We start from the raw sequence: 57,460 nt of genomic DNA, 5'->3' as shown, positions 1-57,460 counted from the left end.
CGCGGCCGAGGTAGAGGCCTCGCTCCGCGCGGGCAAATCCGGCATCGTCTTCGCCCCCGAATATGCCGAGCGTGGCTTCCGCTCACAGGTCCACGGCCAGCCCAATATCGTGCTGGAAGACCATATCGACAAACGCGACCTGCGCTTCATGGGCGATGGCGCGGCCTATAACTTCATCGCCATGGATCAGGCGATCAAGGACTCGGGGCTGGAAGAAAAAGACATCTCCAACGACCGCACTGGCATCATCGTGGGGTCCGGTGGCCCCTCGACAAAATCCTTCTTCAAGGCCCATAACGTGGTGCGCGAAACCGGCAGCCCCAAAAGGATCGGCCCTTTCGGCGTCACCAAGGGCATGTCCTCGACCACCTCCGCCTGCCTTGCGACCCCGTTCAAGATCAAGGGCGTCAACTACTCCATCACGTCCGCCTGTTCCACCTCGGCCCATTGCATCGGCAATGGCGCGGAACTCATCCAATTCGGCAAGCAGGACATCGTCTTCGCCGGCGGCGGTGAGGAACTGGATTGGACGCTCTCCTGCCTCTTCGACGCCATGGGGGCCATGTCCTCGAAATACAACGACGCCCCCGCAACCGCCTCGCGCACCTATGACGCCACGCGCGACGGTTTCGTGATCGCGGGCGGCGGCGGCGTGGTCGTCCTCGAAGAACTGAACCACGCCCTTGCCCGTGGCGCCAAGATCTATGCCGAAGTCACCGGCTACGGCGCCACCTCCGATGGCTATGACATGGTCGCCCCCTCCGGTGAGGGCGGCGAACGCTCCATGCGCCTTGCCCTCTCCACCCTGCCGCAGGGCCGCAAGATCGACTATATCAACTCCCACGGCACCAGCACCCCGGTCGGCGACGTGACCGAGATGGAGGCGATCCGCCGCGTCTTTGGCAAGGGCTCCACGCCCCCCGTCGCCTCGACCAAATCCCTCACCGGCCACTCCCTCGGCGCAACGGGCGTGCATGAGGCGATCTATTCCCTCCTCATGATGAACGGCAATTTCATCGCGGCCTCGGCCAATGTCACCACCCTCGACCCCGCGCTCGATCCGTCGGAAATCGTGACCACCATGCGCGATGGCGTGAATATCGACGGGGTCCTGTCTAACAGCTTCGGCTTCGGCGGCACCAACGCCACCTTGGTGATGAGCAAGTATCTCGGCTGACACTTCGGCCCGCGTGCAAAGGGGACAGGGACATGGCTGATCTGATGAAGGGCAAGCGCGGCCTCATCATGGGCGTGGCAAACGAACGCTCCATCGCCTGGGGCATTGCCGCCGCCATGGCCCGCGAAGGCGCAGAACTCGCGTTTTCCTATCAGGGAGAGGCCTTTGGAAAACGCGTCGCCCCCCTCGCGGCCTCCGTCGGCTCCGACTTTCTCGTCGATGTGGATGTGACCAATGACGAAAGCCTCGACGCCTGCTTCGCCGCGCTGAAAGATCGCTGGGGACGGATGGATTTCCTCGTCCACGCCATCGCCTATTCCGACAAGAATGAGTTGACGGGACGCTTCATCAACACGACACGCGGCAATTTCACCAATTCGTTGGCCATTTCCTGCTTCAGCTTCATCGACGTGTCGCGCCGCGCGGCGGAACTGATGCCCGAAGGTGGCACGCTGATCACCCTCACCTATGGCGGCTCAAACCGCGTGACGCCCAATTACAACGTCATGGGCGTGGCCAAGGCGGCGTTGGAAAGCTCTGTCCGCTATCTCGCCAATGACCTCGGCCCACAGAAGATCCGCGTCAATGCCGTCTCTCCGGGTCCGATGAAGACGCTGGCAGGTGCGGCCATCGGCGGCGCCCGCGCCACCTACCGCCATACCGAGGCGAACGCCCCCCTCCGCTCCAACGCCACGCTGGAAGCCGTGGGCGGCACCGCCGTCTGGCTCGCCTCCGATTACGGCTGCTTCACCACGGGCGAAGTGGTGCATGTCGATGGCGGCTATCATGTGCTGGGGATGCCGCAGCAGGACAATCTCGGCGGCCCGGCCGACAAGGGCTGACCGGGGACGATGGGGTAGAACCCCACGCTACATCCCCAAAGGTCCGACAGTTCAAGAGATCCAGCCCTAAACGGGCCTAGCGTCCCGCATCCGAAGCAGGGCCATTTCCGTTTTCATTGCTCTCGCCTCCCCCCCCTCACACCACCAAACCAACCTCGCCCACCGCGACAAGGCCCCCCGTATTGCCCGTCACCCGCAACATCTGCGCCGCGCGTTCCGCCACTGTGCCGTTCCTGAATATCCCGTCTCGGTCAAACCGCACCCCATCCAATGCCACGCGGCTTGCCGCATAGGCCGCATCGGCGGCATAGGCCGCCCGACAGGCCTCTTCCGGCAAGGCGAATTGCCCGGTCAACAGCGCCGCCCCTCCGTCCACCGCCGCCCCCGCATCGGCAAAGACCTCAAAATGCAGATGCGGCCAGCGCCCCGGATAGGTCCCCGGCACCACCGTCACCATCCGCACCCGCCCCTCGGCATCGCTGATGGCCACCCCGCGCAGATAATTCCGGTCCGGCGCGCCATAGATGGAATAGACCCCCGCCGCGTCGCATTGCCAGACATAGACCGCCCGCCCCGCCAGCGGCGCGCAAGCCCGCCGCACATCCACCAACCGCAGGTCCAGCCGCAGGGGCACCCCCGCCGCCACGGGCCGCAACCCGCCGATCGACTCACGGATATCCTCGCGGATCACCCCTGCCTCGGTCAGGATATTCACCACCTGCCCCGCGCGCACATTCGTGCCATCCGCCGGAAAGGGCCCCGCCATTTCCGCAGGCATCCCCACGCATTGCGCCCCATCCGGCCCGATCCCCGTCACCTCGGCCCCGCCACGCCCCGCCCCAAAGGCCAGCGCAGCGCCACCCCCCACCAACCCGGCAAGGATCGGCCGCCGCCCGATCAGCCCCGGCAAATCCGCCCGCAGCCCTTCAGCACGACGCTCTTCCCGCTCGCCACGTTCACGCCGCATCCCGCCCTCCGCCGCTGTTCCGACGATATACGCAGCAGCCACGGTCTTCCGACGCCCGATCACGCGATCGTGCCCAAGGCTCAATATCCAAAACTGTGGGAAAGCTTTCTGGAGCGGGCGGCGGGAATCGAACCCGCGTCTCCTGCTTGGAAGGCAGGGGTCTTACCATTACACAACGCCCGCGTTGCAGGCCTCTTCTACCCATCCCGCCCGACCGATGCAACCCGTGTCCGCCCCCCGGAACAAGCATACCGCAGCACCCGGCCAAGCCCCTTGGCCACACCCTCACCGCCCCAAGGACAAGTTCGCCCCAAGGCCCAACCCTCCCCCCTTCATCTTGGCAAAAATACTCAAATGCCCGGCCTCCCCCCATGCGACGCTGGCAAATCCGCAAGACCCGAACCCATCCCCCCGATGCAAGGCCTGGACCCCTCCCCCCTCTGGTGGTCCCCGCCCCCCACCGCACCAGCCCGCAGAACGCCACCAGCGCCCCTGTGATAGCTGTCCCCAGCGGCCGCCCACCCCAATGGGCCAAGTCCCCCCGCAGCGCGGGATTAACCCCGCCCCCGAGTCGCGTTAACCTTAACGTCCGGCAAAGCCACCGCGCGTGGCCACAGAATGCTGCACAAAACCCGGCACAAAACAGGGCACAACCGATGCAGCCCGATCTTCCCGGTAAATACAGCGTTCTCAGACAGTTACAGGCTCGATCAACTCCGGCCCCTCGGCCCGGTTGGAATTCACCCGCGCATCCACCCGATGGCAGGTCAACACCCCCTCGGCCGAGGCCTTCATCAGGACCGCCGCCCCATGCCCCGCCTCACCCAGCCACAGGGGCCAATCCCCCCGCTCCAGAACCACCGCCTCGCGGTGATGCAGTCCCGCCATCCCCGGCCCAGCCTCGGTCGAGACGATGGCGACGGTGTCAATCTCCCCCCACCTCTGCCAAATTCCGGCAAAGGCCATGGGGTTCCCATCCATCCGCTTGAAATACCAAGGCAATTTCCGCCCCTCCACCGCCTGCCATTCGTAAAAGCCAGAGGCCGGAACGATGCAGCGCCGCGCCCTGACGGCCTCGCGGAAGGCAGGCTTGGTGGCGATTGTGTCGGACCGCGCATTGATGATCAGCGGCCCGTCATTCGGGGCCTTGTACCAGGCCGGGATGAACCCCCACCGCATCGCCCGCAACCGCCGCGCGCCGCCCTCAGATGTCACCACCGCCACTTGCGTCGTGGGGCAGATATTGAACCGTGGCACAGGCGGCAGATCATTCCCGATCACGGCATCAAACAGCCGCGCAATCGCCTCGTCTGGATGGGTGATGGTAAAGCGCCCGCACATGCCGCCATCCTAGTCAAAGCCCCCCGAAAGAAAAGACCGCCCCCTTGGGGGGGCGGTCAGAAAGCCGTCCACAAACCCTCACTTACGGGTGATGCGCCCATCCGTAAAGGGTTGATAGGGAAGGTTTTTCGCCAGATATTCGGCCGCCACATCGGCCAGATCAGGGCCGAAATCATAGGCATTGGCCGCCGACCTGAACATCGCATAACCATCCCCGCCACCACGGACATAGTTGTTCGACACCACCTTATAGGTCGCCGCCGGATCGATCGGCGCCCAATCCGCCCCGGCCTTCACCATCACCTCGGACACCCGCGCCCCCGGTGCTGCCGCCGGATCGAAGGCGTATTTCAGCCCCGCCACCTGCGGAAAACGTCCGGCCCCGTCCTCGATCTGGCTCACCCCGTTTTCCAAGGCTGCCACGATCGCCTCACCCGTCACCTCAAAGGTCGACAAGGTGTTCTGGAAAGGCAGCACCGTCAGCACCTCGCCCATCGTCACAGGGCCCGCATCGATGCTGGCGCGCAAGCCGCCGCCATTGGTGATGGCAATGGTAACCCCTTGATCTGCCACGCGATCCAGCATCGCCTCGGCCACAAGGTTGCCCATCTCGCATTCGCCCGCGCGGCAGGTCTCCCGCGCCCCGTCGATCGGGGCCGCCGTCTCGGCCACAACCCGGTTCTTCAATTCCTCGATCGGCCCGGCCAGTTCCGCCACCCGCGCCACAATCGCCGGATCGGGCGTAACCGAGGCATCCAGAAGGATCGTATCCCCCCCGGCATGAACCAACCGCCCCGCATCATCAAAGGTCAGCTCCAGATGGCCCACATATTTGCCATAGGCATAGGCCTGCACCACGGGGACAAGATCGCTCTCCCCCCGCGTCACCCAAGTGGGATAGGGGCCATGACGCGCCGGATCGCGGGCTGACAGGTAGGTATGCGAATGCCCGCCCACCACCGCATCAATCCCCGGCACCGCCGCCGCAATCTCCTGATCCCGCGGCAGGCCGACATGGGTCAGCGCGATGATCTTCGTCACCCCTTCCGCCTCAAGCGCCGCGACATCCGCCGTCAAGCTTGCGATATCATCCTGAAAAACAACGCTTTCTCCGGGGCTTGATGTTTCGGGCGTATCCGTGGCGAGGGCCGAGACGATGCCAATCCGCTCGCCCCCCACCTCAAGCACCAAATGATCCTGCACCCGCCCGGCCAGAACCGCCGACCCGCTCACATCAAGGTTGCCCGAAGTGACGGGGAAGGTCACCTTGTCCAGAAACCCGCCAAGCCCGTCTGGCCCATCATCAAATTCATGATTGCCCACCGCCATCGCGTCAAATCCGATGGCCTGCATCATCTCGGCTTCCACGGACCCCTTATAGGTCGTGTACATCAGACTGCCCTGAAACTGATCACCTGCATCCAGAACGATCACATTCTCGCCCGCCGCCGTCAGGGCGTCCCGCAACTCGCGAATCTTTGTGGCCACCCGCGCCGCACCGCCAAAGCATTCTCCAGCCGCTTCCGCCTCTGCCCCGCAGGTGGAATCGGATTTGCTGATCGGCTCCACACGGCTGTGAAAATCGTTGATATGCAGCACATGCAGCCGATATTCCGCCGCCGCCTGCCCGGCAGAAAGCGCGACAACCGCCGCACCGGAAAGGAAAATCCTCCTCATCGAAATCCACTCCTTCTGTTGCTTGAAGGGTCAGCCTGCCGCCCACATCCCCCCCTGTCAAACCCGACGTCGCGAAAAGCCGCGCCCCCGGACCATCCCAGAACCGCCGCGCACCATTGACCCGCCTGCCCGCCCGGTGCATGAACCGCCCATGCTGATCTACAAGATCTTCCGCCGCCCCGAATGGGATGCCTTCCGCGCCGCCGGTGAAACCGACGGTGCCCCCATCGACGTGACCGACGGCTTCATCCACTTCTCCACCGCCGCGCAGGTGGCGGAAACGGCAGCCAAGCATTTCGCCACGGAAAGCGACCTCGTCCTCGTCGCCCTGAACGCCGATACGCTTGGCCCCGCTCTGAAATGGGAACCCTCACGCGGTGGCGCGCTCTTTCCGCATCTCTACCGCCGCCTGACTCTGGCCGATGTCATCTGGGACAAGTCCCTCCCCCTTGGCGCGACCGGGCATATCTTCCCCGAAGGCCTGTGGTGACCCTTCTCGAACGCGCTGCCCTCTCCCTCCTGCACCGCCTCGACCCCGAGGTGGCGCATGGCCTCTCCATCAAGGCGCTGCAATCGGGCCTCGCCCCCGGCCCCGGCCCCGTAACCTCGCCCGGCCTTGCCACAACGATGGCAGGCCTTTCCCTGCCCAATCCGGTGGGCCTCGCCGCCGGCTATGACAAGAACGCCACAGCCCTCGCCCCCCTGTCGCGCGCGGGCTTCGGCTTTGTCGAGGTGGGGGCTGCCACCCCTCGCCCACAACCGGGCAACCCGAAACCGCGCCTCTTCCGCCTGACGGAAGACCGCGCCGCCATCAATCGCTTCGGTTTCAACAATGACGGGATGGAGGCCATCGCCACCCGCCTCGCGGCCCGAACCCTCGGCCCGGTTCCCGTCGGCCTCAACCTCGGCGCCAACAAAGACAGCGCCGACCGCGCCGCCGATTTCGCCACCGTCCTTGCCCGCTGCGGCCCGCATGTCGATTTCGCCACCGTCAACGTCTCTTCCCCCAACACCGAAAAGCTGCGCGATCTGCAAGGCCGCGCCGCCCTCGCCGCCCTTCTTGGGGGCGTGATGGAAACCCGCGCGCGCCTCGCCCGCCCGATCCCCGTCTTTCTGAAGATCGCGCCCGACCTCACCGAAGCGGATCTGGCCGAAATCGCGGAAGTGGCCCTCGCCTCCGGCATCGCGGGCATCATCGCCACCAACACCACCCTCTCCCGCGACGGCCTGCAAAGCCCGCATCGTGGCGAAACCGGCGGCCTCTCCGGTGCGCCGCTGTTTGAAAAATCAACCCGCACCCTCGCGCGCCTGTCGCAGCTGACCGATGGCAAACTCCCCCTCATCGGCGTGGGCGGCATCTCCACCCCCGAACAGGCTTGGGAAAAAATCCGCGCCGGGGCCAGCGCCGTGCAACTGTACACCGCCATGGTCTATGAGGGCCTCTCCCTCATCCCCCGCATCGCCCAAGGCCTTGACACGCTCGCCAAAAAACACGGCTTTGCCCGTGTCACCGATGCCACCGGCACGGGCCGCGACCGCTGGCTCTGACCCGCCCCTTCATCTTGGCGACAAATACTCTGCGGGGGTGAGCCGCCAAAGGCGGCGAGGGGGAGCAAAGCCCCCTGCAACGCCTGCCAAGGGCGCGACGCAGCCAAGAACGAATGTCAGACCGCCCCGCTCAGAACGCCTTGAAGGTCATCGTCGTCAGCGTTCGCACGATCCCCGGAATATCGAACAACCGGGACGACAGGTAATGCCCCACATCCTCGTCATCGGGGATATAGACCTTCGCGATCAGGTCATATTCCCCGCTGGTGGAATAAAGCTCGCTCACCACCTCGCGGTTATAGATGGCATCGGCCACTTCATAGGTCTTGCCGGGGGTGCAACGGAACTGGACGAAAACGCAGCGCATCTTGTGCCTCCTGATCTTGGGCAAAGCCTATCCAACCCGCCGGCCTGATACAATTTTCTTCGAAGAAAATAGCGAAATCTTCCAAGGAATTTCGCTACTCCGCCTCAAGCGCCAGCGCGGCGGGCCCCTTGCGCAGATCGGCCACCGAAAGCGGCCCCTGTGGCCGTGCCAGACGGTAGCGGGTCACCCAGAACAGCCGCTTTTCCGCCCGCGTGATCGCCACATAGGCCAGCCGCTTCCACAAGGGCACCCCCGCCTCGCTCCGCCCCGCTTGTGCGGCGGCCCAGATATCGGGGGCAAAGACCTGCACATCCTCCCACTGGCTGCCTTGCGCCTTGTGGATCGTCACCGCCGCGCCATGCAGAAAGGCCGCCCCCATCGTCGCCGCCGATGGGATGAAGGGCTCCTCCTCCTCGGGCTTTTCGATCTTGATGATTGAGGCGGCTGATACCTGCGGCTCCTCTGCCCCCACCACATGCAGCTTGGCGAAACCGGGTTTCGATCCGGGGCCCAGATAGATCACCTGCGCCCCCTTGATCAGACCCCGCGCCTCCAGATCGATCCGCTTCTTGCGATGCTTCAGCGGCAATTCGATCCCGTCACAGATCAGCGGCTCCCCCGGCAGCAGTTCATCCTCCGGCGCACCAAAGGCCCCGCGGAAGGCATGGATCAACCGGATGCGCGTCGCATTCCGCCAGACCAGAACAGGCGACCGCGCCATCATATCGGCATCCACCCGCTCGGCCATCACCACCCGGTCATCGGACCGTGCCGCATCCTCCACCATCCGCTCAAAGGCCTCAAAACGAAGCCCCTCATCCCCCAGCGCATGGGCCAGATCAAGGATCGGGTTATCCTCGGCCTGCCGATGGATTCGGTTCAGCACCAACCGCCGCGTCGCGGGCAGGCGGTCAAAAACCATCTCGCCCGACAGCCCCACCGGGGCCAACTGCGCCGGATCGCCGAACAGAACCAGCGTCGGAAAGATCTCCCGCAAATCCTCCAACTGCCGCTCATCCAGCATCGAGGATTCGTCGATGAACCCCACATCCAGCGGCTCCTCTCGCCGCTTCCAACCCTTGATGAAGTCCGAACCTTTCAATCCCGCAGCCGCCAAGGCCCCCGGAACCGAGGCAACTTGTTGATAAAAGGCAAAGGCCCGATCCAATGCCAGATCGGTCAACCCCTCGACCACGGGCCTTTCGCCCTGCCCCGTCAGCCATTCTGCGATGCGCTCATATTCCGGGTCGTAGACTGGCGTATAAAGGATGCGGTGGATCGTCGTCGCCGGCACCCCCCGCAGACGCAGCACGCTTGCCGCCTTGTTGGTGGGCGCCAGAATGGCCAGCGTGCGGCGATCCTTCCGCCGCCGCCCTTCGTAATCGCCGGAAATCACCTCTACCCCGGCCGAGATCAGCGCCTTCGTCAACCCCGCCAGCAGCATCGTCTTGCCCGATCCGGCCTTGCCCACCACGGCCAAAACCGAAGGCTTGCCTTCTGCGCGCGGCGTCAACTCACCTGCCGTCAGGTCGATGCCATTGGCAAAAAGCTCTGCCGCCACGCGGTCAAAGGCTTCGGCCTGATCGTCGGAAAGGGTCACCGGAACCGTCATGCGCGCGACCATAAAGCCACCGCCGCGAAGATGCGAGGGGCCATGACTTCCCCCCGCCCAAAGGAAAAGGCGCGCCGGGGAATTCCCCGGCGCGCCCCCTATCCGATGCGTCGGCCCTTACAGACCGCGCGACGCCTCCAGCGTATCCTCAAAGGTGCGCAGACCCGCGCGCGGCGCCTGCACCAAAACCGCCATATTCCCCGGCTTGTGCTGATTTTTCAGCATCTTCACATGCGCCTGCGGAATCTCGGCCCAAGGAAAGACCTCGGACATGCAGGGATCCAACCGCCGCTCAATCATCAGTTTGTTGGCAGCACTCGCCTGTTTCAGATGGGCGAAATGGCTGCCCTGCAGGCGCTTCTGGTGCATCCACATGTAGCGGACATCGAAGGTGCAGTTGAACCCGGTGGTACCCGCGCAGATCACCACCATGCCGCCCTTCTTGCAGACCAGCGACGACACCGGGAAGGTCGCCTCGCCGGGATGTTCGAACACCATGTCGACATTCACACCCTTGCCCGTGATATCCCAGATCGCCTTGCCAAAGCGCCGCGCTTCCTTAAGCCATTCGGCATATTCCGGGCTGTTCACCTTGGGCAATTGGCCCCAGCATTTGAACTCATTCCGGTTGATGACGCCCTTCGCGCCAAGACCCATCACGAAATCACGCTTGCTTTCGTCGGAAATCACCCCGATCGCATTCGCGCCCGCGGTATTGATCAGCTGGATCGCATAGACGCCAAGGCCGCCCGACGCGCCCCAAACCAGCACGTTCTGACCGGGCTTCAGGTCATGGGGTTCATGGCCAAACAGCATCCGATAGGCCGTAGCCAGTGTCAGCGTATAGCAGGCGCTTTCTTCCCAGCTCAGATGCTTGGGCCGCGGCATCAATTGCTGCGCCTGCACCCGCGTGAATTGCGCGAAAGACCCATCCGGCGTCTCATAGCCCCAGATGCGCTGCGTGGGCGAAAACATCGGATCGCCGCCGTTGCATTCCTCGTCGTCGCCATCGTCTTGGTTGCAGTGGATCACGACCTCGTCGCCCACCTTCCAACGCTTCACCTTGTCGCCCACCGCCCAGACGATGCCCGCCGCATCGGAACCCGCGATGTGATAGGGCATCTTGTGGCCATCAAAGGGGCTGATTGGCTGGCCCAGCGCCGCCCAGACGCCGTTGTAATTCACCCCCGCCGCCATCACGAGGACAAGCACCTCATGGCTGTCGATCTTCCAGGTGTCCACCACTTCCACCTGAAATGCCTCATCCGGCTGGCCATGGCGTTCACGCCGGATGGCCCAGGAATACATCTTCGCCGGAACATGGCCCAGCGGGGGCATCTCGCCCAATTCATAGAGGTCCTTTTTCGGTGCGTCATAGGCGACGATCTGCTGCTGGTTATCCAAAGCCATCCTCCGGCCTCCCTCTGAACCCAATGCCGCGCCGCAGAATCGGCGCCCTTGGCGAAGGAATAGAGGATGCACGCGCAACATTGCAATAGAGAAGACGGAAATTTTGTAATTTTATGTCCGCCGCGTCGCAGCGTCGCAGTTCGGCACAGCCTAACCCCTCACATCTCCAGCCGCTGCCGCACCGATGCCGCGTAAAAGGCCACCACCGCCCGCTTCTCATCCCTGATCGCCAAATCCGGCCCGACCAGCCCGCGCCGCTGCAAATGCAAAAGCGCCTCGTCCACCGTGGGCTCCACCCCCTGTGGATGCAGTCGCAGCACCGCATCCTTCGCAGCCAACACCCCCACCAGCCGCGTCACTTCGGCGACCAGCGCCGCGCGATCCTGAACCCCCGCCTCCAGCGCCGCCGCGACCAAAGGCACGGGCAGGATCGGCACGGCCCGCGCCACCCGAGCCATCAACTCCTCCCCCAACGCCTCGGTCGCATCCTCCGCCCGCCCTGCCAGAAAGACGCGCAGGCTGATCGGCGCACCAAAACCCGCTGCCGTCGCGCCAAAGCCGGGGAAATTCCCCCGCAGCGCCCGCCACCCCATGCGAAAGACAAAGGTCAGCACCCCGAACAAGCTGGGCCGGAACCGCCGCACCCCCGTCCGCCCCGCCTCGGTCAGCAGCCGATCCTCCATCACCCGGTCATAGGCAAGCCCAACTGGTACAAACAAAATATCCCGCCCCGTCTGATCGAACCCGGATACGAAATAGGATAAAAGGCCCAGCTTCGCCTGCCCCACCCGGCCATCCAGCGAAAGCCCCCCTTCCGGAAAGATCGCTTGCGCCACCCCTTCCTGCGCCGACATCTGGACAAAACGCGCCAACACCCGCCGATACAGGGCATTGCGCGACCCGCGCCTAATGAAATAGGCCCCCATCCCACGGATCAGTCGCGACAAAGGCCAGACCCGCGCCCATTCCCCCACGGCATAGGAAATCGCCGACCGATCCGCGATCAGCCAAGTCACCAGCACGTAATCCATATTGCTGCGGTGGTTCATCACGAAGACGACCGTCGCACGATCATCCACCTGCGCCAGCGCCGGGTCGATCCGCCCGATCCGCACGCGATAGAATTGCCGCGTCAGCCAGCGCGCCACCTGCACGGCAAAGCCGAAATACATGGTGGCCGAAAAGGCGGGCACGATTTCGCGCGCATAGTCGCGCGCCTCCTGCATCGCCACGGTGGGGGGCACGCCTGTCTCGGCGGCATGCTCGGCCACCGCCTGCATCACCTGCGGGTCATAGGCCAGCCGCAGGATCATGTCATACCGCTGCGCCAGCTTGAACGGCGCGATGGGCCGCTCCAGCCGCTCGTTCAGCCGCGCCACGGCCCGTTCCATCCGGCGGCGAAAGAACCACCGGACCGAGGGGGCAAGGATACGGTCAAGCGCCGCAATGGCCGCAAGGACCAAAACCAGCACCACCAGCCATAAAGGAAGTTCGATCGTCCCCGTCATGGGAACAGGCTATCCGGCCCGGACCCGACCTGCAAAGGGATCAGTTATAGGTCACAGAGGTGACAGAGCAGACGTCGATATCCTGCACCGCCTCATCGCCATCGTCAAAGATGGCGCGGAAACTATAGGTGCATTGCCCGCTATCGGCGAAATTGACCATCGCGCTTTCACCCGTGCCAACGGCCTGACCGCCCAGCACATCCTCCTCCCAATCCTCCGCCCCCATGGTCGAGGCGTAAAAGTTGGTGATGGTAAAACCCGACTGGTTCACGATCTGAACAGACCGCTGCTCCGCCACGGCAGGAACGGCGAGCGTGATCGTCAAGGCAGCAAGCGCAAATGAACCGCGCATCGTGATCAGGTCCTTCGACCCTCGGCCCCCCTTGTTGATGCCAGATGCCCGGCAAGGGCCTTCACGCCCAATATAAGCAAACCGAACCGTCATGTTAAGAGGGCGGCCTCCAGCGCGATTTCTGACACAGAAATCGCCTTTCACCGCCGCGCCACGCCCCCACCCGGAATTTGTGTCAAATTCCGGCGCGGATTTTGCGTCAAAATCCGCCGCCCTCCCCCGCCGCAGCGCGGAATGCCGCAACGCGGCGAATTGACATTGAATGATTCTGTCCTCTATTGAGGTCATCGCGAAATAAAATTGCCGAGCTACGACAGGAGGCCCCCATGACCCAAAAGCAGAAAGAGTCCCCCTGGCTCTTCCGCACCTATGCCGGGCACTCCACCGCGCGGGCCTCGAACGCCCTTTACCGCACCAATCTGTCCAAGGGGCAGACGGGCCTCTCCGTCGCCTTCGACCTGCCCACCCAAACGGGCTATGACAGCGACCACGAACTCTCGCGCGGCGAGGTGGGCAAGGTCGGCGTCCCCGTCGCGCATCTGGGCGACATGCGCACCCTGTTCGATCAAATCCCGCTCGAACAGATGAACACCTCCATGACGATCAACGCCACAGCACCGTGGCTCCTCGCGCTTTACATCGCGGTGGCCGAGGAACAGGGGGCCGATATCACCGCCCTGCAAGGCACCGTCCAGAACGATATAATCAAGGAATACCTGTCGCGTGGCACCTATATCTGCCCGCCGAAACCTTCGCTCCGCATGATCACCGACGTCGCGGCCTATACGCAGAAGCATCTGCCGAAATGGAACCCGATGAACGTGTGCTCCTACCACCTGCAAGAGGCAGGCGCGACGCCGGAACAGGAACTTGCCTTCGCACTGGCCACCGCCTGCGCCGTGCTGGATGACCTTAAAGGCAAGGTCGCGCCCGAAGACTTTCCCAATATGGTCGGTCGCATCTCTTTCTTCGTCAACGCAGGCATCCGCTTCGTGACCGAGATGTGCAAGATGCGCGCTTTCGTCGATCTCTGGGATGAGATTTGCGAAACCCGCTATGGCGTGACCGATCCGAAATACCGCCGTTTCCGCTATGGCGTGCAGGTCAATTCTCTTGGCCTGACCGAACAGCAGCCCGAAAACAACGTCTACCGCATCCTGATCGAGATGCTCGCCGTGACTCTTTCCAAGAAGGCCCGCGCCCGCGCCGTGCAGCTGCCTGCGTGGAACGAGGCGCTGGGTCTGCCCCGCCCATGGGATCAGCAATGGTCGCTGCGCATGCAGCAGATCCTCGCCTATGAAACGGACCTTCTGGAATATGACGACCTTTTCGACGGCAACCCCGCCGTCGACCGCAAGGTGGCCGAACTCAAAGACGGCGCGCGCGCCGAACTTGCCACGATCGATGCGATGGGCGGGGCCGTGGCTGCCATCGAATATATGAAGGGCCGTTTGGTCGACTCGAATTCCGAACGTCTCGCAAAAATCGAAACGAAGGAGACCACCGTCGTCGGCGTCAACCGCTGGACCGAGGCGGCGCCCTCCCCCCTTACCGCAGGCGACGGGGCGATCATGGTTGCCGATGCCGATGCCGAACGCGATCAGATCGAACGTTTGAACCAGTGGCGCGCCACCCGCGACGAGGCAAAGGTGAAAGCCGCGCTTGACGCCTTGCGTCAGGCCTGCGCGACAGGTCAGAACGTCATGCCCGCCTCCATCGCCGCCGCCAAGGCAGGCGCCACCACCGGCGAATGGGGGGCCGTGGTCCGCTCGGCCTTTGGCGAATATCGCGCGCCCACTGGCGTGTCGCGCAACCCGTCAAACCGCACCGAAGGGCTGGAACCGATCCGCGACGCCGTGGCGCAGGTCAGCACAAAGCTTGGCCGCCAGCTGAAGTTCCTCGTCGGCAAGCCCGGTCTTGATGGCCATTCCAACGGGGCCGAGCAGATCGCCGCCCGCGCCCGCGATTGCGGGATGGATATCCATTACGAAGGCATCCGCCTGACGCCTGCCGAAATCGTCGCGGCGGCAGCGGACCAAGAGGCGCATGTGGTGGGCCTCTCTATCCTGTCGGGCAGCCACATCCCCCTGATTTCCGAAACCATGGAGCGGATGCGCGCGGCAGGCCTTGGCGACATCCCCGTCGTCGTCGGCGGCATCATCCCCGAAGAGGATGCCGCCCGCCTCCGTGCCATGGGCGTTGCCGCCGTCTATACGCCCAAGGATTTCGAACTCAACCGCATCATGATGGATATCGTGGGTCTGGTGGACCGGCAGGCCGTCGCCGCCGAATAGCGTCCTTTGCGCCAGATCAAGGTGCGGCCCCCGCGCATCGGGCACCCTCACGTCACTCACCCTGACGGAGACCCCAATGCTTGCCCGAATCCGCGCACTGATTGACCGCTGGCAGCAACTGAAAACCGTGGACGCGCTGACGGACCGCGATCTTGCCGATCTCGGCATGACCCGCCGTCAGGTCGAGGATTTCATCCGCATGCCGCCCGATGTGCCTGACCGTGTCGCCCGGATGGCCGCGATCTTCGGCCTGTCCGAGGCCGAGGTGAAGGCCAACCATGCGGAATATCTTGAGATTTTGGGCACCTGCGCCCATTGCCGCGAACGAGGGACCTGTTCGCTGATCCTCGCAAGATGGGAAATCGCCCGCCCCGCCGAGGCGACCTTCTGCCCCAATGCGGGCACCTACAGCAACCACAACCACGCCGCTGCCTGATCGGCACGTCGTGGCCTTTCAACCGCCTCGGCCTTCGTCTAGCTTTGGCCCCTGTAGACCATGCAGAGGCCCCCATGACCGTCCATATCGGCGCGCGACCCGGCGAGATTGCCAAAACCGTCCTTCTGCCGGGCGATCCCTACCGCGCGCGCTGGGCCGCCCAGACCTTTCTGGAAAACCCCGTTCTGGTGAACGAAGTGCGCGGGATGCTGGGCTATACCGGCACATGGCATGGGCACCCCGTCACCATTCACGGCACAGGCATGGGCATGCCGTCCCTTTCGATCTATGCCAATGAGTTGATCCGCGACTACGGGGCCCAAACGCTGATCCGCATCGGCTCGGCCGGGGCGTTGCAACATCATGTCAAGGTCCGCGACATCGTGCTGGCACAGGCCACGACCACACTTGGCTCCCCCTCGCGGTCGATCTTCCGCGAATTGAACTTCGCCCCTGTTGCCGATTACGGCCTTCTCTCCGCTGCCCATGCCGCTGCAACGGCCCGCAATATCCCCACCCATGTCGGCGGCATCTATTCCTCCGATACCTTCTACGACGAACGGCAAGACCTGTCCGACCAACTCCAACGCCACAACTGCCTCTGCGTGGAAATGGAGGCGGCCGAACTCTACACCCTCGCCGCCCGCCACAATGTGCGCGCGCTGGCGATCCTGACAATCTCCGACCACATCCTCACGCATGAGGCGCTGCCCTCCGATCAGCGCGAACGCAGCTTTGGCGATATGGTGGACATTGCGCTACAGGCCGCCTTCGCCACCTGACCCAAGGCCCCTCCTACAGCGCAGCAATTTCCTCCGCGACCATCCTTTGCAAGGACCAAAGGTATCGGTCGCGGATACCCAATTCCTCCAGATGCTGCACGGTGTTGCGCAAATAGGCCGCGCAACTTCCCATATGTCCCGCAGCCCGCGCGATCCGCCGCGCCTGTTCCGCCATTGGCAGGTCCACATGGATCGACCGATCAAGCGGGGCGGCATAAAAAACCAGCACCCGGAACGGCCCCGCCGCCCCCCGCACCGTCAACCAGCGGACCGAGGCAAGGTCCACCTCATAGCCGATCTCACGGCGCAAAAGCGCCTCCATCGCCGCTTCGCGCGCCGCATCGGGCAGGCGATAGGCCATCCCCCGACAACTCCCGCCCCGCGCCAAGGCCAGCATCAGCCCCGGCTCCTCTGGCGTCCCGCGCCAACTTTCCAGATGGATGCAGAAAGACCGCCTCCAGCCATGCAACAGGCAAGGCGCTGCTGCCACCGCCTCGAAGGCCGGTTTCCAGATCAGCGATCCATAAGCAAAAGTCCAGACGGGTCCCTCCCCCGCTTCCTCCACCAGACGCCGCGCATGGCGACCAAAGGCGTCATCATCGATATAGGGCTGCCCCCGTGCGCCGGGATATTCCGGCTCCTGCCGCTCTACCCGCGCGACCAACGCCTCGGTCAGGTGCAGGGCGCGCACACAGCTCATGGGCGCCCATGGCTCCGGTCATAGCCATTCACAGCCGGCGCGACCCATCCCGCAGGCGGGGCGATGGGTTGGAAGACCTCCACCAGCAAAGGATGGCAGGCCGCCGCATCCGACGAATGTTCCGCCGAACAATCCCCACCGGGGCAGGCCGACAGCCCCCCCACCAGATCAATCTCGGCAAAGAATTCCAGATAATCGCCGGGACGCACGGGTGAGGCCTTCATGAAATACTGGCCCGTATCGCGCGTGAACCCCGTGCACATGAAGACATTCAGCACATCATGCACATGCCCCTCCGCCTCGTGCAGCGAAAGCCCGGTCCAATCCGCCAAGGCGCGGGTCAGGTTGGAATGGCAGCAATGGTGATACTGCCCGCCCCCGCTCAGCAGGTTGTGGGTATAGGGATCACAGCGCGTGCCGATCACGTCATGCACCGCGCCCCCGAAAGCGTCGAACCCATACCAGTCAAGACTGTCATCCGTGATCACCGCCATCGGGCGCAGGAAGGGAAAGGCCGACCACATCCTGTCCCCCGTCGACAGATGCGTGCCATGCAGCGCCCGCGTCTTGCCGGAATAGAACCTTTCGCGCAGATCGGCCTGTGCCCACAGGTTCAGATCGCCCACCTGCGGCCCTTCGATGCTGGTGATGCGGAAAAACTGCCCCGCCGCCACAGCCCAACACCGCGCCTCGCGCGCAGGCACCACGACCTCGGCCACCTTATCCCACCCTGCGCGCGCGGCGCGAAAGGGGGCCATATCGGGCCGGGCCAGCCCTTCGACCGGATAGCAGATGACCGGGGCAATGCCCTTGCGGGCAAGGGCATCCGCCGGGGCGGTATGATCGTGGGATAGTTTCATGGCAGGGGCACCTCTTTTCGCCCCACCCTATCAGCCCGTCTTGCGCTGGCAATGGCGCGGCGTCGCCCCACCCCGCGAGAGGCCGCCGCAAACCGCACAGCGCCAGACTGGGCCGCCCTCTGCCGCCCGATCCAGCCGCCAGCGGCAATCCCGCGTCAATGTGCGCCCCCGGCGCATCAGATACATCGCCAGAAAGACGCAAATCAGCAGGAGGGGCACAAGGATCGGCATAGCTTTCCCTTTCCATGACCCGCCCCGCGCGACAAGACGACACAAGGCCGCGCGGACCCTTCACAGGAACAGGAAGTCCCCCGCATCTAGGTCTGCCGCCCGCACCCCCTCAAGTCGGATCAGATGGCCGCCCCCCGAAACCTCGGCCGTCAAGACCCCGCCCAGACGCACGTCCCGCAAGGTCAGATCGCCCATCCCCGACAGGCCACGGAACTCCAACCGATCCTCGGCAATGTTGAAATCCAGAATGCGGTCGCGCCCCGTTCCATCCTGAGGCGTAAAGACAAAGACATCCGCCCCCGGCCCGCCCGACATCACATCCCATCCCGCGCCACCGAACAGACGATCAGGCCCCGCCCCCCCGAAAAGCGTATCCCCCTGATCACCGCCATACAGCACATCACGGCCATCCCCGCCGTCCAAACTATCTGCCTCAGCCCCGGCCAGCATCCAATCATTCCCGGCCCCACCGATCAGTTGGTCACGCCCCCATCCGCCCCACAGGGTGTCATTCCCGTCCTGGCCCTCCAACCGGTCATCGCCTTCACCACCCAAAAGGCGATCATTTCCGAGGTCCCCATATAGGGTATCCGTACCCTGCCCCCCATCCAGCGTATCGTCACCGTCCCCACCATAAAGCACATCCCGCCCGTTGCCCCCTTCCAGAACGTCCCCGTCCGGACCGCCGAGCAACCAGTCATTCCCATCCCCGCCAATCAAGCGATCAAGTCCCGCCCCGCCCCACAGCGAATCCTGATCCGCGCCGCCATCCACCACGTCTTCGCCATCTCCCCCAAACAGGCGATCGTTTCCTGCGTCGCCCTGAAGCACATCACCACCCACGCCACCATCCAGCGAGTCGGCTCCGTCTCCACCCGCCAATCGATCCGATCCAAGACCGCCGATCAGACTGTCATTGCCCATTTCACCGTAAAGCGTGTCATTCCCGCCCCCGCCGTCCAAGGTATCGGCATCGTCTCCGCCATAAAGGACATCCCTTCCATTACCCCCCTCTAGGACGTCACTGCCCGACGCTCCGAGAAGCCAGTCATCTCCATCACCGCCAAGCAACCGATCACGGCCAATTCCGCCCCAGAGCGAATCCTGATCTGTGCCGCCATCGATCAGATCATCGCCATCTCCGCCAAAAAGCCTGTCATTCCCCGCCTCGGCCAGCAGCAGGTCATTTCCCGCTTCGGCGTTCAAAGTGTCGGTGCCCTCACCGCCTTCCAAACGATCTGTGCCCGCTCCACCGTAAAGCAGATCATTCCCCAGCCCACCCGTCAGTCGGTCATCCCCGCTCTCTCCATGCAGCGTGTCATTCCCGGTTCCGCCGTCCAAGATATCGGCGTCGTCGCCGCCAAAGAGGACATCCCGACCTCCCCCTCCCTCCAAAACATCAGCACCCGACGCGCCCAACAGCCAATCATTCCCATCTCCGCCGATCAGACGATCACGGCCCACGCCGCCCCAAAGGGAATCCTGATCTGCACCGCCCTCGATCAGATCATCCCCCAAACCGCCAAAGACCCGGTCATCCCCAACCGCGCCCAGCAGCACATCATTCCCCGCGCCCCCTTCCAGCGTATCGGCCCCCTCTCCTCCTTCCAGACGATCCGAACCATCGCCCCCGAACAGCCCATCATCCCCGGCACCGCCGATTAGGCTGTCATCCCCCACCTCGCCAAGCAGCACATCATTCCCCGCGCCCCCGTCCAGCGTATCGGCCCCTTCCCCCCCTTCCAGACGATCCGCACCGTCCTCACCAAGCAGGTTATCGGACCCCGCTTCGCCCAGAAGGCTGTCATCGCCACCGCCGCCAAAGATCCGGTCATTGTCCACGCCCCCCCTTAGGGTATCGGCAGCCGTGCCGCCCTCGATGGGACGCGGGCCAGTTGTGGGCGGACCGGGGTCCTCCGGCGCCACCGGGTCCTCCGGCGCCGGGGGCGGGGTCGGATTTTGCGGGTCTCTAGGAGGCTCCGGCGCGGGGCCGGGATCGGGCGGCAAGTCAACCAGCGCCTCGAACAACGCGCGGTCCATCTCGGCAAAGACCATCCCGCGCAGATCGGCCAGCGTCAGGCTGCGCCCCGCCGCCGCGCGGATCTCCAACTCCTCGACCCAGAAACGCAACACCAGCCCGCCCGCCGTCGGTGTCAGGGTCAACTGCCCGGAATTGCGGAAAAAGGTCCACCCTGTCAGATCAATCCGATCTACCCCCGGTTCGAAATCGACGATCACATCTCGCTGCCCATCGGCGCGCATCATGAACAGATCGGCCCCCGCCCCACCGACCAGCGTATCCGCGCCCACCCCGTCCAGCACCACATCCCGCCCCGCGCCCCCGGCCACCCCCACGGCCCCCAAAGCGGCCAGCGGTAAGGCAAGCTGCGTCAGCCCCGCCTCGCCCCCCGATAGGATCATGATCTGCATCTGGTCGCCCACCACCACCGCCCGCAGCGCGGTTATGTCGGCCAGCGTCACATCCCCCCGATCGGCCAGCGTCGCCAGATGCACCAGCCGCCCCCCCGGCAACAGCGCCAACACCGAAAGCCCCGCATCCGCCCCCGCCGCGATGACGAAGGTCCAGCCGCCATAAGCCACCGTCTCGATGACCGTGACCCCGTCAAAGCGCGTAACCAGCCCGTCCATCACATGATCCGCTGGGGTCAGGCTGCCCCCCGGCCCGATCCGCAGCACCGACAGGCTAGAGGTCCCCGCCGCCGCCACGATCAACCAGTGTTGCCCATAGGCCTCCACCACCCGCAGGGCGGTCGGCGTGTCGACGGGCAGCCCCTCTGCCACCCCCATCTGCCCCACCCGCGCCAAGGTCCCCGTGGGCGACAGCGCCAGAACCGAAACCCCATCCTCGCGCGCCGAGGCGGCAAAGACATAGGCCACCCCGCCCAACACCGCCCCCGCCAGCGCCGAAACACCCGCAAGTGGCAGATCGCGCGCATCCGCCACCGCCCCGCTGCGCGTCAAGGCGCCATTGGCCGCGATGCGAAACGCCTCCACCCCCGCGCCATCACTGCGCGCAGCCAGCAGCCAATCCTGCCCCCCCGCCACCAGCGCCATGACCTCCACCGCCTGCACCTGCAAGGCCGTGCTGGGCGCAAGATATGCGGTGAAGGACCGCCCCACCTCGGCCCGTGCGGCGGCAATCAGGTCGGCGGGCAGGCTACCCGCCATAGCTCCCACCTCCACCCCCACCCGCGCCTCGGGGACAACCGCGGTCACCGCCGCGCCCGTGCCGCCGATCGACACCACCACCATCTCATTCTGCACCGGATTGAACACGCGCAGCACGGGGGCCGCCCCTCCGGTCAGCCCCATCTCGCCCCGCGTGAATGGCTGCGCGAAACGCGCGCCAAGGGTCACCCCGACCCGAAGGAATTCCAGCATAGCCCGACCCACCCAAAGCCTGTAGCCACGGGTCAGATTGACGATGCAAGGTTATGGGTTTCTTCAGGAATTCGGGCAGGACACGGGCATTCCCCGCGCATTCTCGCCAAGGGTCACAATGTCGCCGCACCCTCGGCGGGCGTCACCTGCCGCCGTTTGATCACCGTCTCGCGCCAAGTGATATAGCTGATCGCCCCGATGATCACCGCCCCCCCGGCAATCACCCAAGGATCGACGGCCTCGCCAAAAAGCGACGCCCCCAGAACCGTGCCCCAGACCAGTTGTAGGAAAGTAACCGGCTGCGTCACCGCCAAGGGGGCCGCCCGGAAGGCCCGCGTCATGCAGTAATGCGCCGCCGTGGCAAACCCTGCCACCAGCCCCAGCCAACCCAGTTGCACAAGGCTCATCGGCACCCAGACCCAGATGGCCAGCGGCAACAGCCCCACCGTCACCGTCAAGGACAGCATCGCCACCACCGTTCCTGCCGGGGCGATCTGACTCAGCCGCTTGGCATAAAGGTATGAGGCCGCGAAGAACACCGCCGCGCCAAGCTGTGCCAGATGGCCCATGCCCAACACACGCAAGCCCGGGCGCAGCACGATCATCGCGCCAATCAGCGCCACCAGAACCGCCGCGATCCGCCGCGCCGCCAAGGCCTCGCCAAAGAACAGCGCCGCCCCGATCGTCACCACCACCGGGTTCAAATAGCCGATGGCGATCACCTCGGCGATCGGGATACGCGCCATGGCATAGAACCACAGCACCACTGCCGCCGTATGCACCAGCCCGCGCCATCCAAACAGCCGCGCCGCCCCCGCGGGCAGGCCCTTCCGCGCCAGCATCCACAGGCTTGGTGCCAGAAACACCACGCCCCAGGCAAAGCGGACAAAGGCGGATTGCGCCGCGGGCAGTTCCGTCCCCAGATGCCGCACGATCCCGTTCACCGCGACAAAGCACAGCCCCGTCAGCAGCATCCACAGAACCCCTTCCAAGGGGCGGCCAAGATCGGAAGGCGCAGTCGTCATTGGGCCACAGAACCCGATCCCCGCGCCGCCCGCAAGGCCCGCACCGCAGAACAGTCTCAGGCCGTCAAAGCCAGCTTTGCCGCAATCGCCCACATGGTGCATCCCACCACGACTTCCAGCACAACCCAAGCCCGCGGTTTGGCAAAAATCGGCCCCAAGAGCCGCGCGCCAAAGCCAAGCGCGCTGAAGAACACGACCGACCCCATCGCCGCCCCGATGCCAAAGGCCGCCCCATGCGGCGCATATTGCGCGCTGATCGATCCCAGCAGCACCACCGTATCCAGATAGACATGCGGATTGGCCCAAGTCAGCACAAGACAGGTCGCCAGTACCTGCCCCAAGGGGGCCGCCCCGCCCGGCGCGGGCATCAAGGCCTCACCCCCCCGCCACGCTGCGCGAAAGCGCATCGCCCCATAGACCACAAGGAAGGCCACGCCGCCCCACAGCATCACATCGGCCAGCCACGGCACGGCCCCCGAAACAAGGCCAAAGCCCCCGACCCCTGCCGCGATCAATATGGCATCCGACAATGCACAGGTCGCCACCACCGCCAGCACATGCTCGCGCCGGATGCCCTGCCGCAGCACAAAGGCATTCTGCGCCCCAATCGCCGCGATCAGGCTGATCGCAACAAGAAATCCCGCCCCCGCAACACTAACCATGGGCAAACCGCTCCAGCGCGGCCAACGCATCAAAGCGCCGCGCCCATGGCACGAAAAGATGATCGTGGTGGAACCCCGCCACCACGTTACAACTGATCCCCTCCGCCGCCAGCGCCGCCGAAAAGGCCGCCGTCAGACCGACCGCCGCCAGATCGCTGTGTATGGTCAGACTGATCCGCGCCCACTGCTCCGAGGCCAGCCCCGCCTTGGCCATCTCCTCCAGCAGGGCCACGACGGTCATCCCCTCGGTCTCGGCTACCGTGGCAAAGGGCAAGAATGGCATCACGCCACCGTCCCAGACCGCAAAGCCATAGGCCGCCTCATGCAGCACCGGCTCCATGCCCCGCAACAGCCGATCAATATCCCGTTCCGCCATTCTCCGCCCCGGCTACAAACCCCGCACTTGACCTATCGCCCGAAACGGGAACAATCCAATTAAACATCCTGCATACGGATTAGATTTTCTAATGCTTGATCCCGCCCAACTCGCCGCCCTCGCCGCCATCCACAGGCGCGGCTCTTTCGAACGGGCGGCGGCGGAACTGCATGTTACACCCTCCGCCCTGTCCCAACGCCTCAAAGCGCTTGAAGAACGCATCGGCACGCTTCTCATCCGCCGCGGCACACCCTGCACCGCGACCGAGGCAGGCCTCCGCCTCATCCGCCACCATGATGAGGTTGTGCTGCTCGAACAGGCGCTCTCGGCCGATCTGCCGGGCATTGCGCCCGGCCCCGCAAGCCTGCGCATCGCCGTCAATGCCGACAGCCTTGCCACTTGGGTCATCCCCGCGCTCGCCGCCACACCGGGCTTTCTTTACGACATCGTCATTGATGATCAGGACGTCTCGCAAGAATGGCTCCGTCGGGGCGAGGTGGCAGCCGCCATCACCTCCCACCCCGGCCCACTTCAAGGTTGCGAAACCGTGGCGCTGGGGGCGCTGCGCTATCGCGCGACGGCTTCACCTGCCTTTATCGAACGGTGGATGCCTCAAGGCCCCACCCCGTTGGCCCTTGCCCAAGCCCCAGCCCTTACCTTTTCGGACAAAGACCGGCTTCAGCACCACTGGGTCGATCGCCTCACCGACGGTCAGGCCAGCCGCGCAGGCTTTCCCTCGCATCGCCTTGCCTCATCGCATGGCTTTGTCGACGCTTGCCGCGCGGGCCTTGGCTGGTGCCTCAATCCTGAGGTTCTGGCCGCCCCCTATCTGGCCGATGGCAGCTTGGCTGACCTCGCCCCCGACCACCCGCTGGATGTGGCGCTTTACTGGCAATTCGCGCGCCTCACCGCACCCGCAACAGCGCCCCTCACCCGCGCCCTGCTTGCCGCTGCGCGCCTCAGCCTGCGTCAGCCGTGACGCAGAACCCGGAAGAACAGCATCACAACCACCAGCACACCCAACAGCCCCGCCATGTCAGAAGCCACCACATTGGCATAGGTCTGCAGCATCCCGGTAAGGTCCATCCCCCCGCAACAAGGGCCATAAGCCACACGCGGCACATTGCCCAGAACCGACCCGATCAGCCCCAACACCATCAGCATCTTCCAATTCGCCGCTGTCCCGGCCCCACGTGCATCCCGCCCCACCCAGCGCAGCACATCAAAGGCCACCGGAACCGCAATCATCTTGGCCAGCAGCAACACCATGATCAAAGGTTCAAAGGCAATGCCGCCTGCCATCAGGAACACCGACAACAGCGCCGCCGGAAACAGCAAGGGCAGCGCAGCCCAGCCATACATCCATGCGCAAATGACCAAAACACCATAGGGCAGAAACAAGGCATGCGGTGCGGGCAGCATCGTCTGCCCAACCCGCATCACATCATTAATCCCCTCGCAGACCGCAAAAGCCACCAGCATCGCCGCCGATGTTGCGCCGAAATGCAAAGCACCCTGCGCCGCCTGAAGGCCCATCATCCCCCCTTCAAGGCCTGAGAAAGCCTTATTCCGTCATGCCTCGTCGCTTTCGCGCAGCACGTAATGCCCCGCCCGCGTATCCGGAGCGTGCGCCACAAGCCCACGCTGCACAAGGCTCTTCAAGGCACGGTGATAGGTCGCCTGCGGGATGGCTGCGGCCAAGGGATGATTTCGGATCGCCTCCGACCGGGCCTTTTTCGGCGACCCGCTCGACACTTCATTGATGGCGTAAAGGACATCCCGCTCATTCGACGAAAGGTCCACAAGACCCAGCGACTTTTCCATGTCGAAAAGCAAAGCCCGCAATTGCGCAACGCTCTTTATGTTCACCACAGCCCTGTTGTCCCCTCGTGGCCTCCTCAGCTGGAGGCCATACCTTAGTATGTATTATAGCGCTCCAACACTGCCTCGCAACTTTTTCATTTCATTCTGGCTCTCAGGACCCAAGCCGAAACGGTTTCACGCTGTCCCCCGCAAAAGACTTGACCAAACCGCCAATCCGTACAACTCTTGCGTGCATAAGGATGCGGAAATACCCCATTTCCCGCCTCTGATGGGACTAGCGCCATAGCCCCTGTGACGTTCCGGTGATCCCTGTTCCGGCCTCCTTTCGCTATGGCATCCCCCTGTCTGATACCTCTGACACCAGCCTTGCCACCCCGCCAATCGCCGCCCGCACCCGCGCGACGCCTGCCCCTGCGCGGATCGTTGCCTTCTGCCTCCTGCCCGGTGGCCCTTTCGATACGCTCCTCGATTGGTTGGCCAGTCGCGGCGCAAAGCTCACGGCGATGCCGATCCGCAGCCTGTCGCTCGAATGGTTTGACCGCTATGCCAACAGCTTCGACGCCGCCCTGATCGATGCCGATTTCCTTGGCGATGACGGCACGATGATCGATTTCGGCCTCCGCCTGCGCCGCTTCGCCCCCTATCTGCCGATCATCGTCCTGTCCTCGCGGGTGACGCGGTCCGACTATTCCACCGAACGCATGGCCATCTGCGATGTCACCCTCCGCACCCCGCTGACGGCATCCACCCTCCTCGACGCGCTGGCCGTCGCCGTGGAAAACCACGACCAATGGCACGAATCCCGCTTCGGCCGCATGCAATCGCGCTGACCAAAAGGAAAAAGGCGGCCCCGAAGGACCGCCCTTTCCCGAACCCTGCGCGCGGGGCAATCAGCCCAGCTGTGCCGCCACCGCATCGGGGATGTCGAAATTATGCGTTACTGTCTGCACATCGTCATCCTCTTCCAGCATGTCGATCAGACGCATCAGCTTGGTCGCCGTCTCCAGATCGACCTCGGTCCGCGTCTGCGGCCGCCAGATCAGCTTTGACTCCGTCGATTCCCCCAAACCCTTTTCCAAGGCATCCGAAACATCCGACAACGCCTCGACGCTGCAATAAATCCAATGCCCCTCGTCATCGGATTCCACATCATCCGCCCCGGCCTCCAGCGCGGCCATCATCACGTCATCCGCCGATCCGGCGCTGGCGGGATAGGAAATCTCGCCCACCCGATCAAAGCCATGGCTGACCGATCCGGTCTGCCCCAGATTGCCGCCGCATTTGGTGAAATAGGACCGCACGTTGGATGCGGTGCGGTTCAGGTTATCCGTCATCGCCTCGACGATGATCGCAATCCCGTTCGGCCCATAACCCTCATAGCGGATTTCCGTGTAATCCGCCGCATCGCCGCCCTGCGATTTCTTGATCGCGCGCTCGATCACGTCCTTGGGCATCGACACCGCCTTGGCGGCCTTCACCGCCAGACGCAGACGCGGGTTCTTCTCTGGGTCAGGATCACCCATCTTGGCCGAGACGGTGATCTCCTTCGCCAGCTTGGAAAACATTTTTGACCGGATCGCATCCTGCTTGCCCTTGCGGTGCTGGATGTTCGCCCATTTCGAATGGCCTGCCATGACCCTTGCTCCGATATCCCTGCGGGGTGATGGCGTCCTATACACAAGGCAGAAGGGGAACGGCAACCCCGTGCGGCAAGGGCGCGGCTTTGTCGTAGGATGGGCCATCCAGCCCACGCCCAGCACTCAGTCATCAAGGGGGGCAAGAACCGCCGCAAGCCCCGCGAATTGCAGGTCCCGATCGCCGCCCGCCAGACCCGCCACCGTGCTGTACGGTCCCGCCCCCGGCAACCCGGCCTCGGCCAATTCGGCCACGACCGCCGCCACCTCCTGCCCGGTCAACTCGGCCAGCACCGTCACAGGGGCCGTCCCCACCGCCCCGATCATCGCCTCAATCGTGGCAGAGGGGCCACCCTCCGGCGCCAAGGGCAAAAGGCTCAACCCAAGCAGCACAACCCCCACCCCCATGATCCCACCCGCCAAAGGCCGCCGGAAATAGGTCGTGAAGCCCCGCCAGTTCAGCACCAGATGCGCCCCGCCCCCGGCCAGCATGGCCCAACCCGCCCATTCATGCAGGCCCTTCATCAAGGGCGTTTCCACATGGAAGAACATCGCCACCCCGGTCGCCCCCATCAAAAGGAAAGACCCAACGACAAGGGGCGTCGCCCATGACCGAAGCGAAAGATCACGGCGCGGCACAGAAAAAACAGACATGATTGGCTCCTGCAAACGGGTATCGTCCCGTTCAACGCCACCGTCTTATTTTTCCGTCGTCGCCACCCATAAGATGGGCAGTGCTGCCCATCCACCCGCCGGATCACTCCACAGTAGGCGGCGATACGAAGGTCCAGCTGCGTCCCTCGCCCGTAATCTCCACCTTGGCCATTGGGGGCACCACGCCCTCCGCGCCCAAGGCCTGCGTCAACCCGGTCCAGAACTGCCGCAAAAGGTTTGGCCGCTCCACCACCGTGACGCGATACGCATAGCCCGGCCCGCAAGGCTCCAGCCGACCGGACCCGCCCGCCGCCGCCCAATCCGCGCGGCAGACGGTGCCATCCGCCAGCGACACCGTCAGAACCTCTGCCGACAGCCGCGCCGCCTGCGGCACCGGCGCTTGCATGATCCCCGCACAGCCCGCCAGAGCCAGAACCCCTACCGCCAGAACCGCCCACCGCATCGCTCGCCCCCGCATGAAAGCCCCTCACAAAGGCCAGATCACCGGGATCAGTGCCGAAGCCAGCAATCCCGTCAGGATGTTCAGCGGTATCCCCACCCGCATGAAGTCTGAAAACCGATAACCGCCGGGTCCATAGACCATCATATTGGTCTGATACCCCACCGGCGTCGCAAAGGCCACCGAGGCCGAGAACATCACCGCCACCACCAAGGGCCGCGGGTCCACCCCCAGCGATTGGCCCAATTCAATGACGATGGGCGTATAGATCACCGCCACCGCATTGTTCGACAGAAACTCCGTCAGCGCCAGCCCAAGGAAATAGACGCAAAGCACAAGGAAGAACGGCGACAACTCTGCCAGCCAGGGCGCCACCACCTCCACCATCAGGGCCACAGCGCCGGACTGGCTCAGCCCCTCGCCGACCGCCAGCATGGCGAAGATCATCGCCAAAAGCCGCCCATCCACGAAGGAAAACGCCTCTTCCGCATCCACGCAGCGCGTGATCAGGATCACCGCCACCGCAAAAAGGCCCAAGGGCAGGATCGGCGCGACATCAAGCGCCGACAGAACCACAATCCCCGCCAGCGCCGCCACCGCGATGGGCGCCTTCGTCCGCCGGAAGGGCTTGATCGACGGCCGGCTGATATCCACCAGATCCATATCCGCCGCCAGTCGCTGGATATCCTCCACCGCCCCTTCCAAAAGCAGCGTATCCCCCACCCGCACGATCAGATCATCCAGCTGCCGCCCGATATTCTGGTTCCGCCGATGCGCCGCCAGCACATAGACGCCATAGCGCCGCCGCAACCGCAGCTCGCCCAGACGACGCCCCTCCATCCGGCAACCGGGCGAGATCAGCACCTCCACCGTCTCGGTCTGGGTCGAGGACAGCTTGTCGACCAGATGCAGGTCCTTGCGGCCCTGCAAGCCAAGAAGCTCGGTCATCTCCGTGCGCAGAACCACCCGGTCCCCCGCTTCCAGCACGACAGGCGCAAGATCCCGCCGCAGCGACGCATCCCCCCGCAAGACGTCGATCAACCGTACGCCATCCCGCTTGAAGAGATCGATCTCCAGCACCGCCTGCCCGATCAGCGGGCTGTCCTCGGGAATCGCCACTTCCGTGAAATACTTCATCTTGCGCCGGTCGCTCAGCAAAACGCCCATGCTCTGCCGCACGGGCAAAAGCTTCTCTGCCGTCAGCGCAAGAAACAGCCCCCCCGCGATCATCAAGACGATCCCCAAGGGCGCGATCTCAAAAATCCCGAAATGCTCCAGCCCCGCCTTGGCCGCCACGCCATCGACCAGAAGGTTCGTCGATGTCCCGATCAGCGTGATCATGCCACCCAGAACGGTCATATAGGACAAGGGGATCAACAACTTCGACGGCGCGGTCCGCAACTTCACCGCAATCTGCATCACCACCGGGATCATCACCGCCACAAGGGGCGTGTTGTTCATAAAGCCCGACGCCACCGCAATCGTGCCGAACAGGACCACCACGGTCGTCTTGGGCCGCCCGCCCACATGCCGTTCGGCCATCCGCACGACGCTTTCCACCGCGCCCGTTCGGACCAGCCCGCCCATGACCAGAAACATCATCATGATCGTCCATGGCGCGGGATTGGCCAGCACCGCTGTCGCATCCCGAACCGGCAGGATGCCCAGCATCAGCATCATCGCCGCCCCGCCCAGCGCCGTCACCTCAACAGGATAGCTCTCCCGCACGAACAGCACGAACATCCCCGCCAGGATGCCCATCGCCACCCAAGGCTGCCAGTCCGCCGCCAGTTCCCAACCGAACATCCCGCCCCCATCACCGCACCCGATCCGCGCTGCGATGGGCCGGGGTCACCCCCGCCGCCCCTCCCGCGCCCGTGGGCTGACCAATGCCACACCGGACAGAAGCAAAACAAGGGACAGCCAAAGAGAAGGAGGAAATCTCTCCCCCAAAAGCAGCATCGCCCAGAAAATTCCCGCCCCCGTCACGATATAGGAACATTGTGAGGCAAAGACCGCACCCGCCCGGAACGCCAGCCAGACATAGGCCGCGTAAATCACTGCATGCAGCGCCGAAGACCCCGCCAAAGCCGCCTCTGCCTGCCCGAAATCGGCAAAGGGGTCAAAGAACTGCCCCGTCAGCATCGCCACCGGAAAGACCCCGATCAGCCCCGCCACCGATGCCCCGAACATGGCCTGCACCGGGTCCATTCCCGCCGTGCCATAACGCGCCACATACAGCCCCTCCAGCGCATAGCAAAGCGGCCCCACCATCGCCAAAGGCAGAAAGGCCGCCATCGCCGCATCGGGCAGCACCGCCCCCGGTGCCGCCAAAAGCAGCACCGAAACCAGCCCAAGGCACAGGCCCAAAAGCCGCAGCCAACCAAACCGCTCCATCCCAAGGATCACGGCCAAGGGAAAAGCAATCATCGGCACCGCCGAAATGATCATCGACATCACCCCCGAAGGCAGCCGCGCGATCGAAAGGTAAAAAGTGGCATTCGGGATCAACGTCCCCAAGGCCGCCACGACGACATAAAAACGCAGCGCAGGCCTGCTGAACACCAGCCCCTTCCGCCGTGGCAGGCACAGCGCGCCAAGGACCAGAACGCAGACCACCAGTTGCCAGAAGATCAATCCGAAAGGCCCATGCCCCTCTGCCGTCGCCATCTTGCCCAAGGGCTGCGTCATCCCCCAGCCCAGCCCAAGGCAAAGCAGCACCGCCAGATGAAACCATCTCCGACCGGTCACCGGAACGGCCACCGGCATGTCGCTCAAGGTGCGCTCTCCATCAGCTTGCCGCCCACCCGCACGGGGGCCACCCGCAGGGCCTTGCCCGTCCGGTCATCCGTCTCGACGAACACCCCCGACAGCGTGGCCTCTCCCTCCGCCGGTTCGAACCGCCCTTTGGCCATGCCGGTCACGAAACGGCGCAGGGGTTCCATCTTCTCCATCCCGATGACGCTGTCATAATCCCCGCACATGCCCGCATCGGTCAGATAGGCCGTGCCCCCTTTCAGGATCATCGCATCCGCCGTCGGCACGTGGGTATGTGTCCCCACCACAAGGCTCGCCTGCCCATCGCACCAATGCCCCATGCCCATCTTCTCGGACGTGGCCTCGGCATGCACATCCACCACCGCCGCCTGCACAGCCGCGCCAAGAGCATGAGTCTTCAACACCCCCTCAATGGCCGAAAACGGGTCATCGAAGGGCCGCTTCATGAAAACCTGCCCCAGAACCTGTGCCACCAGAACCTTGCGCCCCTGCGTCGCGGTAAAGACCCGAAACCCCTTCCCCGGCGCGACCTTGGAAAAGTTGATTGGCCGGATGATCCGCGGCTCCGTCTCGATGAAAGACAGCATGTCCTTCTGGTCAAAGGCATGATCGCCCAGCGTGATGCAATCCGCCCCCGCCGCAAGGATCGCCTTGGCATGATCCGGCGTCAGCCCCGCCCCGGATGAGGCATTCTCGCCATTCACCACAATGAAATCGAGCGTCCAGTCCGCCCGCAAAGCCGGCAGCCGCGCGGTGATCGCCGCACGCCCCGCCCGCCCCATCACATCGCCAAGAAAAAGGATCCGCATCCCTTCGCCCTAAGCCCTGCCACGGCAAACGGCAATCCCGTTCCCGACGCCGCCCGTCGCAAATCCCGCGCCGTGCTGCAATTCCCCCCTTCCCCTGCCCTTTCACCTTGGCCCAAATACTCAAACACCGCCCCCAGCCTGACCCAAGGCCGCAGGATAACCGCCTCCCCGCTCCCCCAAACCTTCTGGGGGAGGAGAGGGGAGGCGAGAAGGCGGAACCTCCACACCAGCGCACAGAACCAAGAGAAATCCCGACATCCCTCTCGAAATTTGTATGAACACTTTGCTGCACAAAAGGCGGCACAAAACAGGGCACAGCCGTTTTCGGCCAAGCCTCTGAAATCACGCCCTTCCCCCGCCCAACCTCGCGCCCTACCATCCGCCCATGCACCTCCCGCACCCCCTCACAGATTGGCTGTCCCAAAAGGGCTGGACCCTCCACCCGCATCAGCAGCAGATGCTGGCCCGCGCGGCGCATCCCGCCACCCTTCTCATTGCGCCCACGGGCGGCGGCAAGACGCTGGCGGGCTTCCTCCCGACGCTGGCGGAACTGGGGCAAACCCCGCCCCCCGGCCTGCACACGCTCTACATCTCGCCCCTCAAGGCACTCACCGCCGACATCCGCAGGAACCTCCGCACCCCTGTCGAAGGCGCCCACCTTCCCATCCGCATCGAAGACCGCACGGGTGACACCTCCTACACCCAGCGTCGCCGCCAACGCGCCGACCCACCGCATATCCTGCTCACCACGCCGGAATCGCTCGCCCTCCTTCTTTCCTACGAAGATGCGCCACGCATTTTCCAATCCCTCCAAAGGGTTGTGATCGACGAATTGCATGCGCTGGCCGAATCCAAACGCGGCGATCAGCTCATGCTGCTCCTCTCCCGCCTCGAAAGCCTCGCCCCCGGCCTGCGCCGCGTGGGCCTTTCCGCCACGGTCGAAGACCCGCCTGCGCTGGCCCGCTACCTCGGCCCTACAGGCTGCGAGATCCTAGAGGCAGACCCCGGCCCCGACCCCGATATCTCCATGCTGGAAACCGACGCCCCCCCGCCCTGGTCAGGCGGCGGCGGCCGCTACGCCATGCGCGCAATCCTTGACGAAGTCCGCCGCCACCGCACCACGCTCATCTTCCACAACACAAGGGCGCAGGCGGAACTCTTCTTTCACGATCTCTGGCTACAGAACGACGACGGGCTGCCCATCGGCATCCACCACGGCTCCCTCGCCCGCGAACAGCGCGAAAGGGTGGAGGCCGCGATGGCAGAGGGAAAGCTCCGCGCCGTGGTCTGCACCGGCTCGCTCGACCTCGGCATCGACTGGGGCGATGTCGATCTGGTGATTCAGGTTGGTGCGCCAAAGAACGTCAAACGCCTCGTGCAAAGGATCGGCCGTGCCAATCACCGCTACAACGCCCCATCGAAGGCCCTCATCCTTCCCGCCAACCGGTTTGAGGTGGTTGAATGCCGCGCCGCCCTTGATGCCGTCCGCGACCACACCCTTGACGGCGAACCGCGCGGCCCCGGCCCACGCGACGTGCTTTGTCAGCATATCCTGATGACCGCGGCCTCCGGGTCGTTCGACGCTAATGATTTGTTTACCGAAGTGACCCGCGCCGGCCCCTATGCCACGCTGACACGCCCCCAGTTCGATGCCTGCCTCGACTTCTGCGCCACCGGCGGCTATGCCCTGCGCGCTTATGATAAGTGGCAGAGATTGCAAGAGAAATCCGGAAAATGGCAGCTGCGCGATCCCCGCACCGCCGCCCTGATCCGCCAGAACCTCGGCACCATCATCGACACCGAAACCCTGAAGGTCCGCCTCAAGAACCGCCCCGGCGGCACCCCATTAGGAGAGGTCGAGGAAGGCTTCGCCGCCACCCTCACCCCCGGCGACACCTTCCTCATCGGCGGCGAGATTGTCCGTTACGAAGGCCTGCGCGAAATGACGGTCGAGGTCACCCGCCAACCCGGTCGCGACCCGAAAGTGGCCACTTTCAACGGCACGAAATTCGCCACCTCAACCCTTCTCACGCAACGCATTCTCGAACTTTTACAATCCGATAGCTGGCCAGACCTGCCTGCCCACACGGCCCAGTGGCTTGCCCTGCAACGCGATGTCAGCCGCCTGCCACAGCCCGACCGCCTTCTGGTCGAAAGCTTCCCCCATGACGGGCGCGAACATCTTTGCATCTATGGATTTGCAGGCCGCAACGCGATGCAGACCCTGGCCCTACTCGTGACAAAAAGGATGGAGGAACAAGGGCTTGCTCCCTTGGGCTTTGTCGCCACCGATTATGCCACACTGATCTGGGGCCTCGATCCCGTCACCAATGCCGCGCCCCTCTTCAACCTCGCCAAACTGCGCGAAGGGCTGGAAACATGGCTGTCCGGCAATGCCGTGATGAAACGCACCTTCCGCGCCACCGCCATCATCGCAGGCCTGATCGAACGCGCGCACCAAGGCCGCCGCAAGACAGGCAGGCAGGCCACCTTCTCCTCCGACATCCTCTATGACACGCTCAGAAAATACGACCCCGACCACCTGCTCTTGCAGGTCACGCGGGAAGAGGCCGAACGCGGCCTCGTCGATTTCTCGCGCATCGAAGACATGCTTTTCCGCGTCGAGGGCCGGATCGACCTGATCCGCCTGCCCCGCGTCACGCCCCTTGCCGCCCCCCTCTTCCTTGAACCGGGCCGCATCCCCGTCCATGGCACAGGCCGCGAACGCATGCTGGAAGAGGCGGCCATGCGCCTGATGGCCGAGGCGGGCCTCGCCTGACCCGCTTGCAACCCCTTGCGCCACAGGGCAAACCTCGCCCATGCACCACGCCTTCACCCTGTCCGGCGAAATGCTTCACGCCCTGCCCTCTGGCGCGCTTTATTGGCCTGCGCAGCGGCTTCTCTGCGTCTCGGACTTGCATCTCGGCAAATCCGAACGCCTCGCCCGGCGCGGCGGCGCGCTGCTTCCCCCCTATGAAACAAGGGAAACCCTGCATAGGTTAGAGGCCGAGGTGGACCGCACCACCCCCGCCCATGTCCTGTGCCTCGGCGACAGTTTCGACGACCTCGCCGCCGCACGGGGGTTAGAGGAAGAGGCCCGCCTGCGCCTCGCCCGCCTGATGGCGGGGCGCGACTGGACATGGATCGAAGGCAATCATGACGCAGGCCCGGTGGAAATCGGCGGCACCCACCGCGCGCAGCTGACCCTTGGCCCCCTGACCTTTCGCCATATCGCGGACCCACAGGAAAAGGCAGAAATCTCAGGGCATTACCACCCGAAGCTGCGCCTGAAAGGCGCCGCGCGCCCCTGTTTTCTGCTTGATCAAGATCGCCTGATCCTGCCCGCTTTCGGTCTTTACACAGGCGGGCTTCACGCCGACGACCCGGCGCTGCGGCCCCTGATACAGGCCCCCGCACTGGCCATCCTGACTGGCCCGCGGGCGATTCCGGTTCCGATCAGATAAGTCCGCGCTCCACCAACCTGTCACGGTTGTTGCGGCTGACCGGGATATTCGGCCCCGCCGCCATGCGCAGGAACAGCCGACCCTGCTCTCGCTCTACGCCGATGACCTGATCCCATGCCACCCAATGCGATCGGTGCACCTGCGCCCCCGGCACCGGGCCTACCTCTTCCACAGCGTCACCCAACCGCATCAGCACAGTGCCACGGCCCAAAGTGGTCTGCACATCGACATAGTGATCGCGCACCGAAAGCGCGACCAGCGGCCCGCGCAATCCGTCTTCCAGCCGCGCCACGATCCGCGGCAGCGTCGCCACCTCTGCCACCACCTGCGGCTCAACCAACGCCTCGGGAACGGCCGACACAGGCGTGGGCGGCACGGGCTTCACACGGATCGGCCCCGCCTGCACCCCTGCCCCTGCTGGCACAGGCCAAAAATGGTGATGCGCAACGATCGCCAGACTGAACACAAAGACCATCGCCGCGATTTCGGGCAGGTCGGCGTTCAGATAAGGCCCGCCCACATCCGGCAGCACCGCCAGCAGGTTCATCGCATTCACCGGAAAGCCGACGCCACAGGCCACAAGAACCGCCGTCAATAGCCCGCCGCGATGAAAATCCCTCAGACGCAGGACGTTATGCACGAAAGACCGCACACCTGTGCCGATCACTGCAAAAAGCCCGATCCACATCCCCCACAGCCACAACCGATGGTCGAAAGTGCAGTTCTCATAGCTTCCCATCGGTCCAAGGATCGCGGCAATCAATGTCGCGAAACCCCACATCGCCGCGGTTCGCTGAGAAATCAGCTCACGCTTCCATTCACTCCAGAATGCGGACATGTCCCCACAGTCCTCAACCCCAAGAAAGGTTAACAGCGCGGCAGGCTTAGGGCAATTCCTTGTGTTGGAACGGGTCGGGGATTTCCCCCATTATGCAATTTCTTGCCGTTCCATCCAAGTTCAGGCCGTCAATCCTTCCGGTTCCGGCAGGCCATTCGCGCGGCAGCAGGCCGTCAGCGTATTGGCCAACAGACAGGCAATGGTCATCGGCCCCACGCCCCCGGGCACCGGGGTGATCGCACCCGCCACGGCGGCGGCGCTGTCGTAATGCACATCCCCTACCAGCTTGGCCTTACCATCCCGTTCGATGCGGTTGATGCCCACGTCGATGACCGTCGCACCCGGCTTGACCATATCGCCCGTGATCATCTCGGGCCGACCCACCGCCGCCACAAGGATATCTGCGCGGCGGCACACCTCGGCCAAATCCTGCGTCCGGCTATGCGCAATGGTCACCGTGCAGCTATCGCCAAGCAAAAGCTGCGCCATCGGCTTGCCCACGATGTTCGACCGCCCCACAACCACCGCATTCAACCCGGCAAGCTTCCCATGATGATCCCGCAGCATCATCAGACAGCCAAGCGGCGTGCAGGGCACCATCGACTTCTGCCCCGTGCCCAAAAGCCCGACATTCGAGATATGGAACCCATCCACATCCTTCGCCGGATCGATCCGGTTGATCACCAGTTCGGAATTCAAATGCCCCGGCAGCGGCAATTGCACAAGAATGCCATGCACCGCCGGATCGCCGTTCAGCTTGTCGATCAGGGCCAGCAACTCCGCCTCGCCCGTTTCAGCAGGCAGGCGATGCTCAAAGCTCGCCATGCCCACCTCGATGGTCGAAGCATGCTTGTTGCGCACATAGACCTTGCTGGCCGGATCCTCACCCACCAGCACCACGGCCAGTCCCGGCACGATGCCTTGCTCTTCTTTCAGCCGCGCCACATGGGCCGCCACGCGCGCCCGCACATCCGCCGCAAAGGCCTTGCCGTCGATCACCTTGGCACCCATCGCGCCCATCCCTTCCCTTTGCCCGAAGCGGTCGGGTAGGCGCCGGCCTCATCCCTTCCGCAAATGGTCTTCCTCGCGCTCGATCGACCAGTCGATCAGCTTGCGCCACAGCTTTTCCAACTTGTCCGGCGGCAACCCATGGGCCACCGCATGACGCCGCACATTGGCCACGACTTGCTCCACCCGATCCTCGATCCGCGCGGGCAAGCCGATCTCTTCCTTGATCGCCGCCGCACGGTCGATATAGGCGGTCCGCTCCGCGAACATCGCCACCAGCGCCTCGTCCAGCCTGTCGATCTCGGCCCGGATATCGGCCATCGTGTTGCAGTCTTCCGGCCTCTTCATGCCTCGCCCCCTTTCAGGATGGCCCCCATGTAAGGGCGCCAACCCGAAAGGGCAACGCGACAGATCAGATCAGAACAGCCCCTCGACATGGCCCTGATCATTCAGACGGATCACCTCGGCCGACGGCACCTTGGGCAGACCGGGCATCGTCATGATCTCACCGCAGATGGCGACGATGAACCCTGCGCCAGCCGACAGCCGCACTTCCCGCACCGGCACCGAATGGCCCGTGGGCGCACCGCGCACGGACGGATCGGTCGTGAAGGAATACTGCGTCTTCGCCACGCAGATCGGGAGATGGCCGTAGCCCGCCGCTTCCCACGCCTTCAGCTGATCCCGGATCGATTTGTCGGCAATCACCTCATCCGCATGATAGATGCGCTTGGCGATGGTCTCCAGCTTCTGGAACAGCGGCATCTCGTCGGGATAGAGCGGCGCGAAATTCGCGGCACCCGACTCCGCCAGTTGCACGACCTTATGCGCCAGATCTTCAATCCCTGCCGAACCGTTCGCCCAGTGCTTGCAAAGGATGGCTTCCGCGCCCTGTTCGGCCACATAGGCCTTCACGGCGGCAATCTCGGCATCCGTGTCGCTGTAGAAGTGGTTGATCGCCACCACCACCGGCACGCCAAAGGATTTCACATTGGCGATATGGCGGCCAAGGTTCGGGCAGCCCTTCTTGACCGCATCGACATTCTCGGCCCCCAGATCGGCCTTAGCCACGCCACCATTCATCTTCATCGCGCGCACCGTGGCCACGATGACCGCCGCCGAAGGCTTCAACCCGGCCTTGCGGCACTTGATGTCAAAGAACTTCTCGGCCCCAAGGTCGGCACCAAAGCCCGCCTCGGTCACCACATATTCCCCCAGCTTCAGCGCCGTCTTGGTGGCGATCACGCTGTTGCAGCCATGGGCGATATTGGCAAAGGGACCGCCATGCACAAAGGCGGGGTTGTTTTCCAGCGTCTGCACAAGGTTCGGCTGCATCGCATCCTTGAGAAGCACCGTCATCGCGCCATCGGCCTTGATGTCGCGGCAATAAACCGGCTTCTTGTCCCGGGTATAGGCCACGACGATATCGCCCAACCGCTTTTGCAGGTCTTCCAGATCGTTCGACAGGCACAGGATCGCCATCACCTCGGACGCCACCGTGATGTCGAAACCCGTCTGACGCGGGAAGCCGTTCGCCACGCCGCCAAGGCTGACGACGATGTCGCGCAGGGCACGGTCATTCATATCCATCACGCGGCGCCACGACACGCGGCGCTCGTCGATATCAAGGCTATTGCCCCAGTAGATATGGTTGTCGATCATCGCCGACAGCAGGTTGTGCGCCGAGGTGATCGCATGGAAATCGCCGGTGAAGTGAAGGTTCATTTCCTCCATCGGCACGACCTGCGCATAACCGCCGCCCGCGGCGCCGCCCTTCATCCCGAAATTCGGGCCAAGGCTCGCTTCGCGGATGCAGATCACCGCTTTCTTGCCGATCCGGTTCAGGCCATCGCCCAGACCCACCGTTGTCGTCGTCTTGCCTTCGCCTGCAGGCGTCGGGTTGATCGCGGTGACAAGGATCAGCTTTCCATCCGGCTTGCCCGCAAGGCTCTTGATGAAATCCTGGCTCACCTTTGCCTTGTCATGGCCATAGGGCAGCAGATGCTCGGACGGAATGCCCAGCTTTGCCCCGATCTCCATGATCGGCTTCTTCTTCGCTTCACGCGCAATCTCGATATCGGTCTTGAAGGCCATGTCCCATGCTCCCTTGGCGGGGTCTCGATCCCGTTTCCGACGTGATACCGGGGGAAACGGGCTATGCGAGTGGCTTTTCCGACATTTTTGCCCCCGGATTCGCCAAATGGCGTTTCCGATCGGAAACCCTAGGGGCCGAAGCGCGGAATTTGCCTTGATGAAACTAAATTCACCATTGGGAAATCACTTACCCCGAACCGCCTCCAGATGCGCCCAGACCGGCTGATCGGGGATATGCAGGCGCAGCGCCTCGCCGACTTGCAGGCTGCCCTCACGCTCTACCCACGCGGTGATGCCCCGCCGCCCCACCGCCGCCGCCTTGAATTTCGCCCCGAAACCCGGATGCCGCCCTTCGATGGGGCGGGCAGGCAGGGTGCAGGGGCGGTTCTCGATATCCACCACCAGCGTCGCCCCTCCCGCCGCCTGCAAGCGGCTACCGGGCGGAACATGGCTGAAATCAGGGATCCCCTCGACCACCATCGTCGCCCCCACCAGCGCAGGGTCCAGCCGCTCCACCCCCATCCGCGCCGCGATCTGGGCCAGTTCTTCTGCTGACAGGATGGAAAACTGCCGCGTGTTGCGGATCGTGGTCCCCTTCGGATACTGCGCCGTCACCCGACTGCAGGACGGCCGCGTCACGCCCGCATGGGCATCGCCTTCCGGCCCCGCGAAGCTGGCCATCACATGCTCCACCGATACCGCCTCCAAAGCGGCATCCCGGTCACGCACAAGACCAAGCCAGACGATACGGGCAGCAAAGTCAGTCGGTTTCAGAACAGGCATCAGACCCTCGGCATAAGGACGTCCCGCCCAAACGGGACCTGGCAACGACCATCCTCCATCGCGGGACGGGCCACCGCAAGTCCCTCAGGCGGGTTGAAAAGGTAAGGCCCCGGAAACCTCTCGGTTCCGGGGCCTTTATTCAATTACCAATCAGCCAAGTCTAGACGATGGGCTCCGGCTCCGGGCCAGCCTTCGGCGCCTTGGGCCGCGTCTTCGGGATCGCCGCGATGGATGTGGTGCCACCACCCGACGCAGGCTTGTCGGCATCGTCATCACCGCCAAGTGCCTCACCCGCGATCACCTTGCGGATTTCGTCACCCGTCAGCGTCTCATATTCCAGAAGACCCTTCGCCAGCCGTTCGAAATCTTCGGCCTTTTCCAGAAGGATGCGCCGCGCGGTTTCATAGCCTTCGTCGATCAGCTTTTTCACCTCGTCCTCGATCAGCTCCTTCGTATGGGCCGAAACCGAGAACCCGGCGGTATTCCCCTGATAGCCTTCATGCGCCTCGGCATAGTCGATATTGCCAACCTTGTCCGACATGCCCCAGCGCATCACCATCGCGCGAGCCAGAGAGGACGCCTGCTGGATATCCCCAGCCGGGCCGGACGACACGCCTTCCTCACCATATTTGATGATCTCGGCCGCCTTGCCGGCCATGGTCATGGCGATCTTCTGCTTGCCCTCGTCCTTATGCATGTTCAGCCGGTCCATCTCGGGCAGGCTGACCACCATGCCAAGCGCACCGCCACGCGGGATGATCGTGGCTTTGTAGACAGGGTCGCATTTTGGCATGTTCAACCCGACGATGGCATGTCCGGCCTCGTGATAGGCGGTCTTTTCCTTCTGGTCCGGCGTCAGCACCATGGACCGACGCTCGGCCCCCATCATCACCTTGTCCTTGGCGTTTTCGAAATCTTCCATCGTGACGAACCGCCGACCCACGCGCGCCGCCATCAGCGCCGCTTCGTTAACAAGGTTCATCAGATCGGCCCCCGAAAAGCCCGGCGTCCCCCGCGCAATCGTCCGCAGGTCCACATCCGGCCCCAGCGGAACCTTGCGCGCATGCACGCCAAGAATCTTTTCCCGTCCCTTGATATCGGGGTTCGGCACATGAATCTGGCGGTCGAAACGACCGGGGCGCAGCAGCGCGGGGTCCAGCACGTCCTTGCGGTTCGTGGCTGCGACAATGATCACGCCTTCATTCGCCTCAAACCCGTCCATCTCCACCAGAAGCTGGTTCAGGGTCTGCTCGCGCTCGTCATTCCCGCCGCCGATGCCAACACCACGGGCACGGCCCACGGCATCGATCTCGTCGATGAAAACGATACAGGGCGCGTTCTTCTTCGCCTGCTCGAACATGTCGCGCACACGGGACGCACCCACACCCACGAACATCTCGACAAAGTCGGAACCCGAGATGGTGAAAAACGGCACCCCTGCCTCGCCCGCAATCGCGCGCGCCAGCAGCGTCTTTCCGGTGCCGGGCGGGCCAACCAGCAGCGCGCCTTTGGGAATCTTGCCGCCCAGACGGCTGAACTTCTGCGGATTGCGCAGAAATTCGACAATCTCTTCCAGCTCTTCCTTGGCCTCATCGATGCCAGCGACATCGTCAAAGGTCACGCGGCCATGCTTTTCGGTCAGCAGTTTCGCACGGCTCTTGCCAAAGCCCATCGCGCCGCCCCGTCCGCCGCCCTGCATGCGGTTCATAAAGAAGATCCAGACACCGATCAGCACAAGGAAGGGCAACCAGATGCCCAGCACAGACATGAAGCCCGATTGTTCCTGCGCCTCGGCCTTCACCTCGACGCCCTTGTCGATCAGGCGGTCGGTCAGCGTTTCGCCATCCGGCTTGATCGTCACATATTGCGACCCGTCCCGCGCCCGCACCAGCACGCGCTCGCCATCCAGCGTAACGCTCTGCACCTCACCCGCATCGACGCGGCTGATGAATTCCGAATAAGACAGGGTCCGCGACGACATCGTCGACTGGTTCCCACTGAACAGGTTGAACAGGGCCAGTATCAGCAGGAAAAGAACGACCCAGAATGCGATGTTTCGTGCGTTGCCCACGAAATGCCTCCTCATAACGCCACAGCACCAGAAACGGCCCGTGACCCGTTGTTGTGTAAGATAGAGATAAACCCCAAGGGTTCAATGCGATAAAGGTGCCGCAGACAGTGGGCCAAATGGCGCAGCACAGGCCGCACTCCACCCCGCGCCCTGCCCGGCCAAGGGGGCCGCCACCAGCATGTCGCCCCGCCAGACCGCCGGAGATGCCAAAAGCGACAGCCGCGGCATCGTCGCGGCCTCTGCGCCTGCGATCTGCGCCAGCCCCTCAATGCCCAGCGCACGGATGGTCAAGCCGCTGTTATCGCCGTCGATTTCCGGCCCCGTCACCCGCCAGCGCCCATCCCAGACCTGATCCGTCGCGCATTCCAGCCCCGCCACCGCCCGCATCTCGCGGGTGATGCGCAATCGCCCGCGCCCCGGCGTCATCCGGCAGCCGCCCAGCGTGGCCGCCCGCCCCTCCAAAGCCGCCGCGATGAACCGCTCCAGTTCTGCACCACGTGGGCCATATTCCGCCGATCCAATCCACATCACCACGTCGCGCATCAGCCGTCGCCGGATTTCCACGGGCAATTGCGCCAGACCCGCCCCTTCAAGGATCACATCCCCCCGGTCAAGCCGCGCGATCCGCGCCGCCGCCTCTGCAACAGACCCGTCCAGCGCCTCGCGGACATCCGTCATCCGCCCGGCCAGCGCGGCGATCTGATCGGCCCCCACGCCCGCATCGGCCATAGCCGCAATCGCCCGCCGCGCCCGGACGCGGGCAAAATGCGCATCCTCATTCGTCGGGTCGTCCACCCAATCCAGCCCGCGCGACAAAAGCCAGCCACGCAATTCCGCCCGCCCCACCCCCATAAGGGGCCGCAGAAAGACCATACCCGCCACCTCGCGCCGTGCGGCCATCGCCGCCAAGCCGTCCACTCCGGCATCCCGAGCCAACCGCATCAGAAAAGTTTCGGCCACATCATCCTGCGTATGGCCCAGTGCCACCGCCGCCAGCCCGGCACCCCGCGCCCAGTCGGCCAGCAGCGTCATACGCGCCCGCCGCGCCGCATCCGACAGATTGCCCCGCCCGTTCCAGCGCCATTCCAGAACGCGATGCGGAACCCCAAGCGCTTCGCACCGCGCAGCCACAGCCGCGGCCTCTGCCGCCGCCTCTTCGCGCAAGCCATGATCCACGGTCGCCACGGCGACCTTGCAGCCCGCCTCCACCGCCAGATGCAGAAGGGCGACGCTGTCTCCACCGCCCGAAACCGCCAGACCCAAGGGCTGGCGCGCCGCAGGGCCAAGCGCTGCGCGAAAGATATGCCCGATATCCCGGGTCAGGTGCAGCCAAGCCCCGCCATGGCCGACGCGGCCGATGCGGCCTCCGCCGATCCGGGGAACCGTGTGCCCACCTCTTGCAAGGTCACACATGCCTCGGGCGTCTGCCCCAAGGCCCCAAGCGCCTGACCCAGTTTCAACAGCGCAGGCGCCGCCTGCGGTCCCGAAGGTTGGCCCGAAAAGGCCTCAAGATAGCTGCGCGCCGCGCCCGCCGTATCGCCCACTTGGCTCAGCGCATCGCCGCGCAGGTAATGCGCTTCCTGCGTCAGGGGGCCACCCGGGTAGGATTGGGTAAAGGTCGCAAAGAGGTCTGCAGCGGTGCGAAAGTCACCTTGACCGAGCACCTCCTTGGCCCGGTCGAAATCCGCCTGTTCGCCGATGGCCAGTTCCGGCCCCCCTGCCACCGCACCGCCTGACGCCGGGTCGGTCACCACGGGGGCAATGGGGGCCACCGCCCCTCCGCCCGCGCCGCCCAACGGGGCCGTATCACCAAGGGCCGCGATATCGCAGCCCTCTTCCAATTCGCACAACCGGAACTCCAGATCGCCGATACGGTTCGTCCCGTCGGCCACCACCCGGTTCAGCTTCAACTCCACCTCTTCCGTCTTTCCCGTCAACCGCATCAGCGCGGCCTCAATGGCATCCATCCGTTGCAAGGCATCGCCACCCGCGACGCCCGTCGCCGCCGCCCCGGTGCTGACCAGCTCGGATTTCAGAGCGTTGAACTCGGCCTGAAGCGCCGCGATCTCGGCTCGGATATCGGCAAGGGTCTGCGCGTCCTGCGCAAACCCTGCCACCGGAAAAAAGGCCGCAAGGGCCAGAAGGCGAAGCGCCCGCATCACGTCAGACCCCCGCCCCCATCGACAGGACCGTCACCGCACGACGGTTCTGGGAATAGCAGGCCTCATCCGAACACACCTCGATCGGGCGTTCCTTGCCGTAAGACACGGTCCGCATCCGGTTCGGGGCCACGCCCTGCGAGATCAGGAAATCCTGCACCGCGCTTGCCCGCCGCGCGCCCAGCGCAAGGTTGTATTCCCGCGTGCCCTGCTCGTCGGCATGGCCTTCGATGATGATCGCATAGGACGCATTGGCGTTCAGCCACTGCGCCTGCCCCTGCAGCACCATCCGCGCCTCGGGCGACAGGGTGGATTGATCCACCGCGAACAGCACGCGGTCACCCACGGCCTGATTGAAATAGGCGATAGACCGCGGATCGCTCGGGTCACCAAGGCCCGATGTGCCGATGCCGCCCGCTCCCAGACCACCCGCGCCACCGGCGCCACCGGCACCGCCCGCGCCGAAACGGTCAGGATTATTGCAAGCCGCCAGTCCAAGGACGGCGACCACGAGAAGGGCCTTGGGTAGAAGCGTCATGGTTCAGTGTTCCTTTTTGGTGTTCTTGGCTCGATTGGCCGAAACCATAGCATCTTCGCGCCGCCATGTGAATCGGCGGCGCAACATTCCTTAGGGCAGAAGCGGCGACCATGCCGGGTCCGAAGCCGGGCCATCGGTGGGAATCTGCCGAAGGTTCCGCCCCGAGATGTCCACGCTGAACAGCGCTGCCTGCCCGCCCGCACCTGCGCTTTCGCGGGTGAACATGATCACGCGGCCATTCGGTGCCCAAGTCGGGCCTTCATCAAGGAAGGACGCCGTCAAAAGCCGCTCTTCGCTGCCATCCGTCCGCATGACGCCGATATGGAACCGCCCCGCATTCTGCTTGGTGAACGCGATGTAATCCCCCTGCGGCGACCAGACCGGCGTGCCATAGCGCCCCGGTCCATTGGAAATCCGCCGCCCCTCGCCCCCGCTTGCGGGCATCACATAAAGCTGCTGGGACCCCGTCCGGTCGCTTTCAAAGACGATCTGGCTGCCATCAGGCGAAAAGCTTGGCGCCGTCTCGATCGACGGCGAATTGGTCAGCTGCCGCACCTGCCCGCTGCCGATGTCCAGCGCGTAGATGTCCGAATTCCCGCCCCGTTCAAGGCTGAAGACCACCGTCCGCCCATCGGGGGCAAAGCGCGGCGCGAAGGTCATGTTGCCTTCCGTCTGCGCCAAGGCCTGCACCGAAAGAGATCCCAGATCCATCAGATAGATGCGCGGGAAGCCGGATTCATAGCTTGTGAACAGGATCTGGTTGCCCGTCGGCGAAAACCGCGGTGCCAGCACGATGGACGCGCCATCCGTCAGATAGGCCGCATTCGCCCCATCGTAATCCATGACTGCCAACCGCTTCACCCGCTGGTTCTTCGGCCCGCTTTCCGCAACATAAACGACGCGGCTGTCGAAATAGGGGCCTTCGCCCGTGATCCGGCTATAGACCGCGTCCGCCACCTTATGCGCCATCCGCCGCCATGTGTCGGGCGTGCCGGCAAATTGCAGTCCGTCCCCCATTTGCTGGCCGCTGAACACATCAAACAGCCGGAACTTCACAACAATCTGGCCGCCCGACGCGCTCACCGCGCCCACGATCAGGGCCTGCGCATTGATCGCCTGCCAATCCGGGAAGGACACGCCCGCATCAAAGCTTGTCACCCGCGCGATATGGGCCTCGGCCGGTATTTCCCGAAACAGGCCCGTTCCGGCCAGATCGGCAGCGATCACCCGCGTGATATTCGCCGCATAATCCGCAGCCGCGCCATTCTCGGCCACAAACATCGGAACCGCGAAGGGCAAGGGTTCGATCACACCATCCGTGATGGTGATCCGCAGCGGCCCCTGCGATTGGGCCAACACGGGCGCACTGGCCCCGGCCATCAGGCCAAGCGCCAGCGCAATCACGGGGGTGAGGGTTCTGATCAACGTCATTCCGACCTCATGCTCCTCGGGTCAATCGTTTCCAAAATGCCGTGAATGGCTCCAACTTGCGCACACATCCGCGCGAGCATCGTTCCATCCCGGTTACATTCACATCTCATCGCATCCGCATCCCGTTGGGATCGAAGACGATCTCGATATTCTTCCATTGTTCGTATTTCTCCGGCGGCAGCGGAAATCCGCGCGCGCCACAGCGGATGATCGCCCGCCGCGCCGCCTCATAGGCCTGTCGCGTGGCGGTATCAGACCCACCAGCCGAATCCACAAGGGTGATCGAGCCGGCATCCGGCACGCCATCCTGCCCGACAGAAAAGCCCACCGTCACTGTGGTGCGCAGCGCTTCCATAGACAGGGCACCCACATTCCAGCAGGCATTCACAGCCACCCGAAGCGCATCCTTTTCACCCGCCGTCATCGGCGGCCCCACCGGCAGATCGGTCGCCGCCGATTGCGCAGGCTCGGCCGCAGGCTCTGCCGCAGCCTCTTCTGCAAGCGCCTCGGCCAAGGCCGCCGCAACCGCATCTTCCGTCGCGGCCTCTTCGGCGGGCGCCTCCGCAGGTGCCTCGCTGGGCGTTGCCGCAACCTCTTCCTCGACCGGCGTTTCGGCCACGCGCGCAGGGCGCGACCGGGGCCGGAGCGAAGAGGTCATCTCCAATTGCGGCGCATTTTCTTCAGTCTCCACCGCCTCGGTCACGATCTGCGTCGTGGCCTCTTCCGGGGCTGCGGCCTGCTGTTCTTCCTCGACGATCGCCGTCTCTTCGGTTGGCTGGTCGGTCACCTCTTCGATGACCTGATCGGCCACTTCGGGCGCATCGACGCTTTCCACCGGCGTTGCCGCCACACGGTCCACCGGGCGCGGACGCGGACGGGCATCCGACAGGGGCACCGGGATCGGCTGCTCAATCTCGGCGATAGGGGCGACGGGCTCTGGCGTCTCGATCGGTTGCGGCACCGCTTCCTGCGGCAATTCCTCCGGCAGCGGCTCTTCTGGCGGGGCCACGGGTGGCGGTTCCTCCGCAGGGGGCGGTGGTTCCGTAGGCTGCACCGGTTCCGGGGGCTGCACCGCCTCCGGTTCTGCCACCGGCTCGGGTTCCACCACAGGCGGCGGCGCAGCCGCCATCATCGCGTCAAACTCCGCACTCGACAAAAGGGACACTTCAGCCACCTGGATTTCGGGCAGCACATCGGCACGAAACAGCCAATCCCCCAGGACAACCCAGAGGATCACGCCCGCATGCGCGACGCCCGAAATGATCTGGCCCTTTTCCATGCCCCGCCCGGCCGTCAGCCGCCGTTACCGTCAAGCGTCGGGCCACCTGCATCGGTGACCAGACCGATATTGTTGAACCCGCCCGCATTCAGCGCGCCCATCACCTCGGCCACGCGGGCATAGGGAATGGCCCCATCCGCCCGCAAAAAGATCTTGTCCGAGGTCCGCTCTGCCGCAATCGCCGTCAGCCGCGTGATCAGTTCTTCCGGTGCCGTCTCTGTCGTCTGGATCAACAGCCGCCCATCCGCCGTCATGGTGATGGCCAGCGGTTCCTCTTGCTCGGATGGCAGCGCATTGGCCGCCGTTTCCGGCAGCTCAATCGGCACCCCCACCGTCAGCATGGGCGCCGCCACCATGAAGATGATCAGCAAAACCAGCATCACGTCGATAAAGGGCGTGACGTTGATATCCGACATCGGCCCACTGCCGCGCCGTCTGCGGCCCCGACGCCCGCCCCCAGCCCCGCCGCCCTTTTGAACCCCCGCCCCCATGGCTCAGGCGTCCAACTGGCGCGACAGGATGGTGGAAAATTCGTCAGCGAAACTCTCATACCCGTTCAGGATACGCTCGCTGTCGCTGTTCAGCTTGTTATAGGCCACCACTGCCGGGATAGCGGCGACAAGGCCGATGGCCGTGGCCAGCAGCGCCTCGGCGATGCCCGGTGCCACGACGGCAAGGTTGGTGTTCTGGCTGATGGCGATCTGCTCAAAGCTGTGCTTGATCCCCCAGACCGTCCCGAACAAACCGATGAAGGGCGCGGTCGACCCGGTGGTCGCCAGAAAGCCAAGCCCCTTGTTCAAGGCCTCGTTCTCGCGCGCGATGGCGACATCCATGGCCCGGTCGATGCGCGCCTGCGCGCCGGCGATCAGCTTGCCGTCCTGCCGATGGCTGCGCCGCCATTCCGTCATCGCAGCCACAAAAATCCGCTCGCTCGCGCCCTGCGGCTGCGGCCCGATCGCCTCATACAGCTCATCTAGCGGTTCGCCTGACCAGAAGGCGCGGTCGAACTCTTCAGCCTCGGCTCGCGCACGCCGGAAGGTCAGCACGCGCTGGATGATGATCGACCATGACCAGAAGCTCATCAAAAGCAGGGTGACAAGCACCAGCTTGTTGGTGAGGGTCGCTTTCATGAAAAGCGCGAGCACAGAGAAATCAATCTCCTGCGCCGCCGCGAGGGTTTCCGTTTCCATTACGCCTGCTCTTGTCCCGGGGCCATCCTTGGCGTGGCCCATTAGCGGCGATTCTATCCGTATTCAAAGGGGAATGCCAACACATCTGCGCGACAGCGCGCCCCTGCGCGGCAACCCGCCGCCGCAGCGCAGCAATTCGCCCCCGAATGTGCCGAAAGCCGCGCCGTCAACCCGCCTCCAGCCTTGCCCTCACCTCAGGTGGCAAGCGCGCGGGTCCGCCCGCATCCGACATGCAAACCAGCACCACCTTGGCCGCGAACAGCCGCTCCTCTCCCCGCCAAACCTCTTGCTCCAACTCGATCCGCGCCCCGCCCAGCGCCAGAAGCCGCGTCGTCACCCCCAGCAGATCATCGAAAACCGCAGGCCGCAGATAATCCGCCTCCACCCGTCGCACGGCAAAGACGATGCCCTTCCCGCGCTTCAGCGCGCCCTGATCTATGCCAAGGCCGCGCACCCATTCCGTGCGCGCCCGCTCAATGAATTTCAGGTAATTGGCGTAATAGACGATCCCTGCCAGATCGGTGTCCTCGTAATAGACCCGCACTTCGATCCGATGCACCACCGGTCTTCCCTTTCTGCTCTGTTGTGCCAAAGGAACCCCAACCCGTCCCCACTGTCGAGGCCCCTCTGACGGCATCGTGACCCGCCCCTGCCTTGCCCTTTCCCTGTCCACAGTCATCCTGAGGCGCGACCCGCACAGCCACCCAACGCCCATGCCCCTGACCCGTCGCCATGTGACCCTCGGCCTTGCGGCCACTCTGGCCGCCCCCGGCCTGACGCGCGCCCAAGACCCCGTCGATGCGCTCCGTAACCGCGCGCTCGCCCTGCCCCAGCTTCACGCCATCCTCGTGCAGCGCGGCGATGCCGTTCTTTTGGCCGAAGCCCCGCGCGGGCGCGGTCTGGACCACGCGGCCAATATCAAATCCTGTTCAAAAAGCTTGCTCGCCCTCCTTCTTGGCACCGCCATCGCGCGGGGGGAAATCCCCTCGCTCGACTCGCGCCTTGGCGATGTGGCCCCGTCGCTGATCCCGCGCGATGCCACCGAAGGGGTGGCCGAATTGACCATGAACCACCTCGTCACCCTGCGCGCGGGCCTGCAAGGCACCTCCGGGGGCAACTACGGCGCTTGGGTTTCGTCACGGAACTGGGTCGCCTATGCGCTACGTCAGCCCCGCATTGCCCCGAATGGCGGACGGATGATCTATTCCACGGGCACCACCCATGTCCTCGGCGCGGCGCTTGTAACCGCCACGGGCCAGACGCTGCATGATCTCGCCCGCGAAAGGCTGGGCCGCCCCTTGGGCATCGACATTCCCAATTGGACACGCGATCCGCAGGGATTTCATTTCGGCGGCAATGAAATGGCCCTCACCCCCCGCGCCATGCTGCGCGTGGCGCAGATGATGCGAGACGCTGGCCGCGCCGACGGCACCGAAGTGCTTCCCCCCGACTGGATCACCGCCTCGCAAATTCCCCAGACCCGCTCACCCTTCTCCGGCCTAGGCTATGGCCTTGGCTGGTTCCTCAGCCCCACAGGCTGGACCCTCGCCCGCGGCTTTGGCGGCCAGATCATCGCGTCCCACCCCACAGCTCGCCTCGCCGTGGCCATCACCTCAGACCCCACGCAGCCCGCCCGGTCTGAGGGGTACTTCGGCACCTTGATGGACCTGCTCGATGGCCCGATCCTCGCGCTGGCCTGACCGCCTATTCCGCAGCCACAGGCCCGCCCGTCGCCGCATCCAGTTCCCGCCGCAACCGCGCCTCTTCCGCCGCCTTCGGCACTGACCAACCCGCCAGTAGGAGATAGACCACAGGCGTCAGGAACAATGTCACCAGCGTCGCCAGACCAAGCCCCCCCACGATCACCCAGCCCAAGGCCTCGCGCGCTTCGGCCCCCGGCCCCGAAGACAGGATCAACGGCACGCCTCCCAGCACGGTCGACACCATGGTCATCATCACCGGGCGCAACCGGATCACCGCGCCTTGCGTGATCGCTTCACGCACCCCGCGGCCCTGATCGCGCAATTGATTGGCAAATTCGACGATCAGGATGCCGTTCTTCGCCATGATCCCCACCAGAAGAACCAGCCCGATCTGGGAATAGACGTTCAGACTCCCCCCCGTCAGGATCAGTGCAAAGACCGCGCAGGCCAATCCAAGTGGCACCGTCGACATCACGATCACCGCCGAAACGAAACTCTCGAATTGCGCGGCAAGCACAAGGAACACGATCAGGATCGCGAATCCGAAGGTCAGCAGAATGCCCGACCCGGTCTCACCCAGCGCCGCTGCCTCTGCCAAGGGAACGACCCGGCTTCCCGCAGGCAGGATATCCGATGCCAGCCGCTCCACCTCTTGCAGCGCAGGCCCCAGCGCCAGATCGGGCGTCAAACCCGCCGTGATCGGCACAGATCGCATCTGCGCCTCGCGTCCCAGTTCTGGCGCAACGGCCCGCTCCTCCAACCGTACGAAGGCCGAGATCGGCACGTTCTCACCACTGGCTGACCGCATGAAGACCCGTTCCAGATCAGACGGGTCATTCACCGGATCCGTGGTCGAGATCATCTGGATGTCATGGCTGCGATCCCCGATGAACACCGTGCCAACCGTCCGCCCGTCCAACACAGCCTGCAAGGCCTCGCCCAAGCCTTCGATGCTCACCCCAAGGTCTGACGCCCGCGCGCGGTCCACCTCAAGGAAAAGCTGGGGCTGTGTCGTGTCATAACCCAGCCGCACCTGCCCGAAGGCCGGGTTTTCTTCCATCGCGGCCACCAAGGCCTGCGCCTGTTCCGCCAGCCCCTCATAGCTTGGCCCGACGATGGCAAAGCTCAATCCCTGCCCCGCGCCCCGGATGCGCAGGCTGTTGGGCTGGATGGCAAAGGCACGCACCCCGATCACCCGCGCCAAGGCGCGGTTTACATCCCCCACGATCTCTTGCTGGCTGCGCGTCCGCTGTTCCCAAGGGGCCAGCGTCATGACCATGAAACCGGAATTAGACGACCCGCCCGACCCGGTGATGGAAAAGACGTTCTGCACCTCGCCGCTGTCAACCAGAGGGGCCACTGCGTCCTCGATCTCGCGCATTTTGCCGAAGGTGTAATCCAGCGAAACGCCCTGCGGCGCTTCCACCCGCAACAGGGCCACGGCCCGATCCTCGGGCGGCGTCAATTCCTGCCGGATCGCGCCCAGCGCCAAGGCAGCCACCCCCGCCAGCATCAGCGATACCGCCACCACCACGATGGGGGCCGCCAGCGCCGCCTCCAGCGCCCGCCGATAGGCCCCTGACAGCCCTGCCCCCAGTCCGGCCAGCGCCCCGGTCTGCGTGGCCCTCGCATCCCCCAGAACCCGGCTTGCCAGAACCGGGCACAACGTCAGCGCAACCACCGATGACAACAGCACCGCCATCGCCAGCGTAAAGCCAAACTCGCGGAACAATCCCCCCGCCTCACCCGGCAGAAAGGACAGCGGCACGAACACGGCCGCCAGCGTCGCCGTCGTCGTCACCACCGCAAAGAACACCTGCTGCGTGCCAAGAACCGCCGCCGCCCGCGCGCCCATCCCCTCGGACCGCCGTCGCACGATATTCTCCAAGACCACGATGGCGTCATCCACCACCATCCCCGTCGCAAGGACCAGCGCCAGAAGCGTCAGGATATTGATGCTGAAGCCTGCCAGATAGACCGCTGCCAGCGTCCCGATCAGGGCCACGGGCATCGCAACGGCGGGCACCAGCGTCGCACGCAGATCGAATAGGAAGGCAAAGATCACCGCCACGACGATCAGCGTCGACAGCATCAGCGTCACCGCCACCTCGCGCAGCGCGCCCGCCACAAAGGTCGCATCATCCGACGTGATCCGCAGCGTCACGTCATCCGGCAGGATCGGTTGCAACTCTGCCACCGCCTCCTGCACCCCCGCCGATATGCGCAGCGTGTTCGACTGCGCCGCCCGGATCAGGCCCAACCCCACCCCCGCTTCGCCATTGGCCCGCAGGATCGACTCGCCCAGTGCCGGACCAAGGCTCACCCGCGCCACATCGCCCAATCGCACCCCGTCGCCAAGGAGGATCGCCTCAAACGCCTCGGGCGAGTTGATCGCTGCCGTTGTCCGCACCACAAGCGATTGCGCCTCCGATGCCAGCGATCCCGCGGGCGCGTCGAAGGACACATCCGCCACCGCATTGCGCAGATCAGCCAAAGAAAGCCCCCGCGCCGCCAGTTGCCGTAGGTCGATATCGATGCGGAACACCTCGGCCCGATCCCCGAAAATCTGCAGATCGGCCACCCCTTCCACCGACAAAAGCCTGTCCTGCACCAGATCTTCGGCAATCCGCGTCAACCCCTCGGCACTGCGACTGGGAGAGGTCAGGGACAACCGCATCACCGCATCGGCATTGGCATCGGCTTTCACGATGCGCGGCGCATCCGCCTGATCGGGCAGGTTATTGGCGATGCGCGCGATAGCGTCGCGCATGTCGGTCGCGGCCACATCCAGATCGGTCGCGGTGGAAAACTCCACCGTCACCCGGCTGCGGCCAAAGCGGGAACTGGACGATATATCCGTCACCCCCGACACCCGCCCCGCCGCGCCTTCGATGGCCGCCGTAATCTCGCGGTCAACCGTTTCCGGTGCGGCCCCGGCATAATCCGTCGTCACCGTGATCACGGGGCGGTCCACCTCGGGCAATTCCCGCACTTCGCCGCCCAAATAGCCCGCCACCCCTGCAATGACGATCATCGCATTCAGGACAAAGGCAAGGATCGGCCTGCGCACAAACAGCGCGGTGCCCGACAGATGCGCATTCCGTTGCGTCCGGTTCATGCCCACCACCCCGGCCTAAAGCTTTGCCGCATCAGGCTTCGCGGCGGCCGATGTCGCCTCCTCCCCCGCAATCTGGACCTCGGCCCCGGGGCGGACGGCCTGCACACCCTCCACCACAACCCTGTCACCGGGCGCAAAATCCGCCTCGACCAAAACCTCCGTCTCGGACCGTTGCAGGATGCGAATCGGCAGGCGCGCCGCCTTGCCCTCACGCACCACCCAGACAAAGGCCCCATCGCGGTTCCACTGCACCGATAGCGGGCTGACCGTCGGCGCAGGCTCTCCCGGCAGATCGATCCCGATCATAAAGGACATGCCCGCCCGCAACCGGTCCTCGGCATTGTCCAATCGCGCCTGCACCCGCAGGGTACGGCTGGCCGGATCAACCCGGTTGTCAATCGCGCTTACGACGCCCGGGATCGGACCGAAACCACCCGCCAAAGCCTCGGCCGTCACGGCATCCCCCGGCGCGATACGCCCCACCATGCGCTCCGGCAGCCGGAAATCAACCAGCAGAACCGAACGGTCTTCGATCTGCACGATCTCGGTCGCGGTGCCCACCTGCGCACCAACCTCCACCCCCACGATCCCGATCCAACCCGACACAGGCGCAGGCACCGCGCGCAGCGACAGGTCAAACTCTGCCTGCCGCAACTCCAGTTCCGCCTGCCGCAGCGCGAACTCCGCCTCGCGCAGCTGCACCCCCGAACTCGCACCGGACCCCTGCAACTGCTTCAGCCGGTCCAAGGCCGACCGAGCATCCTCCACCACCAATTGCGCGCGGGCTACGGCAATCTCTTCCGCCTCGCTGTCCAGCCGCAAAAGAATATCCCCCGCCGTAACGGGCTGGCCGGATTGGATCAGCACCTCGACAACCCGCCCCGGCGTTTCGGGCGACACCACGACAGACCGGATCGCGCGGCCATCGCCGATGGCCGTAACCCGATCCGCGATCCGTCCCTCGCCGGGCGGCTGCGCGACAACCGTCGCAGGCCCGCCCCTCGGCCCGCCCGCGCCGCGTGCCGGACCGGCCTCTGCCACCGGTGCCGTCAACCCGACGAGGTCCAGCGCCGCGCCCAGCCCGATCCCCCGCAACGCCCCGTTCGCGGCCGGCACCAGCGCCGCCATGCCCAGCCCCGCCCCCAAAATCAGGACAAGGCTCAGCACCGATTGCTTCCAGATCGACATGGGCAAATCATCCTCGCGCCAGCGACATCATTCCACCGCAGGACAGTGACGCGCCAGCGCCCCTCTGCAACCCCCGAATGCCAAGAAAAGCCGTCACGATGCCGTCAGATGCCCGATCTTGCGGCAGCCTGCGCTATCCGCGCCCGCCGACATCGCCCTGCGCCACCGAAACGGCCTTCAGCACGGCAAAGACCGCCCGCCCCGGCGCAAGGTCCAACATACGTGCCGACCGCTGCGTGATCCGCGCCAAAAGCGCCTCATCCCCGACGCGCAGCCGCACCATCGCCCCCGGCCCATCGCCAGCGCGCACCTCCTCGACCACCCCGGCCAGGATGTTCAGCGCCGAAATGCCCGACGGTCGCTCCACCGCCAGCATCACATCGCGTGCAAGGATGCGCAGCCGTATCTCCGTCCCAGCCGGGGCCATCACGCGCGGCAGAAAGATCGCGCCCCCCGCATGGTCAAGCCGGGTCAACCCGTCCTCCTCCTGCGCCACCAGCCGCGCCGTCAGCACCGCCCCCGCCTCGCGCAGCCCCATCACCGGCGCGATGGCCGGATCGGCCAGTACATCCCCAACCGCCCCCGCCGTCACCACCCGCCCCGCCTCCAGCAGAACCACCGTCGTTGCCAGACGCGCCACCTCGGCCACCGAATGGCTGACATAAAGGATCGGCAGCGAAAGCTCGTCCCGCAGCCGCTCCAGATAGGGCAGGATTTCGGCCTTGCGCGCCTCGTCCAGCGCGGCCAGCGGTTCATCCATCAACAGAAGACGTGGGTTCGACAGGATCGCCCGCCCGATCGCCACACGCTGCTTCTCGCCCCCCGACAGCCCGCCGGGTCGACGCTCCAACAACGTGCCAATTCCCAACAGATCCACGATCCGGTCGAGCGGCACACCCGCCCCTTTCGGCGCGAACCAGCGGCCATACAGCAAGTTCTGCCGCACCGTCAGATGCGGAAACAGTCGCCCATCCTGAAACACATATCCCATCCGCCGCCGATGCGCGGGCAGCATGCGCCCGGCGCCACTGTCCAGCACGACCTCTCCATCGACAACGATCCGCCCACGCTCCGGGCGCAAAAGCCCCGCCACGGCATTGACCACCGTCGACTTACCCGACCCCGACCGTCCGAACAGCGCCGTCACCCCCGGCGGCGCGGTAAAATCCACCTCCAGCGCAAAGCCGCCAAACCGATGCGAAAGCGCCACCTCCAGCGTCATGCCCCCGCGATCCTCCGCGCCACGGCCCGGCTGACCCATTCCGACAGAAGCAGCGCCCCCATCGCCACCACGATGGACACCAGCACAAGGCGAAAGGCCTGCGCCTCGCCCCCCGGCACCTGAAGAAAGGCGTAAATCGCCGAAGGCAGCGTCTGCGTCTGCCCCGGTATGTTCGACACGAAGGTAATCGTCGCCCCGAATTCCCCCATGGCCTTGGCAAAGGCAAGGATCGCCCCCGCCACGATCCCCGGCAGGATCAGGGGCAGCGTCACCGTCAGGAACACCCATCCCCGCGACGCGCCCAAGGTGCCCGCCGCCTGTTCCAGTTTCGGGTCCACCGCCTCGATCGCCAGCCGGATCGCCCGCACCATCAGCGGAAAAGCCATCACCCCCGCCGCCAGCGCCGCCCCCGTCCAGCGAAAGGCCAGCACGATGCCGAACCACTGGTCAAGGAACTGCCCGACATACCCCTTCCGCCCGAAAGTGATCAGCAGCAGATACCCCGTAACGACAGGCGGCAGGATCAAGGGCAGATGAACCAGCCCGTTCAACACCTGCCGGCCCCAGAAATCCCACCGCGCCAACGCATAGGCCACGAAAATCCCCAAGGGCAGGCTCACCACCGTCGCCCAAAACGACACCCGCAGCGACAGCGCCACCGCCTGCCATTCCTCTGGACTCAGACTGTCAAACATGCGCCGCCGCCCATTCGACCCACACGCCCTGGCCCCGTGACGGCAAGATAGCGTGGCGGCGGGTCATCCTGTCTCCGGGGTCGATATGATTGCGCGAATATATCAACCCGGCGAAACCCATCAGGCAAGCCCCGTTTCATCCGGGGCATCGGTCAGCCTGTCCAAAGACACCAAGCTGTCAGGCCCGCCTCACATCCTTTTGTATACTACTTTCGTACAGGCGCCCACATGGCGCCACAATTGACCCTATCCGACCGGATGTCCCCACCCTCGTCGCATCAATGGCAACCAGAGGGAGAGCGATCCGATTCTAACCGCAACCCAGACCGGGTCGGGGCTCCCCCCCGTTCGTATAGGAATGCGGCGGAATTGGTAGATTGTGGCATCCATCGGGCAGGCCCAAAACAGACCCATTGGTTCCAATTTCAATAAAAATGAGGCGTTTTCAGGGGTTATGGCCAAGATTGGTTTCCAGTGCGGAAACAACGCGCCACATTCAAACCGCCGAGGTTCCCTACTCTTACCTTTTGGCCGCCCGCCTCTTGCCACTTCATCTTAAGATATCTTGCAGCATCAGCAGCACAACCCAAGCGGGTCAAAACTGCGAATCAAAATTTGGTGGGGGGTTCGCCCCCCGGCGGTGCCCCGGGTGGGGACGGTGCAGGTGACAAGGGTTCGACAAGGCAGCAAGGCCAAAGGCCATCCGTTCTTCCGATTTATAAACTGGAGGATGACAATGACGACCGACACCAAACGCACTGCCCTTCCGGCACTCCGCACGACCACGACCGAACACCGCGGCGCCTCGCGCTTGCTGCAACGGATCGAGGATGCGGCGCTGTTCTGCGCTTTCGCGATGGCGCTCTCCCTCATGGCCACATCGGCCGTGATGGTGGCCTCCGCCTGACACTGCCCCTTTAGACTTCGCGTCAGACTGCGATGGCATGACGG

General features: G+C 64.5%; 54 protein-coding genes and 1 tRNA gene (1 of these 55 only partly in view). 13 read left to right on the top strand and 42 right to left on the bottom strand.

Features of this window, described 5'->3' with window-relative positions:
* Positions 1–1,177 carry the 3' portion of a beta-ketoacyl-ACP synthase I gene (gene fabB, locus QF092_RS18130; RefSeq protein WP_281466193.1) on the top strand. The gene continues 53 nt to the left of window position 1, outside the view, so 1,177 of the gene's 1,230 nt are visible here — the last part of the coding sequence; its start codon lies off the left edge, out of view; it ends in the stop codon at positions 1,175–1,177.
* A gap of 32 nt (positions 1,178–1,209) precedes the next feature.
* A complete protein-coding gene (locus QF092_RS18125) occupies positions 1,210–2,019 on the top strand; it encodes an enoyl-ACP reductase FabI (RefSeq protein ID WP_281466191.1) in 810 nt (269 codons plus the stop codon).
* A gap of 136 nt (positions 2,020–2,155) precedes the next feature.
* Here the strand turns inward: QF092_RS18125 and QF092_RS18120 are convergent, their stop codons facing one another.
* The 4 genes from QF092_RS18120 to QF092_RS18105 form a co-directional block, all read right to left on the bottom strand.
* Complete coding sequence (locus tag QF092_RS18120) at positions 2,156–3,028, bottom strand: dioxygenase family protein (RefSeq protein WP_281466189.1); 873 nt, start codon at positions 3,026–3,028, stop codon at positions 2,156–2,158.
* Between the two features lie 67 nt (positions 3,029–3,095).
* A tRNA-Gly gene (locus tag QF092_RS18115) sits at positions 3,096–3,169 on the bottom strand.
* A 507-nt stretch (positions 3,170–3,676) separates the two neighbouring features.
* Entirely contained in the window at positions 3,677–4,327 is a 651-nt protein-coding gene (locus QF092_RS18110) for an SOS response-associated peptidase (RefSeq protein ID WP_281466187.1), read from the bottom strand.
* Between the two features lie 78 nt (positions 4,328–4,405).
* Positions 4,406–6,004 carry a bifunctional metallophosphatase/5'-nucleotidase gene (locus QF092_RS18105; RefSeq protein ID WP_281466185.1) on the bottom strand — a complete coding sequence of 533 codons (1,599 nt, stop codon included), beginning with the start codon at positions 6,002–6,004 and terminating at the stop codon, positions 4,406–4,408.
* Between the two features lie 151 nt (positions 6,005–6,155).
* Between QF092_RS18105 and QF092_RS18100 the strand changes: the two genes are divergently transcribed.
* Together QF092_RS18100 and QF092_RS18095 are read left to right on the top strand one after the other, a co-directional pair.
* Positions 6,156–6,494 (top strand): DUF952 domain-containing protein, encoded by a 339-nt coding sequence (locus QF092_RS18100; protein ID WP_281466183.1) that lies wholly within the window; start codon positions 6,156–6,158, stop codon positions 6,492–6,494.
* Entirely contained in the window at positions 6,491–7,552 is a 1,062-nt protein-coding gene (locus QF092_RS18095) for a quinone-dependent dihydroorotate dehydrogenase (RefSeq protein ID WP_281466181.1), read from the top strand. The genes QF092_RS18100 and QF092_RS18095 overlap by 4 nt, the downstream gene beginning before the upstream one ends.
* Positions 7,553–7,682: 130 nt before the next feature.
* Here QF092_RS18095 and QF092_RS18090 read toward each other — a convergent pair whose 3' ends face one another.
* The 5 genes from QF092_RS18090 to QF092_RS18070 all read right to left on the bottom strand — a co-directional run bounded on the left by QF092_RS18090 (position 7,683) and on the right by QF092_RS18070 (position 12,801).
* On the bottom strand, positions 7,683–7,919 hold the full coding sequence (locus QF092_RS18090; RefSeq protein ID WP_281466178.1) for an Lrp/AsnC ligand binding domain-containing protein: 237 nt from the start codon (positions 7,917–7,919) through the stop codon (positions 7,683–7,685).
* 94 nt (positions 7,920–8,013) lie between these two features.
* Positions 8,014–9,543 (bottom strand): AAA family ATPase, encoded by a 1,530-nt coding sequence (locus QF092_RS18085; RefSeq protein WP_420026481.1) that lies wholly within the window; start codon positions 9,541–9,543, stop codon positions 8,014–8,016.
* A gap of 105 nt (positions 9,544–9,648) precedes the next feature.
* Complete coding sequence (ccrA, locus tag QF092_RS18080) at positions 9,649–10,941, bottom strand: crotonyl-CoA carboxylase/reductase (protein WP_281466174.1); 1,293 nt, start codon at positions 10,939–10,941, stop codon at positions 9,649–9,651.
* A 158-nt stretch (positions 10,942–11,099) separates the two neighbouring features.
* Positions 11,100–12,449: a 1-acyl-sn-glycerol-3-phosphate acyltransferase gene (locus QF092_RS18075; RefSeq protein ID WP_281466172.1), complete on the bottom strand. Its 1,350-nt coding sequence runs from the start codon at positions 12,447–12,449 to the stop codon at positions 11,100–11,102.
* Between the two features lie 40 nt (positions 12,450–12,489).
* Complete coding sequence (locus tag QF092_RS18070; RefSeq protein ID WP_281466170.1) at positions 12,490–12,801, bottom strand: hypothetical protein; 312 nt, start codon at positions 12,799–12,801, stop codon at positions 12,490–12,492.
* Between the two features lie 326 nt (positions 12,802–13,127).
* Here QF092_RS18070 and QF092_RS18065 point away from each other — a divergent pair, with 326 nt between their 5' ends.
* The 3 genes from QF092_RS18065 (at position 13,128) to deoD (ending at position 16,313) form a co-directional block, all read left to right on the top strand.
* On the top strand, positions 13,128–15,095 hold the full coding sequence (locus QF092_RS18065) for a methylmalonyl-CoA mutase family protein (RefSeq protein WP_281466168.1): 1,968 nt from the start codon (positions 13,128–13,130) through the stop codon (positions 15,093–15,095).
* Between the two features lie 76 nt (positions 15,096–15,171).
* Complete coding sequence (locus QF092_RS18060) at positions 15,172–15,531, top strand: DUF1127 domain-containing protein (RefSeq protein WP_281466166.1); 360 nt, start codon at positions 15,172–15,174, stop codon at positions 15,529–15,531.
* Positions 15,532–15,605: 74 nt separating this feature from the next.
* Complete coding sequence (gene deoD, locus QF092_RS18055) at positions 15,606–16,313, top strand: purine-nucleoside phosphorylase (protein ID WP_281466164.1); 708 nt, start codon at positions 15,606–15,608, stop codon at positions 16,311–16,313.
* 13 nt (positions 16,314–16,326) lie between these two features.
* Here the strand turns inward: deoD and QF092_RS18050 are convergent, their stop codons facing one another.
* From QF092_RS18050 to QF092_RS18020, 7 genes are all read right to left on the bottom strand, one after another.
* Positions 16,327–17,013: a gamma-glutamylcyclotransferase gene (locus QF092_RS18050; RefSeq protein ID WP_281466162.1), complete on the bottom strand. Its 687-nt coding sequence runs from the start codon at positions 17,011–17,013 to the stop codon at positions 16,327–16,329.
* Positions 17,010–17,873: an urea carboxylase-associated family protein gene (locus QF092_RS18045; protein ID WP_281466160.1), complete on the bottom strand. Its 864-nt coding sequence runs from the start codon at positions 17,871–17,873 to the stop codon at positions 17,010–17,012. Before QF092_RS18045 ends, QF092_RS18050 begins: the two co-directional genes overlap by 4 nt.
* Before the next feature lie 30 nt (positions 17,874–17,903).
* The gene (locus tag QF092_RS18040) at positions 17,904–18,104 is read right to left on the bottom strand and encodes a hypothetical protein (RefSeq protein WP_281466158.1); all 201 of its coding nucleotides are present in this window, start codon (positions 18,102–18,104) and stop codon (positions 17,904–17,906) included.
* Positions 18,105–18,164: 60 nt separating this feature from the next.
* Entirely contained in the window at positions 18,165–21,506 is a 3,342-nt protein-coding gene (locus QF092_RS18035) for a calcium-binding protein (RefSeq protein WP_281466156.1), read from the bottom strand.
* A 113-nt stretch (positions 21,507–21,619) separates the two neighbouring features.
* On the bottom strand, positions 21,620–22,531 hold the full coding sequence (locus tag QF092_RS18030; RefSeq protein ID WP_281466154.1) for a DMT family transporter: 912 nt from the start codon (positions 22,529–22,531) through the stop codon (positions 21,620–21,622).
* Between the two features lie 56 nt (positions 22,532–22,587).
* Entirely contained in the window at positions 22,588–23,193 is a 606-nt protein-coding gene (locus QF092_RS18025; protein WP_281466152.1) for a LysE/ArgO family amino acid transporter, read from the bottom strand.
* Complete coding sequence (locus QF092_RS18020) at positions 23,186–23,569, bottom strand: ACT domain-containing protein (protein ID WP_281466149.1); 384 nt, start codon at positions 23,567–23,569, stop codon at positions 23,186–23,188. The genes QF092_RS18025 and QF092_RS18020 overlap by 8 nt, the downstream gene beginning before the upstream one ends.
* Before the next feature lie 91 nt (positions 23,570–23,660).
* On the opposite strand from QF092_RS18020, the gene QF092_RS18015 reads away from it, so the two are divergent.
* Positions 23,661–24,548: a LysR family transcriptional regulator ArgP gene (locus QF092_RS18015; RefSeq protein ID WP_281466148.1), complete on the top strand. Its 888-nt coding sequence runs from the start codon at positions 23,661–23,663 to the stop codon at positions 24,546–24,548.
* Here the strand turns inward: QF092_RS18015 and QF092_RS18010 are convergent.
* Both QF092_RS18010 and QF092_RS18005 read right to left on the bottom strand, forming a co-directional pair.
* Positions 24,539–25,108 carry a hypothetical protein gene (locus QF092_RS18010; protein WP_281466146.1) on the bottom strand — a complete coding sequence of 190 codons (570 nt, stop codon included), beginning with the start codon at positions 25,106–25,108 and terminating at the stop codon, positions 24,539–24,541. The genes QF092_RS18015 and QF092_RS18010 overlap by 10 nt on opposite strands.
* Before the next feature lie 33 nt (positions 25,109–25,141).
* Positions 25,142–25,393: a hypothetical protein gene (locus QF092_RS18005; RefSeq protein WP_281466144.1), complete on the bottom strand. Its 252-nt coding sequence runs from the start codon at positions 25,391–25,393 to the stop codon at positions 25,142–25,144.
* 302 nt (positions 25,394–25,695) lie between these two features.
* Here QF092_RS18005 and QF092_RS18000 point away from each other — a divergent pair, with 302 nt between their 5' ends.
* A complete protein-coding gene (locus tag QF092_RS18000; RefSeq protein ID WP_281466142.1) occupies positions 25,696–26,223 on the top strand; it encodes a response regulator transcription factor KdpE in 528 nt (175 codons plus the stop codon).
* Between the two features lie 60 nt (positions 26,224–26,283).
* On the opposite strand, the gene QF092_RS17995 is transcribed toward QF092_RS18000, so the two are convergent.
* The 6 genes from QF092_RS17995 to QF092_RS17970 all read right to left on the bottom strand — a co-directional run bounded on the left by QF092_RS17995 (position 26,284) and on the right by QF092_RS17970 (position 31,728).
* Positions 26,284–27,027 carry a YebC/PmpR family DNA-binding transcriptional regulator gene (locus QF092_RS17995; protein WP_281466139.1) on the bottom strand — a complete coding sequence of 248 codons (744 nt, stop codon included), beginning with the start codon at positions 27,025–27,027 and terminating at the stop codon, positions 26,284–26,286.
* A 126-nt stretch (positions 27,028–27,153) separates the two neighbouring features.
* On the bottom strand, positions 27,154–27,681 hold the full coding sequence (locus tag QF092_RS17990; protein ID WP_281466137.1) for a DUF4405 domain-containing protein: 528 nt from the start codon (positions 27,679–27,681) through the stop codon (positions 27,154–27,156).
* 103 nt (positions 27,682–27,784) lie between these two features.
* Positions 27,785–28,144, bottom strand: a complete 360-nt coding sequence (locus QF092_RS17985) for a hypothetical protein (protein ID WP_281466135.1) — start codon at positions 28,142–28,144, stop codon at positions 27,785–27,787.
* A 24-nt stretch (positions 28,145–28,168) separates the two neighbouring features.
* Complete coding sequence (locus tag QF092_RS17980; protein ID WP_281466134.1) at positions 28,169–29,947, bottom strand: SLC13 family permease; 1,779 nt, start codon at positions 29,945–29,947, stop codon at positions 28,169–28,171.
* A gap of 45 nt (positions 29,948–29,992) precedes the next feature.
* Positions 29,993–30,910 carry a DMT family transporter gene (locus QF092_RS17975; RefSeq protein ID WP_281470088.1) on the bottom strand — a complete coding sequence of 306 codons (918 nt, stop codon included), beginning with the start codon at positions 30,908–30,910 and terminating at the stop codon, positions 29,993–29,995.
* Positions 30,911–30,915: 5 nt separating this feature from the next.
* Positions 30,916–31,728, bottom strand: coding sequence for a TIGR00282 family metallophosphoesterase (locus tag QF092_RS17970; protein ID WP_281466132.1), 813 nt, complete (start codon positions 31,726–31,728; stop codon positions 30,916–30,918).
* A 385-nt stretch (positions 31,729–32,113) separates the two neighbouring features.
* On the opposite strand from QF092_RS17970, the gene QF092_RS17965 reads away from it, so the two are divergent.
* Complete coding sequence (locus tag QF092_RS17965; protein ID WP_281466130.1) at positions 32,114–34,507, top strand: ligase-associated DNA damage response DEXH box helicase; 2,394 nt, start codon at positions 32,114–32,116, stop codon at positions 34,505–34,507.
* Positions 34,508–34,547: 40 nt separating this feature from the next.
* Entirely contained in the window at positions 34,548–35,192 is a 645-nt protein-coding gene (gene pdeM / locus QF092_RS17960; protein ID WP_281466128.1) for a ligase-associated DNA damage response endonuclease PdeM, read from the top strand.
* Here pdeM and QF092_RS17955 read toward each other — a convergent pair.
* The 14 genes from QF092_RS17955 to ybgC form a co-directional block, all read right to left on the bottom strand.
* Positions 35,185–35,931, bottom strand: coding sequence for a LytTR family DNA-binding domain-containing protein (locus QF092_RS17955; protein WP_281466126.1), 747 nt, complete (start codon positions 35,929–35,931; stop codon positions 35,185–35,187). The genes pdeM and QF092_RS17955 overlap by 8 nt on opposite strands.
* 219 nt (positions 35,932–36,150) lie before the next feature.
* A complete protein-coding gene (gene folD / locus QF092_RS17950) occupies positions 36,151–37,041 on the bottom strand; it encodes a bifunctional methylenetetrahydrofolate dehydrogenase/methenyltetrahydrofolate cyclohydrolase FolD (protein WP_281470086.1) in 891 nt (296 codons plus the stop codon).
* Positions 37,042–37,089: 48 nt separating this feature from the next.
* On the bottom strand, positions 37,090–37,386 hold the full coding sequence (locus QF092_RS17945) for a chorismate mutase (protein ID WP_281466124.1): 297 nt from the start codon (positions 37,384–37,386) through the stop codon (positions 37,090–37,092).
* A gap of 69 nt (positions 37,387–37,455) precedes the next feature.
* Positions 37,456–39,132 (bottom strand): formate--tetrahydrofolate ligase, encoded by a 1,677-nt coding sequence (locus QF092_RS17940; RefSeq protein ID WP_281466122.1) that lies wholly within the window; start codon positions 39,130–39,132, stop codon positions 37,456–37,458.
* A 183-nt stretch (positions 39,133–39,315) separates the two neighbouring features.
* Positions 39,316–39,915 carry an MOSC domain-containing protein gene (locus tag QF092_RS17935; protein ID WP_281466121.1) on the bottom strand — a complete coding sequence of 200 codons (600 nt, stop codon included), beginning with the start codon at positions 39,913–39,915 and terminating at the stop codon, positions 39,316–39,318.
* A gap of 160 nt (positions 39,916–40,075) precedes the next feature.
* Positions 40,076–41,986: an ATP-dependent zinc metalloprotease FtsH gene (gene ftsH, locus QF092_RS17930; protein WP_281466119.1), complete on the bottom strand. Its 1,911-nt coding sequence runs from the start codon at positions 41,984–41,986 to the stop codon at positions 40,076–40,078.
* 81 nt (positions 41,987–42,067) lie between these two features.
* On the bottom strand, positions 42,068–43,399 hold the full coding sequence (gene tilS, locus QF092_RS17925) for a tRNA lysidine(34) synthetase TilS (RefSeq protein ID WP_281466116.1): 1,332 nt from the start codon (positions 43,397–43,399) through the stop codon (positions 42,068–42,070).
* On the bottom strand, positions 43,306–44,145 hold the full coding sequence (gene ybgF / locus QF092_RS17920; RefSeq protein WP_281466115.1) for a tol-pal system protein YbgF: 840 nt from the start codon (positions 44,143–44,145) through the stop codon (positions 43,306–43,308). The genes tilS and ybgF overlap by 94 nt, the downstream gene beginning before the upstream one ends.
* A gap of 4 nt (positions 44,146–44,149) precedes the next feature.
* The gene (pal, locus tag QF092_RS17915) at positions 44,150–44,683 is read right to left on the bottom strand and encodes a peptidoglycan-associated lipoprotein Pal (protein WP_281466114.1); all 534 of its coding nucleotides are present in this window, start codon (positions 44,681–44,683) and stop codon (positions 44,150–44,152) included.
* A gap of 90 nt (positions 44,684–44,773) precedes the next feature.
* Complete coding sequence (tolB, locus tag QF092_RS17910; protein ID WP_281466111.1) at positions 44,774–46,114, bottom strand: Tol-Pal system beta propeller repeat protein TolB; 1,341 nt, start codon at positions 46,112–46,114, stop codon at positions 44,774–44,776.
* A 106-nt stretch (positions 46,115–46,220) separates the two neighbouring features.
* The gene (locus QF092_RS17905) at positions 46,221–47,393 is read right to left on the bottom strand and encodes a cell envelope biogenesis protein TolA (protein WP_281466109.1); all 1,173 of its coding nucleotides are present in this window, start codon (positions 47,391–47,393) and stop codon (positions 46,221–46,223) included.
* 14 nt (positions 47,394–47,407) lie between these two features.
* Complete coding sequence (tolR, locus tag QF092_RS17900; protein WP_281466107.1) at positions 47,408–47,884, bottom strand: protein TolR; 477 nt, start codon at positions 47,882–47,884, stop codon at positions 47,408–47,410.
* Between the two features lie 3 nt (positions 47,885–47,887).
* Positions 47,888–48,583: a protein TolQ gene (gene tolQ, locus QF092_RS17895; protein ID WP_281466105.1), complete on the bottom strand. Its 696-nt coding sequence runs from the start codon at positions 48,581–48,583 to the stop codon at positions 47,888–47,890.
* A gap of 166 nt (positions 48,584–48,749) precedes the next feature.
* Positions 48,750–49,145 (bottom strand): tol-pal system-associated acyl-CoA thioesterase, encoded by a 396-nt coding sequence (gene ybgC, locus QF092_RS17890; RefSeq protein WP_281466104.1) that lies wholly within the window; start codon positions 49,143–49,145, stop codon positions 48,750–48,752.
* Between the two features lie 151 nt (positions 49,146–49,296).
* Between ybgC and QF092_RS17885 the strand changes: the two genes are divergently transcribed.
* A complete protein-coding gene (locus QF092_RS17885) occupies positions 49,297–50,283 on the top strand; it encodes a serine hydrolase domain-containing protein (RefSeq protein ID WP_281466101.1) in 987 nt (328 codons plus the stop codon).
* A gap of 4 nt (positions 50,284–50,287) precedes the next feature.
* Here the strand turns inward: QF092_RS17885 and QF092_RS17880 are convergent, their stop codons facing one another.
* The 4 genes from QF092_RS17880 to modB form a co-directional block, all read right to left on the bottom strand.
* The gene (locus tag QF092_RS17880; protein ID WP_281466099.1) at positions 50,288–53,404 is read right to left on the bottom strand and encodes an efflux RND transporter permease subunit; all 3,117 of its coding nucleotides are present in this window, start codon (positions 53,402–53,404) and stop codon (positions 50,288–50,290) included.
* A gap of 15 nt (positions 53,405–53,419) precedes the next feature.
* Entirely contained in the window at positions 53,420–54,592 is a 1,173-nt protein-coding gene (locus tag QF092_RS17875) for an efflux RND transporter periplasmic adaptor subunit (protein ID WP_281466097.1), read from the bottom strand.
* 133 nt (positions 54,593–54,725) lie between these two features.
* Complete coding sequence (gene modC / locus QF092_RS17870; RefSeq protein ID WP_281466095.1) at positions 54,726–55,814, bottom strand: molybdenum ABC transporter ATP-binding protein; 1,089 nt, start codon at positions 55,812–55,814, stop codon at positions 54,726–54,728.
* Positions 55,811–56,509, bottom strand: a complete 699-nt coding sequence (gene modB / locus QF092_RS17865; RefSeq protein WP_281466093.1) for a molybdate ABC transporter permease subunit — start codon at positions 56,507–56,509, stop codon at positions 55,811–55,813. The genes modC and modB overlap by 4 nt, the downstream gene beginning before the upstream one ends.
* Positions 56,510–57,245: 736 nt before the next feature.
* Between modB and QF092_RS17860 the strand changes: the two genes are divergently transcribed.
* Positions 57,246–57,416 (top strand): hypothetical protein, encoded by a 171-nt coding sequence (locus QF092_RS17860; protein ID WP_281466091.1) that lies wholly within the window; start codon positions 57,246–57,248, stop codon positions 57,414–57,416.
* Positions 57,417–57,460: the final 44 nt, after the last annotated feature.

The sequence above is a fragment of the Fuscovulum ytuae genome (assembly GCF_029953595.1).
GTDB lineage: Bacteria > Pseudomonadota > Alphaproteobacteria > Rhodobacterales > Rhodobacteraceae > Paragemmobacter > Paragemmobacter ytuae.
This window is presented reverse-complemented; position numbering and strand designations above follow the sequence as displayed.

Coding starts and splice junctions, on each gene's coding strand:
- QF092_RS18125 (WP_281466191.1), top strand. CDS start 1,210: ATGGCTGATCTGATGAAGGGCAAGCGCGGCCTCATCATGGGCGTGGCA.
- QF092_RS18110 (WP_281466187.1), bottom strand. CDS start 4,327: ATGTGCGGGCGCTTTACCATCACCCATCCAGACGAGGCGATTGCGCGG.
- QF092_RS18105 (WP_281466185.1), bottom strand. CDS start 6,004: ATGAGGAGGATTTTCCTTTCCGGTGCGGCGGTTGTCGCGCTTTCTGCC.
- QF092_RS18100 (WP_281466183.1), top strand. CDS start 6,156: ATGCTGATCTACAAGATCTTCCGCCGCCCCGAATGGGATGCCTTCCGC.
- QF092_RS18090 (WP_281466178.1), bottom strand. CDS start 7,919: ATGCGCTGCGTTTTCGTCCAGTTCCGTTGCACCCCCGGCAAGACCTAT.
- QF092_RS18085 (WP_420026481.1), bottom strand. CDS start 9,543: ATGGTCGCGCGCATGACGGTTCCGGTGACCCTTTCCGACGATCAGGCC.
- ccrA (WP_281466174.1), bottom strand. CDS start 10,941: ATGGCTTTGGATAACCAGCAGCAGATCGTCGCCTATGACGCACCGAAA.
- QF092_RS18075 (WP_281466172.1), bottom strand. CDS start 12,449: ATGACGGGGACGATCGAACTTCCTTTATGGCTGGTGGTGCTGGTTTTG.
- QF092_RS18070 (WP_281466170.1), bottom strand. CDS start 12,801: ATGCGCGGTTCATTTGCGCTTGCTGCCTTGACGATCACGCTCGCCGTT.
- QF092_RS18065 (WP_281466168.1), top strand. CDS start 13,128: ATGACCCAAAAGCAGAAAGAGTCCCCCTGGCTCTTCCGCACCTATGCC.
- QF092_RS18060 (WP_281466166.1), top strand. CDS start 15,172: ATGCTTGCCCGAATCCGCGCACTGATTGACCGCTGGCAGCAACTGAAA.
- deoD (WP_281466164.1), top strand. CDS start 15,606: ATGACCGTCCATATCGGCGCGCGACCCGGCGAGATTGCCAAAACCGTC.
- QF092_RS18050 (WP_281466162.1), bottom strand. CDS start 17,013: ATGAGCTGTGTGCGCGCCCTGCACCTGACCGAGGCGTTGGTCGCGCGG.
- QF092_RS18045 (WP_281466160.1), bottom strand. CDS start 17,873: ATGAAACTATCCCACGATCATACCGCCCCGGCGGATGCCCTTGCCCGC.
- QF092_RS18040 (WP_281466158.1), bottom strand. CDS start 18,104: ATGCCGATCCTTGTGCCCCTCCTGCTGATTTGCGTCTTTCTGGCGATG.
- QF092_RS18035 (WP_281466156.1), bottom strand. CDS start 21,506: ATGCTGGAATTCCTTCGGGTCGGGGTGACCCTTGGCGCGCGTTTCGCG.
- QF092_RS18030 (WP_281466154.1), bottom strand. CDS start 22,531: ATGACGACTGCGCCTTCCGATCTTGGCCGCCCCTTGGAAGGGGTTCTG.
- QF092_RS18025 (WP_281466152.1), bottom strand. CDS start 23,193: ATGGTTAGTGTTGCGGGGGCGGGATTTCTTGTTGCGATCAGCCTGATC.
- QF092_RS18020 (WP_281466149.1), bottom strand. CDS start 23,569: ATGGCGGAACGGGATATTGATCGGCTGTTGCGGGGCATGGAGCCGGTG.
- QF092_RS18015 (WP_281466148.1), top strand. CDS start 23,661: ATGCTTGATCCCGCCCAACTCGCCGCCCTCGCCGCCATCCACAGGCGC.
- QF092_RS18010 (WP_281466146.1), bottom strand. CDS start 25,108: ATGATGGGCCTTCAGGCGGCGCAGGGTGCTTTGCATTTCGGCGCAACA.
- QF092_RS18005 (WP_281466144.1), bottom strand. CDS start 25,393: ATGGAAAAGTCGCTGGGTCTTGTGGACCTTTCGTCGAATGAGCGGGAT.
- QF092_RS17995 (WP_281466139.1), bottom strand. CDS start 27,027: ATGGCAGGCCATTCGAAATGGGCGAACATCCAGCACCGCAAGGGCAAG.
- QF092_RS17990 (WP_281466137.1), bottom strand. CDS start 27,681: ATGTCTGTTTTTTCTGTGCCGCGCCGTGATCTTTCGCTTCGGTCATGG.
- QF092_RS17985 (WP_281466135.1), bottom strand. CDS start 28,144: ATGCGGTGGGCGGTTCTGGCGGTAGGGGTTCTGGCTCTGGCGGGCTGT.
- QF092_RS17980 (WP_281466134.1), bottom strand. CDS start 29,947: ATGTTCGGTTGGGAACTGGCGGCGGACTGGCAGCCTTGGGTGGCGATG.
- QF092_RS17975 (WP_281470088.1), bottom strand. CDS start 30,910: ATGCCGGTGGCCGTTCCGGTGACCGGTCGGAGATGGTTTCATCTGGCG.
- QF092_RS17970 (WP_281466132.1), bottom strand. CDS start 31,728: ATGCGGATCCTTTTTCTTGGCGATGTGATGGGGCGGGCGGGGCGTGCG.
- QF092_RS17965 (WP_281466130.1), top strand. CDS start 32,114: ATGCACCTCCCGCACCCCCTCACAGATTGGCTGTCCCAAAAGGGCTGG.
- pdeM (WP_281466128.1), top strand. CDS start 34,548: ATGCACCACGCCTTCACCCTGTCCGGCGAAATGCTTCACGCCCTGCCC.
- QF092_RS17955 (WP_281466126.1), bottom strand. CDS start 35,931: ATGGGAAGCTATGAGAACTGCACTTTCGACCATCGGTTGTGGCTGTGG.
- folD (WP_281470086.1), bottom strand. CDS start 37,041: ATGGGTGCCAAGGTGATCGACGGCAAGGCCTTTGCGGCGGATGTGCGG.
- QF092_RS17945 (WP_281466124.1), bottom strand. CDS start 37,386: ATGAAGAGGCCGGAAGACTGCAACACGATGGCCGATATCCGGGCCGAG.
- QF092_RS17940 (WP_281466122.1), bottom strand. CDS start 39,132: ATGGCCTTCAAGACCGATATCGAGATTGCGCGTGAAGCGAAGAAGAAG.
- QF092_RS17935 (WP_281466121.1), bottom strand. CDS start 39,915: ATGCCTGTTCTGAAACCGACTGACTTTGCTGCCCGTATCGTCTGGCTT.
- tilS (WP_281466116.1), bottom strand. CDS start 43,399: ATGTGTGACCTTGCAAGAGGTGGGCACACGGTTCCCCGGATCGGCGGA.
- ybgF (WP_281466115.1), bottom strand. CDS start 44,145: ATGCGGGCGCTTCGCCTTCTGGCCCTTGCGGCCTTTTTTCCGGTGGCA.
- pal (WP_281466114.1), bottom strand. CDS start 44,683: ATGACGCTTCTACCCAAGGCCCTTCTCGTGGTCGCCGTCCTTGGACTG.
- tolB (WP_281466111.1), bottom strand. CDS start 46,114: ATGACGTTGATCAGAACCCTCACCCCCGTGATTGCGCTGGCGCTTGGC.
- QF092_RS17905 (WP_281466109.1), bottom strand. CDS start 47,393: ATGGAAAAGGGCCAGATCATTTCGGGCGTCGCGCATGCGGGCGTGATC.
- tolR (WP_281466107.1), bottom strand. CDS start 47,884: ATGGGGGCGGGGGTTCAAAAGGGCGGCGGGGCTGGGGGCGGGCGTCGG.
- tolQ (WP_281466105.1), bottom strand. CDS start 48,583: ATGGAAACGGAAACCCTCGCGGCGGCGCAGGAGATTGATTTCTCTGTG.
- QF092_RS17885 (WP_281466101.1), top strand. CDS start 49,297: ATGCCCCTGACCCGTCGCCATGTGACCCTCGGCCTTGCGGCCACTCTG.
- QF092_RS17880 (WP_281466099.1), bottom strand. CDS start 53,404: ATGAACCGGACGCAACGGAATGCGCATCTGTCGGGCACCGCGCTGTTT.
- QF092_RS17875 (WP_281466097.1), bottom strand. CDS start 54,592: ATGTCGATCTGGAAGCAATCGGTGCTGAGCCTTGTCCTGATTTTGGGG.
- modC (WP_281466095.1), bottom strand. CDS start 55,814: ATGACGCTGGAGGTGGCGCTTTCGCATCGGTTTGGCGGCTTTGCGCTG.
- modB (WP_281466093.1), bottom strand. CDS start 56,509: ATGTTTGACAGTCTGAGTCCAGAGGAATGGCAGGCGGTGGCGCTGTCG.
- QF092_RS17860 (WP_281466091.1), top strand. CDS start 57,246: ATGACGACCGACACCAAACGCACTGCCCTTCCGGCACTCCGCACGACC.